The following is a 57,220-nucleotide window of genomic DNA, read 5'->3' on the forward strand; positions in this document are numbered from 1 at the left end:
CTCCCGCTGGCCGACCAGAGCGGGGGCTGCGGCGACGGCTGCGCCTGCGGGGACGGCGAGGGCTACGAGAGCGGGCTCGACCCGCAGCTGGCCGACCTGCTGGAGGAGGCCGGTCTCGACCCGATCGAGGTCGAGGACGTCGCCACCCTGGCCCTGGCCGAGGACCTGGCCGGCGGCGAGGACGTCACCTCCGTCGCCACCGTGCCCGCCGACGCCGTCGCCACCGCCGACTTCACCGCCCGCCAGGCCGGCGTGGTCAGCGGCCTGCGGATCGCCGAGGCCGTGGTCTCGCTGGTCTGCGAGGAGGAGTTCGAGGTCGAGCGGCACGTCGAGGACGGCGACCGGGTGGAGGCCGGCCAGGTGCTGCTCTCCGTCCGCAGCCGCACCCGCGACCTGCTCACCGCCGAGCGCAGCGCGCTCAACCTGCTCTGCCACCTCTCCGGCATCGCGACCGCCACCCGCGCCTGGGCCGACGCTCTGGAGGGCACCGGCGCGGTGGTGCGCGACACCCGCAAGACCACCCCGGGCCTGCGCGCGCTGCAGAAGTACGCGGTGCGCTGCGGCGGCGGGGCCAACCACCGGATGGCGCTCTCGGACGCGGCGCTGGTCAAGGACAACCACGTGGTCGCGGCCGGCGGCGTGGCCGAGGCGTTCCGGGCCGTCAAGGCGGCCTACCCGGAGCTTGCGGTCGAGGTCGAGGTCGACACCCTGCAGCAGATCCCGCCGGTGCTGGAGGCCGGCGCCGACCTGATCCTGCTGGACAACTTCACCGTCCCGCAGCTGAAGGAGGCCGTCGAGCTGGTGGCCGGCCGGGCGAAGCTGGAGGCTTCCGGCGGACTGACCCTGGCCACCGCGCGTTCGGTCGCCGAGACTGGTGTGGACTACCTCGCGGTGGGTGCGCTGACCCACTCCTCGCCGATCCTGGACATCGGCCTGGACCTTCGCCCGTAGCTCGTCCGTCCCTCGGCCATCTCCCTCCGGAAAGCGGCTCATGCTCCTCACCATCGACGTCGGCAACACCCAGACCACGCTCGGCCTGTTCGACGGCGAGGAGGTCGTCGAACACTGGCGGATCTCCACCGACCCGCGCCGCACGGCGGACGAGCTGGCGGTGCTGATGCAGGGGCTGATGGGCTCTCACACCGCCGTCGCCGAGGGCAAGGTGGACGGCCTGGCGATCTGCTCCTCCGTACCCGCCGTGCTCCACGAGCTCCGCGAGGTGACCCGCCGCTACTACGGCGACGTCCCCGCGGTGATCGTGGAGCCGGGGGTGAAGACCGGGGTGCACGTCCTGATGGACAACCCCAAGGAGGTCGGCGCCGACCGGATCGTCAACGCGCTGGCCGCCAACCACCTGTACGGCGGCCCCTGCGTCGTGGTCGACTTCGGCACCGCGACCACCTTCGACGCCGTCAACGAGCGGGGCGACTACGTGGGCGGCGCGATCGCCCCCGGCATCGAGATCTCGGTGGAGGCACTCGGCGTCCGCGGCGCCCAGCTGCGCAAGATCGAGCTGGCCCGCCCGCGCAACGTGATCGGCAAGAACACCGTCGAAGGCATGCAGTCCGGCATCCTGTACGGCTTCGCCGGGCAGGTGGACGGCCTGGTCAACCGGATGGCGCGGGAGCTGGCCAAGGACCCGGACGACGTCCAGGTGATCGCCACCGGCGGCCTGGCGCCGCTGGTCCTCGGCGAGGCCGAGACGCTGGACGTGCACGAGCCCTGGCTGACGCTGATCGGGCTGCGGCTGGTCTGGCAGCGGAACCAGTCGCTCTAGGAGGCGCCCGCTCGCCTCCGGGGCGCTCCCCCTCTCTTTGGCGCGCCCGCTCGCCTCCGGGGCGCTCAGGTCCGGTGCCGACACTCGTCGCTCCCGCGTTCGCTTCGCTCTCTTCCTCGCTCCTCGCTTTCGGCACCGGCGCGTCCCTTCGGCTCGGGGCGCGGTCGGCGGGGCGAGGTCGAGGCACGGGGGGCGGGGCAGGGGCTGGGGGTCGAGGGCAGGGGCGGGGCGGTTCGCGTGTGGTGGGCGCGCGGTGATCCAAACGGGGGTCTTGGCCAGGCACTACCGACAAATCGGATATTCCTCACGTAGTGTCAACCCATGCCTACGCCACACGGATCGCGCGGCGGCATGGCCTTCAGCGCCGACGAAGTCCGCGTGCTGCGCCGCGCCCTCGCCCAAGCCCTGCACCCCGCCTGCCCCGCCCAGCTGCCCTCGGCGGCCGTCCAGGGGACCCACCTCCTGTTCACCGCCGGCGGCGTCGATCTCTGGGCGGAGGACGTCCAGGAGGCGCTCCGCCTCACCGAGGCGATCGACGAGGCCGTCATGGAGGGCGGCCGGCTGCGCGCCTTCCTGCTGGCCGATCTGACCCGCTACCGCGCCGCGCTGCCGGGTAGCGCGGCCGGATACCTGGAACGGCTGGAGGAGGCCATCGCCGACGGCTACCTGCCGGGCCCCGAGGACCTCGCCGCACTGCGCGGCCTCTCCCGCCAGCCCTGCGGCCACGCCGAGCACTCCCGGCGCTCCCGGCTGGCCGGCCGCTGCCACGCACTCGCCGAGGCCGCCGTTCGCGAGCGCCTGGCACTCACCTCCGGCCAACGCCATCTGACCGCCGTACCGAGCCCTGCCGCACCACCGAGCAGTCTCCCCACCCCACTTGGAGGACGGATTCCGATGAGCAGCCCCGCCGACTCCCCCACCCCGAAGACCGCAGCGGCCAAGCCCGGCAACAAGGCTGCCGGTAAGACCGGCGGCGCCAAGGCCGGCGACCGGGACACCCCCGCCGGGGCCGGCGAGCCCGGCGGGCAGGCGCAGCCGCACCGGATGCCGACGCCCGCGGAGCTGTTCGGCCGCCGCCCGCGGCCCCCGGCCCCCGAGCCGGCCGCCGAGGACATCGAACTGGCCACCGGCACCGGCTGACCGGGCCCGTACGCCGACAGGGAGGCCGCGCCGGCGCGGCCTCCCTGTCCATGTATCGACAATCCCGCGTGCCGCGGGGATATCCGGATGCGGAGCACCCCGGCGGGCTGGCTACCCTGGTGGGGTGAGCGATCAGAGCACCTCTTCCGCGACCGACGACCTCCCCGAGCAGATGCGCGTGCGGCGCGAGAAGCTGGACCGGCTCCGGGCGGCCGGCGTCGACCCGTACCCGGTCGGCTTCCCCCGCACCACCACCATCGCCGATCTGCGGGCCAAGCACCCCGACCTGGAGGCGGACACCGCCACCGGCGAGCGGGCCGGCGTCGCCGGCCGGGTGATCCTCTCCCGCACCGGCGGCAAGCTCTGCTTCGCCACCCTGCGCGACGGCTCGGGCGACCTCCAGGTGATGCTCTCCCTGGACAAGCTGGGCGAGGAGCGGCTCGCGGCCTGGAAGGCCGACATCGACCTCGGCGACCAGGTCGGCGTCGAGGGCGAGGTGATCACCTCCAAGCGCGGCGAGCTCTCCGTCATGGTCGACCGCTGGGAGCTCACCGCCAAGTGCCTGCGCCCGCTGCCGGACAAGCACAAGGGCCTGACCGACCCGGAGGCCCGGGTCCGCCAGCGGTACGTCGACCTGATCGTCAACCCCGAGGCGCGCGAGATCCTCCACCTGCGCAGCAAGGTGGTCCGCTCGATCCGGCGCACCTACGAGGAGCGCGGCTACATCGAGGTCGAGACCCCGATGCTCCAGCCGGTGCACGGCGGCGCCAACGCCCGCCCGTTCAAGACCCACATCAACGCGTACGACATCGACCTCTACATGCGGATCGCCCCCGAGCTGTACCTCAAGCGGCTGGTGGTCGGCGGCGCGGAGAAGGTCTTCGAGATCAACCGCAACTTCCGCAACGAGGGCGCGGACTCGACCCACAACCCCGAGTTCACCTCGCTGGAGTCGTACGAGGCCTACGGCGACTACGACACCCAGGCCGAGCTGATCCGCGCGACGATCATCAACGCCGCCCGCGACGCGCTCGGCACCACGGTGATCCGCGGCCTGGACCCGCACGGCGTGGAGCACGAGATCGACCTCGCCGAGCCGTGGGCGGAGGTCAGCGTCTACCCGGGCATCTCCGCGCACCTGGGCGTCGAGGTGACCCCGGAGACCGGCGTCGAGGAGCTGCGCAAGCTGGCCGCCGAGCACGGCATCCCGTTCGAGCAGAGCTGGGGCCACGGCCAGCTGGTGCTGGAGATGGTCGAGCGCCTGCTGGAGGAGAACGCGATCAAGCCGACCTTCATCAAGGACTACCCGACCGAGGTCTCCCCGCTGACCCGCCAGCACCGCTCGATCCCGGGCGTCGCCGAGAAGTGGGACCTGGTGATCTTCGGCACCGAGATCGGCACCGCCTACTCCGAGCTGGTCGACCCGGTCGAGCAGCGCGCCCGGCTGACCGCCCAGTCGCTGCTCGCGGCCGGCGGCGACGTCGAGGCGATGCAGGTGGACGAGGACTTCCTGCGGGCCCTGGAGTACGCGATGCCGCCGACCGGTGGCCTCGGCCTCGGGGTGGACCGCCTGATCATGCTGCTCACCGGCAAGAACATCCGCGAGACGGTGCTCTTCCCGCTGGTGAAGCCGGAGCCCAAGGCCGCCGCCCCGGCGGCGAAGGCCGACGAGCACAGCGACGAGGAGTGACCTGATGGACTACGTCAGCGCGATCGTGCCGCCCCTGGTGATGGCGATCGGATTCGGCTTCCTGGTGCGGGCCATCGTCCGCAGCCAGGGCGGGGCCCAGAAGGCCAAGGAGGACCTGGTCGACTGACCCGCCCACGAACCGGCGCGCCGCCACCCCATTCCGGGTGGCGGCGCGCCGGTTTTGCCGTACTTCACAAGATTTGCCCCATTCATTCCCTATCCTGGGCGCACTATGGTCCGGCAACTCGGTGAACTCGAGAACGACATCATGACCAGGGTCTGGCAGTGGAACCGCCCGGTCACGGTTCGCGAGGTTCTGCTGGATCTGCAGGCGGAACGCGATATCGCGTACACCACCGTGATGACGGTGCTCGACAAGCTCTACAGAAAGGGCTGGCTGCGCCGGGAGCAGGTGGGGCGGGCCTATCGATATGAGCCGGTCTCCTCGCGCGAGGCCTACACCGCGGCACTCATGAACGACGCGTGGGCGACGAGCGACAATCCCGCGGCCGCCCTGGTGCACTTCTTCGGCCTGATGTCGCCGGAGCAGCGCGAGGCACTGCGGGACGCGCTGCGGGTCGCCGCACTGTTCCCCGATACGGGGGAGACCCAGGAGACCGGGACGCGATAACGTCCCGCCATGGAGGTCACCATCCGCCGGGCGCGGACCACCGACGTGCGGGCCGTACGGGGGCTCATCGACGGCTACTCGCGCCACGGCATTCTGCTCGACAAGCCCACCGTCACCCTGTTCGAATCCGTCCAGGAGTTCTGGGTCGCCGAGCGCGACGACACCGGCCTGGTGGTCGCCTGCGGCGCGCTGCACGTGATGTGGGAGGACCTGGCCGAGGTGCGCACGCTCGCCGTCGACCCGTCCTGCCAGGGGCACGGGATCGGCCACCAGCTGCTGGAGAAGCTGCTGCAGACCGCCCGCTGGCTCGGCGTACGTCGGATTTTCTGCCTGACGTTCGAGGTCCCCTTCTTCGCGAAACACGGTTTCGTCGAGATCGGGGAGCTCTATGAAACCGACGATGGTACGACAGATCCGGCGGCCATCGCTACGGATGTCTATGAAGAACTTCTCCGCTCGTACGATGAAGGCGTCGCCGAGTTCCTCGACCTGGAGCGCGTGAAGCCCAACACCCTGGGCAACTCACGCATGCTGCTGCACCTCTGAGCCGGCTCCGGCGGGGGCAGGGGTTTGTGTTTTCCGGTGAAAGGCGGTTTCCTTTCCTCAGGCAATGGGTCGTTTACGCGGAAAGGGAAGCCCGTGGCACAGAGGGTGCAGGTCATTCTTGAAGACGATCTCGACGGCGGTTCGGCGGACGAGACGGTGACGTTCGCGCTCGACGGCGTTGCCTACGAGATCGATCTGAAGAGCGTCAACGCAGACAAGCTGCGCGGTCTGCTCGCGCCGTACGTGGAGAAGGGCCGCAAGCAGAGCGGCCGGCTGAGCAGCACCCGGCGCACCGGTGGCCGCAGCGCCGCGGCCCGTCCGGCGGCGGGCGCGGCGGACACCGCCAAGATCCGGGCCTGGGCGAAGGAGAACGGCCTGGAGGTCAACGACCGCGGCCGGGTCCCCAGCACCGTCCGTGAGGCGTACGAGAAGGCCAACGCCTCCTGACGGCAGCGTCCGGAGCGCCGGCGCGGGGCCCACGCGGGCCCGGGCGCGGGCAGCGGCCCGGCAACGGGGCGCGCAAGGCACACGCTCGGGGCGTGGAGGACTCTCCTCCGCGCCCCGCGGTGGCACCAGGACCCGGCACGCCGGGCGGCGGCGGCCCGTCCCCGGACGCCCCGCCCACCCGGGCCCGGTGCACCACGGGGGGCGGAACAGTCATGGGCTGTGCAACGCTGTAGGAGCGAAGCGGTAACGCGGCCACCACCCGGATGGCCCTGGCCCGATCGGGCGCACCCTTCCGGGCACTGCCTGAACCACCGTCACCCGGGCAGCGGCCCCCGGCCCCGCCGGGCGGCCCGTCAGCCGACTTCTCGCCAGGCGAACACCGCCACCGCGGAAACTGCGCGAGATCCGCCGGATTACCGGGTATGAATGCAGGTGGGCGGGGCCTTGGGCCCCGACCGGGGCAGATCGCGAGACCGGCCGCAGGCCGTCCGACCGTGCCGAGGCGGGCGATGTTCGCCGATGGCGTAGCGGTATCGGGTGCATCGGGCCTACCTGTGGGAACACCGTCTCCCAGCATCAGGTTGGGATTGGTGTCGGCTGGTCGCGCAGCATGATTCCGTACGCGAGTACGGAAGATCCGTGGGCCGCGCCGCTGAGCGGGACTAGCATGCGGAAGGACAGGGCGGGGACCGACCCCGAACTGCCCGACCGCTCTGAGGAGCGATAAACGATGTTCGAGAGGTTCACCGACCGCGCGCGGCGGGTTGTCGTCCTGGCTCAGGAAGAAGCCCGGATGCTCAACCACAACTACATCGGCACCGAGCACATTCTCCTGGGCCTGATCCACGAGGGTGAGGGTGTCGCCGCTAAGGCCCTGGAGAGCCTCGGGATTTCGCTCGAGGCGGTCCGCCAGCAGGTCGAGGAGATCATCGGACAGGGGCAGCAGGCCCCGTCCGGCCACATCCCCTTCACCCCCCGGGCGAAGAAGGTCCTGGAGCTGTCGCTCCGCGAGGCCCTCCAGCTCGGCCACAACTACATCGGCACCGAGCACATCCTGCTCGGCCTGATCCGCGAGGGCGAGGGCGTCGCCGCCCAGGTCCTGGTGAAGCTGGGCGCCGACCTGAACCGAGTCCGCCAGCAGGTGATCCAGCTGCTGTCCGGTTACCAGGGCACCGGCAAGGAGTCGGCCACCGCAGGCGGGCCCGCCGAGGGCACCCCGTCGACCTCGCTGGTCCTGGACCAGTTCGGCCGCAACCTCACCCAGGCCGCCCGCGAGGCCAAGCTCGACCCGGTGATCGGGCGCGAGAAGGAGATCGAGCGGGTCATGCAGGTGCTGTCCCGCCGCACCAAGAACAACCCGGTGCTGATCGGCGAGCCCGGCGTCGGCAAGACCGCCGTGGTCGAGGGCCTGGCCCAGGCGATCGTCAAGGGCGAGGTCCCGGAGACGCTCAAGGACAAGCAGCTCTACACCCTCGACCTCGGCGCCCTGGTCGCCGGCTCCCGGTACCGCGGTGACTTCGAGGAGCGCCTGAAGAAGGTGCTCAAGGAGATCCGCACCCGCGGCGACATCATCCTGTTCATCGACGAGCTGCACACCCTGGTCGGCGCGGGCGCCGCCGAGGGCGCCATCGACGCCGCCAGCATCCTCAAGCCGATGCTGGCCCGCGGTGAGCTGCAGACCATCGGTGCGACCACGCTCGACGAGTACCGCAAGCACCTGGAGAAGGACGCCGCGCTGGAGCGCCGCTTCCAGCCGATCCAGGTCGCCGAGCCGTCGCTGCCGCACACCATCGAGATCCTCAAGGGCCTGCGCGACCGCTACGAGGCCCACCACCGGGTCTCCATCACGGACGCCGCCCTGGTCGCCGCCGCCACCCTGGCCGACCGGTACATCTCGGACCGCTTCCTCCCGGACAAGGCGATCGACCTGATCGACGAGGCCGGCTCCCGGATGCGCATCCGCCGGATGACCGCGCCGCCGGACCTGCGCGAGTTCGACGAGAAGATCGCCGACGTGCGCCGCGAGAAGGAGAGCGCGATCGACGCGCAGGACTTCGAGAAGGCCGCGTCCCTGCGCGACGACGAGAAGCAGCTCCTGACCGCGAAGGCCAAGCGCGAGAAGGAGTGGAAGGCCGGCGACATGGACGTCGTCGCGGAGGTGGACGAGGAGCTCATCGCCGAGGTCCTGGCGACCGCCACCGGCATCCCGGTCTTCAAGCTGACCGAGGAGGAGTCCTCCCGTCTGCTGCGCATGGAGGACGAGCTGCACAAGCGCGTCATCGGCCAGAAGGACGCCATCAAGGCGCTCTCCCAGGCCATCCGGCGTACCCGTGCGGGCCTCAAGGACCCGAAGCGCCCCGGCGGCTCGTTCATCTTCGCCGGCCCGTCCGGTGTCGGTAAGACGGAGCTGTCCAAGACGCTCGCCGAGTTCCTCTTCGGTGACGAGGACGCGCTGATCTCCCTCGACATGTCGGAGTTCTCGGAGAAGCACACCGTCTCCCGGCTCTTCGGTTCTCCCCCCGGCTACGTCGGGTACGAGGAGGGCGGCCAGCTGACCGAGAAGGTGCGCCGCAAGCCGTTCTCCGTCGTGCTCTTCGACGAGGTGGAGAAGGCCCACCCGGACATCTTCAACTCGCTGCTGCAGATCCTGGAGGACGGTCGCCTGACCGACTCCCAGGGCCGCGTGGTCGACTTCAAGAACACCGTCATCATCATGACGACCAACCTCGGCACCCGGGACATCTCCAAGGGTTTCAACCTGGGCTTCGCGGCCACCGGTGACACCGCGACCGGGTACGAGCGGATGAAGGCGAAGGTCGGTGAGGAGCTCAAGCAGCACTTCCGCCCCGAGTTCCTCAACCGTGTCGACGACATCGTGGTGTTCCACCAGCTGTCCGAGGACGACATCATCCAGATCGTCGACCTGATGATCGACAAGGTGGACGGCCGGCTCAAGGACCGCGACATGGGCCTGGAGCTCAGCATCGAGGCCAAGAAGCTGCTCGCCAAGCGCGGTTACGACCCGCTGCTCGGTGCCCGCCCGCTGCGCCGCACCATTCAGCGCGAGATCGAGGACCACCTCTCCGAGAAGATCCTCTTCGGTGAGCTGCGCGCCGGCCACATCGTGGTCGTCGGCGTGGAGGGTGACGGCAAGGACGCCAAGTTCACCTTCCGCGGCGAGGAGAAGTCCGCCGTCGCGGATACTCCGGCTGCGGTCGCTTCGACGGGTCCTGACCTGACGAAGTAACAACAGTTAACTGTTAACTAAACGGTCCAGGCCCCCGGCATTCCTGCCGGGGGCCTGGACCGTTTTACGTGACGTCACAATATCTGTGACCTCGCGCACCTCCGGGCCGGCCCGCGCGAGCCGCCGTTCCTGCTACGGATGCGATGCATCCAGCTGGGGCCAGCACTGCCAACGCTTTTGACCGATCATCAGCTGTTCCGAGAGCGGCGGAGCATAGCGCCGTGCGCATGTCACGGTCAAGGTCTATCTTTTCTGTTCCCCCTTGGGTCAAATAACGTCCACCTGTCTTTGATTGGTTCACCGGACGGCCATGAGCTGACCGGTCTGGGGAGGACGTCACAACGTTGAAGATATCCAAGAAAGCCGCTGCGGCTGTCGCCACGTCGGCGGTCATCGCCGCGCTCGGCGCCGGCCTGCTCCCGGGCACGGCCTACGCCGCCGGGTCGGCCCCCGTCCCGAACGACCCGGCCGACGCGGTTCAGAGCCTCAAGGTCGACCATGACCTGCCCGGTCCGCTGACCGAGAAGGTCCAGGCCGAGCAGAAGGCCGCCACCGAGCAGCTGCTCGCCGGCACGGCCCAGGTCGAGAACCACGGCGGCAGCACCAGCGTCAAGCTCGGCCGTGACAAGTACGTCGAGCTCGGCCGTGAGCGCACGGACAAGATCTTCACCATCCTGGTCGACTTCAGTGACCAGGTGGACAACACCACGAAGACCGCCGACGGCAAGCTCAAGTACGGTGGCCAGCCCGGTCCGGCGCACAACCAGATCGAGCAGCCCGGCGCGGACAACAACTCGACCGCCTGGCAGGCCGACTACAACCAGGCCCACTACCAGGACCTGTACTTCAGCAAGACCAAGGACTCGCTGAAGACCTTCTACGAGAAGCAGTCCTCGGGCCGCTACTCCGTCGACGGCCAGGTCACCGACTGGGTCAAGGTGCCGTGGAACGAGGCCCGTTACGGCTCGGACTACTGCGGCCAGCATGTCTGCAACAACGCGCAGGACCTGATCCGCGACGGCATCAACGCCTGGGTCGCCGACCAGAAGGCCAAGGGCCAGACGGACGAGCAGATCAAGGCCACCATCGCGCAGTACGACCAGTGGGACCGGTACGACTTCGACCACGACGGCAACTTCAACGAGCCCGACGGTTACATCGACCACTTCCAGATCGTGCACGCCGGTGAGGACCAGTCGGCCGGCGGTGGCAAGCAGGGCACCGACGCGCTCTGGGCCCACCGTTCGTACGCCTACGGCACCCAGGCCGGCTCCACCGGCCCCGCCAACAACAAGCTCGGCGGCACCCCGGTCGGCGCCTCCGGCATCTGGGTCGGCGACTACACCATGCAGCCCGAGAACGGCGGCCTCGGTGTCTTCGCCCACGAGTACGGCCACGACCTCGGTCTGCCGGACCTCTACGACACCAGTGGCAGCGGCATCGACAACTCGGTCGGCTTCTGGTCCCTGATGTCCTCGGGCTCCTGGCTCGGCGAGGGCAAGAAGTCGATCGGTGACACCCCGAACGACCTGGACGTCTGGAGCAAGCTGCAGCTCGGCTGGCTCAAGTACGACAAGGCCACCGCGGGCAAGGAGTCGACCCACCACATCGGTCCGGTCGAGTTCAACACCGCCCTGCCCCAGGCTCTGGTCGTCGACCTCCCGAAGAAGACCGTCACCACCGAGATCAACACCCCGTTCGCGGGTGGCAACGAGTGGTGGAGCGGCAGCGCCGACGACCTGAACGTCACGCTGACCCGCGACGTCGACCTCACCGGCAAGACCTCCGCGTCGCTCACCGCCAAGGGCTGGTACGACCTGGAGCAGGACTTCGACTACGGCTACGCCGAGGTCTCCACCGACGGTGGCGCCACCTGGACCGTGCTGAACGGCACCTTCAACGGTGTGGCCATCCCGAAGAACCCGGCCGACAAGGCCGGTCTGACCGGCACCTCGGGCGGCAAGTGGGGCGACCTGGCCTACTCGCTGGACGCCTACGCCGGCAAGGCCGTCAAGGTCCGCTTCCACAACACCACTGACGGTGGCGTGCACAACAAGGGCTTCGCGCTCGACGACATCAGCGTCACCGCGAACGGTGCCGCCCTCTTCACCGATGGCGCCGAGAACGGCGACAACGGCTGGACGGCCACCGGGTTCTCCCGGATCACGGGCAAGTTCTCCAAGGACTACGCCCAGTACTACCTGGCCGAGAACCGCACCTACGCGTCGTTCGACCGCACCCTGAAGACGGGCCCGTACAACTTCGGTTTCGCGGACAAGCCCAACACGGTCGAGCACTACGCCAACCAGGACGGCCTGCTGATCTGGCTCTGGGACTCCTCCCAGACCGACAACAACGTCACCAACCACCCGGGCGCCGGTCTGGTCCTCCCGATCGACTCGCACCCGACCCCGCTGAAGTGGTCCGACGGCACCCTGATGCGTCCGCGCGTCCAGGGCTACGACTCCACCTTCGGCTCGCAGAAGACCGACGGCCTGACCCTGCACAAGGCCGGCGTCGAGACCGTCATCCCGAAGGCCAAGGGCGTCGACGAGTTCAGCGACCTGAAGTCGTACTACGACAAGTCGAACCCGTACAGCAGCGTCATCGTCCCCAAGACGGGCACCAGCATCGAGGTCGAGAACGAGAGCTCGAACTACCTCGAGACCTGGATCCGCGTCCGTCCGGTCGACAACTGATCGAACCGCGGGAGACTGATCCGCTGATCGGATCGACTACCTAGCAGACTGTGGCTCCGGCGGATCCCCGCCGGAGCCACAGTCATGTTCCTGGCCGTCAGGCCAACCAGCCGCCGAGGCACTTCACGCGCCTCGGCGGGCTGGGCTTCTTCCTGTCGCCAGGTCAGATCAGTCTGTCGCAGGGTCAGAGCAGCGCCAGGAACGCCTCGACCGCGGTGCGGACGTCCTTGGCCGTCCACTCCAGGGCGGCGGAGGCGATGGTCACCTCGGTCATCGAGAGCCCTGGCAGCACGCCGTCGTCCCAGCCGCCGAACAGCCCGAGCCCGTGCTCCTCGGCCAGTTGGATACCCGCCTCGTTCAGGGCGCGGGCCGGGTACGGCAGCCAGAGCTGGAACTGGTGGGTGTGCGGCGGCTCGGGGATGACCCGGGCGCCCGGCACGGTGGCGAGCTGCTCGCTCAGCGCCTGGGCGACGAGCTTCGCGTGACTCACGTACGAGCCCAGGCGCGGGAGTTCGCGCTCCAGGCCGGCCAGCGCGGAGAGCGCGGCGGGCCACTGCTGGAAGAGCTGGCCGCCGTAGCGGTGGCGCCAGGCCTTGGCCGCTCTGACGAACTCCCGATCCCCCACCAGGGCGGCGCCGCTGAGGCCGCGCAGGCTCTTGTAGTAGGAGACGTACACCGAGTCGGCCAGCGCGACGATCTCCGGCAGGGTGCGGCCGAGGTGCGCCGCGGACTCCCACAGGCGGGCGCCGTCCACGTGCAGCTGGGCGCCGCGCTCACGGACGGCCGCCACCGTCTCGGTCAGCTCCGCCCAGGACGGCAGCAGGAAGCCCGCATCGCGCAGCGGCAGCTCCAGCATCACGGTGGCGAACCGCTCGTCGCTGCCGCGGATCTCGGCGGGGGTGGGCAGCCGGCGGGCGGTGGTCGGCCAGACCCCGCGCAGACCGCTGAGCGTGGAGTAGGCGCGCCGCTCGTGCAGCTCCAGGTGGGACAGCGGGTGCATGGCCACCGTCCGGTTGCCGGCGCGCTCCGCCCAGACCTGGAGGGCGGCCTGCTGCGCCATCGTCCCGGTGGGGAAGTAGGCGGCGTCCTCGGTGCCGAGCAGCTCGGCGGTGCGGCGCTCGACCGCGAGCACCACACCGTCGCCGTACATGTCCGGCCGCCGGTCGAGGTCGTAGCCGGCCTCGGCGTCGGCGGTCAGCTCGGCGAGGCGTTCGCGCAGGCTCTGCGGACGGACGCCGGAGAGCAGCCGGTCGCAGCCGCGCAGGGCTGCGAACCGGCGCTCCGGCACACTCGGGCCCAGCGCCTGCCGGTCCGAGGAATCGCTCGTGTTGGCATACATGGGACCGATCGTCCCGCAGAACCCGCTACCGGTCAGCGGGGCGGGTAGAGCGAGTACGAGGGAAAGTTGCCGAACAGCTTCTCCTCCGCACCCTCCGGCCCGTTGCTCACCGCCTGCACCAGCAGGTCGCCGCCGACGAAAGCGCCCTTCCAGGAGGCGCCGAGGCCGCCGAAGACCTCCTCGCGGTCACCGCGGCTGCGCGGCTTGTTCACCCCGACCTTGAAGGCGAGCAGATCCGGGGCGATCCGGGCGGCGAACGCCTGGTCGTCGGTGGCCAGCGAGGCGACCAGCGAGCCGTTGCCGGCGTTCATCGCGGCGAGGAGTTCGGCCTCGGTGTCGACCAGGACGATCGAGTCGAGCGGGCCGAAGGGCTCGGAGTGGTGCAGCGCCCAGCTGGCCGGCGGGTCCAGGACGCAGGCGGGCGGCAGGTAGGCGTCCAGCGACTGGCCGGGCAGGAAGCTGCCCTCACCGAGGTCGCCCCGGTGCAGCGGGATGGCGCGGGCGGCCACCGCGGCGTCGAAGTGGGCGTGCAGTTCGGCGGCCTTGGCGGCATGGATCAGGGGGCCGAAGTCGAGCTCGGGCAGCTCGTCGGCGGGGTCGTCGACGGCGAGCGGGTGGCCGAAGCGCAGGCTCGCGAGGACCTCCAGGTAGGTCTCCAGGAAGGCCGGGAAGAGCGTGCGCCGCACGACGTAGCGCGGGTAGGCGGTGCAGCGCTGCTTGGCGTACTCGAAGCCCTTGCGCAGGTGGGCGGCCAGCGTCGGCCAGTCACTGAAGTCCCACACGCCCCAGGTGTTCAGGCCCTCCTGCTCCAGGAAGTGCCGGCGGCCGAGGTCGGCGAGTGTGGTGGCGGCCCGGCGGCCGTTGGCACGGCCGCCGACGAAGGCCAGCGCCCCGAGGCCGGGCGCGCGGATCAGCGCCTCGGCGATCCGCCCGCCCTCACCGGAGAGCAGGGTCACGGGCAGGCCCGCGCGGCGGAGCAGGGCGTGCGCGAGGGTGAGGCAGTGGAAGCCGCCCTGGGAGGGAGTCTTGGCCACCACGGCGTTGCCGGCCAGCAGCTGGACCAGCTCGGCGTGCACCTGGACGCTCATCGGGTAGTTCCAGCTGGCGATGTTGGAGACCGGCCCGGGCAGCGGGGTGCGTCCGTCGAGCTGGCGGTCGATGTTGTCGAGGTACCAGCGCACGCCGTCCAGGGCGCGGTCCACGTCGGCGCACGCCAGCCGCCAGGGCTTGCCGATCTCCCAGACCAGCAGCAGCGCCAGCAGATCCCGGTGCTCGGTGAGGGCGTCCACGGCGGCGGCGACCCTGACCTTGCGCTCCTCCAGCGGGACGCGGCCCCAGACACCGTGCTGCTCGATCGCGAAGGCGACCGCGCTGTGCGCCTCCTCGATGCCGACCCTGGGCGGGCCGGGGATGGCGGTGCCGTCGAGCGGTGTGGTGTGCTCGCCCGGGGTGCCGACGGTGCGCCACTCGCCGCGGACGAGGTTGAGCAGCCGGTCGGGGGTGAAGGCCTCGGGCGCGGCGCGTACGCAGCGGGCGTAGGTCTCGGCCCAGGAGGTACCGGGCTTGAGCTGTGGTGCTGCCATCTTTGCCTCCGTCGGGGAAGTCTCGGGCAGGGCTCGTCGAGGGGTTCTACGGCCAGCCTGGCACGGGAGTGCGAACGCGGACAGCAGGCCGCACTGCGCCGGGGTGAGCGGGGTCACGATTGGCCGCCCCGGGGCGCGGGCAACCGGCCCCGGACGGTGAGCCGGACCACAGCGCAGGCGGCGGGCCGGTGGCGATTGTCACAGCCCGCGGGCACGTACGAAGGGCGGTAGTAGCTCGGACGGCCGACGCCCGTGAGGGGCGGGCACGGCACCGGCGGCGGGCGGGGCCCCGAATGGGCTATCACCAGCCGGTCAGATCGTCTGATCGTTACTCCAACAGCTTGAAGTTCCGGCACGGCGCTGACTACACGCCGTAGTACGTCACACCGTTTGGGACTCCGCTCGGTGACGGTTACACCTGAGTGGTCCCCCGCTCTGCAGGCCCGTCAGGGCTCAGCGCCGTTCCCGTACGCCCGTGAGGTTGAGCTTCCCGATGTCTTCCGTCCCGCCCATGGGGCCGGCCCTCCGCCGCCTCGCCGCCACCGCGGCGACCCAGGCGGCGGCCTGGCAGCCCCGACTCGGCCACGCCTTCCGCACCCATCTGGAGCCGCTGCGCGCGCTCACCGCGCCGCAGCACGTCCTGCCCAGCACCCGGATCTGGGGGCAGAACCACCGCACCGCCACGGCGGTCGGCGCCACCGCGGTGATACTGTCCGGCGCCCTGCTCGTCGCGGCGCCCGGCAACGCCTCCGCCCAGACGGTCATACCCACCACCCCGGGCAGCTCGGCGTTCACCTCCCCGCACGGGCACGGGCACGCGCGGGCCGGCGCCCTGGTGCAGATCGCCGACCCGAGTGCGTACAAGGTGCACGGGCACGATGCCCAGGACGGCGTCGACGTGGCCGCCAACCTCGCCGCGCCGGAGCCGGCCCCGGCCGACGAGGCCGCCCCCTCGGCCGACCAGGCCCCCGCGCCGGCGCCCGCGCCCGCGCCCGAACCGGCGCCCGAACCGGCCCCCGCCCCTGCGCCCGCGCCTGCCCCGGAGTGGTCCGCCCCCGTGCCGGACGCCCCGACCAGCAACCCGTACGGGGTCGCCAACCCCGAGTACGCGGCGGGCTACCACACCGGTGTGGACTTCGCGGTGGACGAGGGCACCCCGCTGCTCGCGGTCGGCCGCGGCTCCGTGGTCTCCGCCGACTGGGACGGCGCGTACGGCAAGGAGGTCGTCCTGCGGCTCTCGGACGGGCACTACGCCCAGTACGCCCACATGTCGGAGATCTCGGTCCACGCGGGCCAGCGGGTCACAGCGGGCCAGCAGATCGGGGAGTCCGGCACCACGGGGAACTCGACCGGCCCGCACCTGCACTTCGAGATCCGCACCAGCAACCACTACGGCGCCGTGATCAACCCGATCGCGTACCTCTCGGCGCGCGGCGTGAACAACTTCTGACGGCGCGGGCGGCGGGCGGGGCGTTGGCGGACGGACCGTTCTCCCGGTCCACCAACGCCCCGCCCGCCGCCCGCTGCGCGGGGGCTCGGCCGTTCAGTGACGAGCTCTCCAGCGGCTCAGCGGCTCGCCGGACCAGCGGCTCAGCGCGGGTCAGTGCTCGGCGGCCGCGGTCTTGGGCTCGATCAGTGCGGAGATCTCCAGCGCCACCTCCAGGGCGGCCGCCATGGTCTCCTCCAGCGGGACGGCACCGGCTTCGTCCTCGGTACCCCGCGGGTCCTCGGCGCCCCGCGGGCCGTTCCCCCCGCAGTCGTCGCTGTCCTGCTTCAGCAGGAACATCGCGGAGTTGATCGAGAACAGCGCCATGGTCGCCCGCAGCCGGTCCTGGAAGCTGGCGCCGGGGCCGTGCACCAGCCGGATCATGGCGAGCATCCGCTGCTTGAACTCCAGGCCCGCGGGTGAGTCCCGCAGGGCCGGCTGGTTCTCGTGGAAGAAGCGCAGCAGCGGCGCCCGCTCGGACATCCCCTGCGCGAACCGCCGTACCAGCTCGTCCCTCAGGTCGGGCGACCACGGCCGGTGCTCGCCCCAGGCGATGGCCTCGTCGATCGGCGCCGCCATGCTCTGCACGATGCCGTGGACGATGTCGTCCTTGGTCTTGAAGTGGTAGTAGAGCGCGGCCTTGGTCACGCCGAGCCGGTCGGCGATCTCCCGCAGCGAGGTCTGCTCGTACCCCTGTTCGGAGAAGAGCTCCAGCGCCACGGTGAGAATGCGCGCCCGGGTGTCGCTGCGCGGGCTCTGCGTCGTACTCATGGCGTCTGGCCTGCCTCATGACTGCGTTGACGATCGGCGCGTGCCGGCTCCGGCCGGTGCGCCTCGGGGCTCATTCTCCCTGCCCAGGGGCCTGCCTCGGAAACTGGCTTGACGCCTGGCTTATACACAACCTACCGTGCCGACGAACGGATAACTAGCCGGTCGTCAAGTAAGTAATCACTGAAGCGGCGGCCGGCCCCCTCTCCCGGGAGACGCAGAATGCCAGAACAGCAGGTCGGGACAGCGGCGGAGGCCCCCGCCGCCACAGCCGAGGAGGAGACCTCGCAGGACAGGGCCGCCGGGATCGGCAAGGCCTCCGACAAGCATGCCGACGCCGCCCCCGCCGGGGACAAAGCCGCGGACGGCACTGCCGGCGCTGCGGGCACTGCGGGCGCCCCCGAGGAGCAGGCCCGCTCCCCGCGCGAGATCCGGCTGGTGATGATCGGCCTCGTGGTCACCATGCTGCTGGCCATGCTCGACAACCTGATCGTCGGCACGGCGATGCCGACCATCGTGGGCGACCTCGGCGGCGCCGAGCACCTGTCCTGGGTGGTGACCTCGTACATCCTGGCCACCGCCGCCTCCACCCCGATCTGGGGCAAGCTCGGCGACCTCTACGGCCGCAAGGGCACCTTCCTGACCTCGATCGTGATCTTCCTGGTCGGCTCCGCGCTCTCCGGGTTGTCGCAGAGCATGAACGAGCTGATCGGCTTCCGCGCCCTGCAGGGCCTGGGCGCCGGCGGTCTGATGGTCGGCGTGATGTCGATCATGGGCGCGCTCGTCCCGCCGCGCGACCGCGGCAAGTACCAGGGCATGTTCGCCGCCGTGATGGCCCTCGCCACCATCGGCGGTCCGCTGCTCGGCGGCTTCATCACCGACCACCTGAACTGGCACTGGACCTTCTACATCAACCTGCCGCTGGGGGTCGTCGCGCTGGCCGTGGTCGTGGTCACCCTCAAGCTGCCCAAGGTCCGCTCCACCGCGCGGATCGACTACGCCGGCGCGGCCCTGCTGACCACCGGCATCACCGCGCTCACCCTGATCACCACCTGGGGCGGCCAGGAGTACGCCTGGGGCTCGAAGCAGATCCTCGGCCTGACCGCGCTCGCCGCCGCCTCGCTGATCGCGTTCTGCTACGTCGAGCGCACCGCCGAGGAGCCGGTGCTGCCGCTGGAGCTGTTCCGCAACCTCAACTTCACGCTGGTCTCGCTCATCGGCTTCATCGTCGGTTTCGTGATGTTCGGCTCCACCGTCTTCCTGCCGCTCTACCAGCAGACCGTCCAGGGCGCCTCGGCCACCAACTCCGGCCTGCTGCTGATGCCGATGATGTTCGGCATGCTGGTCGTCTCGTTGGTGGTCGGACAGGCCGTCACCAAGACCGGCAAGTACCGGATCTTCCCGATCATCGGTACGGCCGTGATGGGCGGCGGCTCGCTGCTGCTCTCCACCCTGTCCACCGACACCAGCACCTTCACCTCCGCCTGCTACATGGTGGTGCTCGGCGCCGGCATGGGCTTCCTGATGCAGATCACCATGCTGGTCGCACAGAACAGCGTCGAGCTCAAGGACATGGGCGTGGCCAGCTCCACCGCCACCCTGTTCCGCACCATCGGCGGCTCGTTCGGTGTCGCCCTGTTCGGCGCGCTGTTCAACAACGAGGTCAGCGCGACGATGAAGGAGCGGCTCGGCTCGGCCGCCGGCGGGGCCAAGACCGACCCGGGCCAGATGAGCCCGGCCGCGCTCAAGGCGCTGCCCGCCCCCGTCCAGGACGCGTACCACCACGCCGTCGCCAACGGCATGCACACCGTCTTCCTGTGGGGCGCGGCGGTCGCCCTGATCGCCGTGGCCGCCGCGGTGTTCATGCGTGAGGTGCCGCTGCGCGGCGCCGGCGCACCGGCCGAGCAGCCCAGCGAGCCCGTGGCCGTCTGATCCGGCCTGGCCCGGTACGGGCCCGACCCGACCCCATCGCGACAGCCGTCGCGGTGGGGTCATTTCATTATCGGAATTGCCAGCAAGTATTGACACTTCGTGTGCATAGACAAATTGCCGCCGCTTCGCCCTATGATTCGGAGCGTCAGAAATCCGCACCGGCGAACCGACCGAGGGGCGACAATGAGCGAGTCCAAGCGTGCGCAGTTCGAGGAGATCGACACCGACGGCGACGGCTTCATCACGGCCGACGAGCTGAAGATCTACCTCCAGCAGAACCCCAAGGTCAGCGACGCCAACGCGGCCGCGACCTTCAACTTCGCCGACGACAACGGCGACCAGCAGATCAGCTTCGAAGAGTTCACCGCGTTCATCAAGTAGCGCGATGACGGAATGGCCTGCCGGACCATCCGGCAGGCCATTCCGAATGTCCTACTGCGGCAGCCGGTAAACGCCCTGGGCGACCGGCTCCACCAGACCGTCGGCGACCAGACCGTCCAGCGCGCGGGCCCGCTGCACCGGCTCGGGCCACACCGCGTCCAGCCGCGCCTGCTCCACCTCGCCGTGGGCCTCCCGCAGCACCGCGAGCAGCATGCCGCGCACCTGCCGGTCCGTCCCCTCGTAGGACTGCCCCCGCCGGGCCGGGCCCTCGTACGGCGGCCGGCCCGCGAGCTGCCAGGCGCAGTGCCGCCGCAGCGGGCACTGCCCGCACTCGGGGCTGCGCGCCGTGCAGACCAGCGCTCCCAGCTCCATCACGCCCACCGCCCAGGCCGCGGCCCGCTCCGCGGACTCCGGCAGCAGCGCGGTCGCGGTGCGGCGCTCGGCGGCCGTGGTCGCCTGCGCGGGGTACTCCACGCCCGTCACCGCCCGCGCGATGACCCGGCGGACGTTGGTGTCCAGCACCACGTGGCGCCGGCGGAAGGCGAACGAGGCCACCGCGGCCGCCGTGTACTCGCCCACGCCCGGCAGCGCGAGCAGTGCGGCGTGGTCGTCCGGCACCTGGCCGCCGTGCTGCTCGGTGATGGCGGTGGCGGCCGCGTGCAGGCGCAGTGCCCGGCGCGGGTAGCCGAGCCGCCCCCACATCCGGACGGCCTCGCCGGGCGCGTCCGCCGCCAGCGCCGCGGGTGTCGGCCAGCGCAGCAGCCACGCCTCGTACGCCGGCAGCACCCGCTTGACCGGGGTCTGCTGGAGCATGAACTCGCTCACCATCACCGCCCAGGGCGAGGCGTCGGGAGCGCGCCAGGGCAGGTCGCGCGCGTTGACCTCGTACCAGCCGAGGACGGTCGAGTGCAGCAGCGGCGCGGGCGCGGTGGGAACGGTGGAGGAGATAGCAGCCATGACACCCCGATCCTCCCACGGCGGGCCCGCCCGGCGGAGCCATCCGCCCGGACCGGGCGGGGCCTGGCGGGGCCGGCAGGCGGGGTGGGTGTGCCGACCGGGGTGGGACATCCGCCCGGCGGCGGGACGTGGACGGGGCTGCCCCCGGGCGGGTCACGGCGGCCTCCGCCGGACGGTTCACGGGCTCCCCCGGACGGACCAAATGGCGGATCATGTGAAGGAAGGGGCGACAGTGCGGTGTTGGTGCGTCAAGGGACGCACACTCTCTCGTAGAGTTTGCCCGTGCCCTCTCTGCGTCAACCCGTGGGACCGCTGCCGGCTTCGATCTACTGGCGTCGGCGCGTCGTCGTGCTCGCAGCCGTGGCCGCGGTCGTCGCCCTGATCGCCTGGCTGATGTCCGATCAGGGAGGAGGCGCACCCGGCGGCAAGACCGCGCAGCCACTCCCGACCCCGGCTCAGTCCATCACCCCGGGGGCCTCCCCCAGCGGGCCGGCGAACACCAACCGGCCGGGCGGCTCCGGCGGCTCCTCGTCCGGCGGTGCCTCGACCGGCGCCACGACCGGCGGCGGCTCGACCACCGGCGGTGGCGTGTCCGGCTCCGGCGGCGGGGACGTCAGCCTGACCGGCGGCGGCTCCGGCGGTACGGGCGGCGGCGCCACCGCGCCCTCGCCCGGCGGCACCGGCGCCGGGAGCAGCGGCGGTTCGGCTGGCGGCGGGGCCACCGGCGGCGCCGGCGGCACGACGGGCGGCGGCAACGGCGCTCCCCCGGTGAACACCACCGAGGTGATGGCCCTCCCGGTGTGCGCCTCCTCGCAGGTGACGCTGGAGCTGGCGAGCGCTCAGAACGCCTACCAGCCGAAGGAGAAGCCCCGGCTCACACTGACCGTGCACAACGCGGCGGGCGCCGCCAACTGCCGCGTCGACCTCGGCCGGGCCACCTCGTTGATCACCGTGACGGCGATCAACGGCGAGCGGATCTGGTCCTCCGGCGACTGCCCGACCGACCGTCAGAGCAGCTGGGTTCAGATCCCCGCGGGCAGCGGCCTGACCGAGACCTTCACCTGGGACCGTAGCCGCAGCAAGCAGCAGTGCGCCTCCGCCGACCCGACCACCGCGCCGGCCGGGAACTACCTGGTGGTCGCGGAGCTGGCCGGCCTGTCCGGCGGCCAGGTGTCCGCCCGCTCCTCGATCCACCTGGAGAGCTGAGCCGCCGCGCACGCGGCCGGACGCACACCCGTGTGAAGGGCCCCCGGGGGACGACTCCCCGGGGGCCCTTCAGGTGTCTCGACCGGCCATCGTCGGCCGGTGCCGTCGGCCGGTGCCGTCGGTCGTGCGGCGAGCCGTGCGCCGTCGGCCGACCGGTCGGCCACGCGTCAGACGTAGCGCTCCAGGATGGACGATTCAGCAAGCCGCGACAGGCCCTCGCGCACCGAGCGGGCCCGCGTCTCGCCGACGCCCTCGACCGTCTGCAGGTCGTCGATGCTGGCCGCGAGCAGCTTCTGCAACCCGCCGAAGTGCTCGACCAGCCGCTCTATCACGGTGTTGGGCAACCGTGGGATCTTGGCCAGCAGGCGGTAGCCGCGTGGGGAGACCGCGGAGTCCAGCGACTCCGGCGAGCCCGAGTAGCCGAGCGCCTTGGCGACGGTCTGGAGGTCGAGCAGCTCCGCGTGGGTCAGCGCCTCCAGGTCGGCGAGCACCTCGGGCACCGTCCGGCCGCGCTTGGCGGCCCGCTCCGGGAAGTAGTCGCGGGCGACCAGCTCGCGTTCCGGCTCGACGCCCTGGATCAGCTCGTCCAGCTGGAGCGAGAGCAGTCGGCCGTCGGTGCCGAGCTCCAGCACGTAGCCGGCGATCTCGGTGGCGATCAGCCGGACCATCTCCAGCCGCTGGGCGACGGCCGTGACGTCCCGGACGGTCACCAGGTCCTCGATCTCCAGTGCGGAGAGCGTGCCGGCGACCTCGTCCAGGCGCAGCTTGTAGCGCTCCAGGGTGGCCAGCGCCTGGTTGGCGCGGGAGAGGACCGTGGTGGAGTCCTCCAGGACGCGACGCGTCCCGTTGACGTACATCGCGATCAGCCGCATCGAGTGCGAGACGGCGACCACCGGGTAGCCGGTCTGCAGGTTGACCCGCTCCGCGGTGCGGTGGCGGGTGCCGGTCTCGTCGGTGGGGATGGTCGAGTCCGGCATCAGGTGCACCCCGGCCCGGACGATCTTGGTGATGTCCTTGTCCAGCACCACCGCGCCGTCGAGCTTGCACAGCTCGCGCAGCCGGGTGGCGGTGAACTCCACGTCCAGGACGAATCCGCCCGTGCAGATCGACTCGACGGTCTTGTCGAAGCCGAGCACGATCAGCCCGCCCGTGTTGGCCCGCAGCACCCGCTCCAGGCCGTCGCGCAGCCCCGTCCCGGGAGCGATGGCACTGAGGGAAGCCCGCAGCAGGGCTTCCTCACGGGAGGACTTGTCCGCCCGGTCGCTGGCTGCCACGTGACTCCTCCGGTCGACCCGTGCCGTGCGCCTCGCGCCCTGCGCCGGCCAACGGTCTGTCGCTTATTACTGCCTTATTGCCAATTAGACAGGGGAAAGTCTAACTGCGTGCGGCATTAGCAGGGCCTGGGTCAGCCCAGTTCGTGGGATCGACCCCGCACGGGCGGCCTCCGGAGGGGTGGGCGGCCCGCCGCGGGAGCCCCGTGACGGCCGGAACCGGGGCCCCGGCAGGCCCAGTTCGCCGGCCCCCGGGGCGGGCCCGGCGGCCCGCGACGACCCGCCGGCGGCTAGTCCAGCGGCTCCCAGCCCTCCATCAGCTCCTCGGGGAACGCGGCCACGGGCGCCTGCCGGGGCGCGGGCGGCGCCTCGGTACGGGGCTTGGCGGCGGCCCGGCGCCGGCCCGGGATGGCCCGCAGCGCCTCGCCGATGTCCGCCACCTCGACCACCTTCATCCCGGGCGGCACCTTGCCCGGGTCCGGCGGCACCAGGGCATGGGTGAAGCCCAGGCGGTGTGCCTCGGCCAGCCGCCGCTGCACGCCCGTCACCCGGCGGACCTCGCCCGCCAGGCCCACCTCGCCGATCGCCACCAGGTTGCTCGGCAGCGGGGTGTCGGAGGAGGAGCTGGCCACCGCCAGCGCGATCGCGAGGTCCGCCGACGGCTCGGTCAGCTTCACCCCGCCCACCGTGGCGGTGTAGATGTCCTGTTTGCCGAGTTTGACCCCGCCGTGCCGCTCGACCACCGCGAGGATCATCGCGATCCGGGGCGACTCCAGGCCGGAGGTGGTGCGCCGGGGCGAGGGGATCTGCGAATCAACCATCAGCGCCTGCACCTCGGCCACCAGCGGACGCCGGCCCTCCAGCGTGACGGTGAGGCAGGTGCCCGGGACGGGCTTGTCACGCCTGGTCAGGAACAGACCGGACGGATCGGCCAGGCCCACGATGCCCTCGTCGTGCAGCTCGAAGCAGCCGACCTCGTCGGTGGCCCCGTACCTGTTCTTGATCCCCCGGATGATCCGCAGCCGGGCGTGGCGGTCCCCCTCGAAGCTGAGCACCACGTCGACCAGGTGCTCCAGCAGGCGGGGGCCGGCGATCGAGCCGTCCTTGGTGACGTGGCCCACCAGCAGCGTGGCCATGCCGCGGTCCTTGGACGCCCGGATCAGCGCCCCGGCCACCTCGCGGACCTGGGCCGGCCCGCCGGGCGCGCCGTCCAGCTCGGCCGAGGCGATGGTCTGCACCGAGTCCAGGATCAGCAGCCCCGGGCCGACCTGGTCGATGTGCCCGAGGACGGCACCGAGGTCGGACTCCGCGGCCAGGTAGAGATGGTCGGAGAGTGCCTTGATCCGGTCGGCGCGCAGCCGGACCTGGCCGGCCGACTCCTCACCGGTGACGTACAGCGTGCGGTGCCGGTCACTGGCGGCCTTGGCGGCGACGTCGAGCAGGAGCGTCGACTTCCCGACGCCGGGCTCGCCGGCGAGCAGCACCACGGCCCCGGGCACCAGCCCGCCGCCGAGCACCCGGTCGAGTTCGGGCACACCGGTGCTGCGGGCGGTCGCGACCTGGCCGTCCACCTGGCCGATCGGGCGCGCCGGGGAGCTCACCGGCCCGGCGGCGGTGGTCCGGATCGGCACCGCGCCGTACTCCTCGACCGTGCCCCAGGCGTTGCACTCGGGGCACCGGCCGACCCACTTGGGGAGCTGGTTGCCGCACTCCGTGCAGCGGTACGCCGGGCGGGGCTTGGCGGTGGTCTTGGTACGGGCTGCCATGCGGCCACCGTAGCGCCTGCCTCCGACAAGCCGGCCCGCGCGCGGCGCCGCACACGCGCCGGGGGCGTCCGCTCCGGAGGTCACCGCTCGGTCGGCGTTGTTACCCGAAAGAAGTACAACAACGGCGAATCGCCCGAGTGCCGCCCCTGGCGTCTCTACCGTCGGGCGGGTGACAACGAGTGCTGAGAGATCGCACGACGCCGTGCTCGCGGCCTACGACCGCCAGCTGGACGGCCTGTTCACCTACTGCCTGTCGGTGCTGTGCGAACACGACGCCGCCGTGGCCGCCGTCCGCGAGGTCCGCGAGCTGGCGCTGCGGCACGGCTGCCGGCTGGCCGAGCCGGGCCTGGTACGGGCCTGGCTGTACGCGCTCGCCCGCTACTGCTGCCTGTACCGGCTGGAGCGCGGCCCCGGCATCGCGGGCCCGCCGCCCGGCCCGCTCCTGGCCGCGCAGCGCCGCCGCGAGCTGGCCTCGCTGGCCTGGCCCGAGGCGGCCGGCACGGATCCGGAGCAGCGCGAGGCGCTGGAGCTCTCCGTCCGCCACCGGCTCAGCCCGATCGAGGTGGCGGCGGTGCTGGGTGTGCCCGGCGACACCGTCCGCGCCCTGCTGGCCTCGGCCGGCGCCGAGGTCGGGCGGACCAGGGCCGCGCTGCTGGTGCTGGGCGTGGGCAGCTGCCCGGAACTGAACCGCCTCGGCGGGGCCGGGGCGGAGAGCTGGCGCGAGTGGGTGCTCGGCCCGGCGCTGCGCCGCGAACTGGTGCAGCACGTGGTGGAGTGCCCGACCTGCCGGGGTACGGCGGAGCGGGTGGCGGGCGAGGTCGCTGAGGGCCTGGCCGGGATGCCGGGCCTGTGCGTGCTGACCGCCCCGGTGCCGGCGCGGGTCGGCACACCCCGTGCGGAGGGCCCGCCGCCGACCCGCCCCTCGGCCGGAGCGGCCTTCCTGTCCGGCGCCGCCGCCGGACGGCGGGCGGCGAGGCAGCCGGCCTCGGCGGCGGGCGAGGAGCCGGGCCTGCGGTTCGACCCGCGTGGCTTCCCCCGCCACCGGGCCCCGGGCCCGACCCGGTCGGTGGCGGTGCGTCAGCGGGTGCTGACCACGGGCGTGCTGGCCGCCGTGCTGGCCGCGCCGGTGGTGGCGCTGTGGGCCGGGCACGGCGGCGGGGACGGTCCGGGCTCGGCGGCGACGGTCTCCTCCGTCCGCGTGGACTCGGCCGGGCAGCCGGAGGCCGGGCCCGGCGGCGGCCCGCAGGAGCCGGCCGGCGCCGCGGCCACCGGGCGCCCGGCGCCGACGGCCGGCGGGGGCCGGCCCTTCGTGCCGGCCGCCGCGGGCAACGGGCACGTCGGCCCCCAGGTGGCCGGGCTCGAACTGGCCGGGGTGCCGGGTGGAGAAACGTTGTTCCCCAGGATTCAGGGTCCGCTGGTCCCCGTACCGGCCATCGGCTCGGCACCGCTCGACAGCCCCCGGCTCAAGTCGGAGCCCGTGCCCGCCACCCCGCCCGCCGGCACCGCCACCGCACCCGTCGGACAGCTCACCGTGGAGGCCGCCGAGTACGGCAGCCGGACGGTGATCACCCTCACCAACTCCGGCGGGACGGAGATCCGCTGGCACGCCGCGGTGGACGTGGCCTGGCTCCGGCTGAGCCGGGACGCCGGGACGCTCGCCCCCGGGCAGCGGCTCACCATCACGGTGACGGTCGACGAGGAGCGCGCCCCGGACCGCCCGTGGACGGCCAGGATCGCGCTGCCGCCCTCGCAGGCCGTGGTCTCCCTGGAGGGCGGCCCGCAGCACCACGGCGGCTCCTCCCCCGCCCCCGCCGACCCCGGCACCCCGCCCGGGCAGGTCACCCCGGGCCCTGCGCCCACCGCCACGGCCACCGCCGCGCCCACCGCGACGCCGACCCACACCCCGCAGCCGACCCACACCCCCGCCCCGACGCCCACCGGCACCCCCTCGGCCAGCCCGACGGCCGCGCCGCCCAGCGGCAGCCCCACCGCGACCGCCACGCCCACCGGCACGCCGCCCGCGTCCTCGTCCCCCCGCTCCTCCGGCCCGTCCGGACCGTCCGGCCCGTCCGGCTCCTCCGCAACGCCCGCCGCGCCGTCCGCTGCCGGCCGCGCAGCCTCGCCCTCCGCCGGCCCGCGCTGACGGCGGGCGGGGCGCTGCCGGGGACCGGTTGGAGCGGGATTCGCCGTCGCGCGCCGGGTGGCCGGTCCGCACGCCGGGGTTCGCGCCGTCGCACCCTCGGGCCCTCGCGCCCCGGATCGTCGCGGCACTCCGGCCGGCACGCATCACCCCCGATGCCGTCATGCCGTCATGCCGTCCGGCGCGATCGCCGTCAGGTCGTCAGGCCGGCGATCGCGTCACCGACGTACTCCGCGCCGAGGACGACCAGGACGACGATCAAGATCGCCGAGTTGTGAGCCGACATCCAGGCCCGCCACTCCCCCAGCACCCGCGCCGACCCGTCCCCGCCGAACAGCTGGACGCCCAGTGGCAGCAGGGTGCAGAGCGAGCCGATCAGCACCATCAGCGCGACGGCCACGGCCCTTCCCCCGGCAGTGGCCGTGCTGGTCGCGATGGAGAGGGCCCCGCCCGCCGCCAGCACCAGGTTCTTCGGGTTCGCGGCCATCAGGCCGCCCGCGAGGCCGACCGCCCGGGCCGGGGTGAGGCGGTCGACCGTCTGCATCCACCTGGGCGGACCGTGGACGTGCCCCTCGCGCGGCCGGTCACGCCACTGCCCGGCGCCCATCAGCAGGAGCAGCGCGCCCAGCGCGAGCCTGAGCCACCAGGCCCAGTCGGGCACGGGCCCCGGGGTGTCCGGGCCGGTCCCGAGGAGCACCACCGCCGTGATCACGGCGGCCAGGGCGAGCGCCCACCCGGCGCTGAAGGCCAGACCGTTCGCCCGGCCCCGGGGCGTGGCCGGCATCAGGATCATCGCGATCAGCGGCACCGGGCTGAGGGCGATGCCCACCGCGGAGGCCAGCATCTGGCCGATCGCGTCGCCCATCCCGGCGCTCCTCTCCTCACCCGGCTCCTCTGCTCGCCCGGCCGCTCTCCTCACCCGGCCGCCGGGGCACGCCGCCCCACCGCCGACCCCACGCGGCCGCCGCCGCGGGAGTCGCTCAGCGCGGCTCGATCGGCGGCAGCCGGTAGCTGCCCTCCAGGACGGCGGCCCGCGGCTGGTAGAGCCTGACCATCGGCCGGAAGTCCCCCTCCGGGGTTGGCAGCCAGTTCGCCGCCTCCGCCGGGTCGGCCGGCCGCTCGCGCTGCATGACGATGGTCAGCGAGCCGTCCTCACCGCGGACCAGCCCGGGGGTGCGGTCCCCGATCGAGTACCGCCCGATCGGGTTCTCGACCAGGTAGAACTCCGGCATGGCGTACATCGTGACGGACCAGAACGCGTCGACCGGCGGGGTCTGTTCGAACCGCAGCGTGTACACGCCGGCGCCGTTGAGCTGCCGCCCCTCGGCGTCCGCGTGGCTGCTCAGGTACACCGCCTCGTACGCGTGGTTGCCCCAGAGCCCGGCCCGTGCGGCGACGGCCCGGGTCAGGTAGGCGGCCCGGCGGTCGGCGATCCGCCACTCGGGGTCCTCCAGGGTGCCGGGGCCGAAGAAGTCCAGGTTGTAGTCGAACAGGTGCAGGTTGGCGTTCCAGTCGCCCACCGGCTGGTTCTCCGGCGGCCTGGTCGCCTCCTCGATCCGCTGCTTGCCCGCCGCCAGTCCCTTGACCAGCGCGGCCGTCCAGTCGGCGGCGGCGGCGCGGTAGGGCGAGGGGCCCTCGTCGAGCAGGCCGAGCGGGGCGAAGCGCTGCTGGTACTCGCGGTCCGGCTCGGCGGGCGGGAAGGCGGCCGACCAGATCCGCAGCTTCTCGAAGAAGGCGAGCTCCGACGGCACGGCCGCGTCCGGCTGCGGCAGCCCGGCCACCACGCCGCCGGGCTCCAGCGGGCGCAGGCTCAGCTGCTCCTGGAGTGCCCGTACGCGCGGCAGGTCGTCCGGGCCGTCGCAGGCGTAACGGCCGATGATGCTCGCCACCCGGGTGGGCGCGACGATCACCGGCAGGCCGTCCGGTGCGGTGCCGTGCCAGCCGGGCGGGGCGATCAGCCAGGTCTGCTCGGTGGTGCCGGTGGCCCGACGGCCGATGTACGCGAAGTTGTTGCTCCAGGCGTCCACGAACTGGAGGACGTAGTAGGCCCCGGCGGTGCCCGGGACGTGCAGGACCTGCGGCCCCTCGGAGAGGTCGAGCTGCGCGACGGAGTGGACGGTGTCGTTGTTGACGCAGGCGTAGCCGTCCTTGGCGTCGGCGAGCTTCGAGCCGTGGCTGAACCGGTTGAACGGCGCGGCGGCGACGCTCCCCATGCCCTCCCGGTTGAACCGCTCGACCATGGAGAGGTCAAAGACCATCGGGTAGCCGTAGATGTAGGCGTCGGCGGCCAGGGCCTCCAGCGCGGGCTCGATCATTCGAGGTCCTTTCCGGGACGGGGGGTGGTCGCGTACACGGTGTGGCGGGGGTGGCGGTGGCGGCAGGGGTCGCAGGAGTGGCTCGGCAAGGCTCAGACCGGAGTCAGCGGCGGGAGGGTCCACCGGCCGTCGAGCACGGACGGGTCGGGGCCGTAGACGCGGATGATCACGGTGAACGGGCCGTCGGGCGCGGGCAGCCAGTTGGCGCAGTGCTCGGCGTTGGCCGGGCGCTTGCACTGGATGTGGAGGGTGAGGCCGCCGTCGGGGTCGCGGACCAGGCCGGGGGTGCGGTCGCCGATCGAGTAGCGGTCCAGCGGGTTGTCCACCAGCAGGCGGTCGGGCAGCGCGTACATCGTGGCCGACCAGAAGAACCGTGCGGGCGGCAGCGCGCCGGGGGCGAAGCGCAGCACGTAGTCGCGCCGGCCGGCGTCGGGCGGGCGGTTGCCCTCGCTGTCGGCCGGCCAGCCGCCGTACCAGGCCTCCTCGGTGGGGAGCCCGTACAGGCCCTTCATGGCGCCCACCGCGCGCGCCAGGTACTCGCCGCCCAGCTGCTCCCGGGTGCCGAAGAGGCCGGCCGTGCCGGTGCCGGCTGCGGCTGCCCGCGCCAGCTCGGCGCGGGCGTCCACGATGCCGCTCTCGATCTCGGTGCGTACCTCGGCGGGCAGCGCGGCGGGCTCGAACTCACCGCGGCCGTCGACGCCCAGGGCGGCCAGCCGTCCGCGCAGGTCCGCCTCGGCGGGCAGGACGGGGAAGAAGCCGAGCAGGAAGTCGAGGAGGCCGAAGAACTCGATGGTGTCCAGCACCTCCTCCCGCCAGAGCGGCCAGACGGGGTGCGGGGCGGGCGGCGGGGCGGGCGTGCCGGCGTACTCGTGCATCGGCCGCAGGAGGTACCCCCGCTGGACGGCCTTCAGCTCCTCGACCGCCGCGGGCGAGCTCCCGGCCAGGTACGTACGGCCGAGGATGCCGACCAGGTCGGTGGCGGTGCGGATGACGCTGTCGATCCCCTCGGGCACCTCGCCCTGCCAGCCGGGGCCGGCCACCAGGTGGTCGCCCGACTGCGGGCCGGTGCTGCGGGAGCCGATGAAGCCCGCGTAGAGGGTGTCCAGCTCATGGACCGGGAGCACGTAGTAGCGGTCCACGGCGGGCACCGACACCACCCAGGGCTCGGCCCGCAGGTCGAGCCAGGCCCGGGAGTAGGAGGTGTCGTTGTCGGGCGTGACGACGTCGGGGCCGGCGGGCGTGGAGTGCTGCGGGTAGTGCCGGAAGACACCGAAGCCGCCGACGTAGCGAGGGTCCGCGTCGTCGACGGCCTGGGGGCAGAGTGTGCGGTAGTTCTCCAGGAGGGCGTAGCCCCAGATCCAGGCCTCGGCCGCGGTGCCGCGGATGGTGGCCGGGTCCACGAGTACCGGGTTGCCCATGCTGTCGTTCTCCCCAGCCGTCGATCCATCAATCCAGACATAGCAGTACAAATGGATGCTATGTGGCGGGGAATGGAACAGCACCTCAGCCACGGCGCCGCGCCACCGGTCCGTGGGCGAACGGCCGATAGGGCGGTGGGCGGCGCAGCGGGCAGCCGGGCAGCGGGCGCACGACGCACGCCTCTGCCCGAAGCGAACGGCCTCAGCCCGCGGCGAACGCCCGGGCGTATCCGGCCGCCGACGGGCAAGAGTGACCGGTATGAAGATCCTCCTGCTCGGCGGTTCGTCCTTCCTCGGACGGGCCTTCGCCTCCGAAGCCCTCGCCCGGGGCCACCAGGTCACCACCTTCAACCGCGGCCGCTCCGGCACCGACCTGCCCGGCGTCCGGGCCGTCCGGGGCGAGCGCGGTTCGGCCGACGACCTGACCGCCCTGGTCGAGGGGCGGCACTGGGACGCCGTCGTCGACACCTCGGCCCAGCAGCCCGAGGAGGCCGCTCTCTCCGCCCGGTTGCTGAGCGGGCACGTGGACCACTACACCCTCGTCTCCTCCGTCCACGCCTTCTCCGGCTGGGGGCCGCAGGTGGTCGACGAGGGCTCCCCGCTGCACCCGTGGTCACCGGACACCCCGCCCGAGGAGGTGCCCTACAACGCCCTCAAGGCCGGGTGCGAGCTCGCCGTACTGGAACGGTTCGGCGAGCGCTCGACGATCCTCAACAGCGGGCTGCTGATCGGCCCGCACGAGATCGGCGGACGGCTGCCGTGGTGGCTGGAGCGGATGGCCCGCGGCGGTCCCGTCCTGGCGCCCGGCGACCGGGGCCGGACGATGCAGCCGATCGACACCCGCGACTTCGCCGCGTTCGGACTCGATCTGCTGACCGCGGGCCGCGGCGGCCGGTACGTCACCACCGCCCCGCCGGGGCACACCACCTTCGGCGAGTTCCTCGACGCCTGCGTGCGGGCCACCGGCGGCGGGGCCGAACTCGTCTGGGTGGACGAGGCCCCGCTGCTCGCCGAGGGGCCGGACCAGGTCCAGCCGTGGAGCGAGCTGCCGCTCTGGGCCCCCGACCTGCCCGAGTGCGCCGCCATCTGGCTCGCCGACAGCAGCCGGGCGCAGGCCGCCGGTCTGCGCTGCCGCCCGGTCGCGGACACCGCCCGGGACACCTGGGCCTGGCTCCGCGAGCGGGGCCTCGGGGTGGACACCGACGAACTCGGCCGCAAGGGCCGCGAGGGCGGGACGCGGCTCGGCATCGCCCCGGAGAAGGAGCGCCGGCTGCTGGCCGCCCACTCCAGCGGCGGGAATCCTGCGGAGGCGTCCGGCGGGGGCTGAGCGCAGCAGGTCGGCGCAACGGCGGGAGTGGGAAGTCGGCCGGGCCGACTTCCCAGTCCATGGCGGAGGCGCCCAGGGCGCCGGGGCCCGGAGCAGGGGTGCCCGGGGCGCCTGGCCGTACGGGTCAGCGCGGGGGTGGGAGCCGCTGGAGGAAGACGTCGAAGGCCGTCGGCTTCACCGCCGTCACCCCCGTGAACGGGAAGTCCATCTCCTTGATCACGATCAGCGAGATCACCACCAGCCCGCTCAGCGCAAGCACCATCAGGGTGTGGGAGAGCGTGTTGGAGAGGCCGAACAGGAAGGTGAACCCGATCGTCAGGACCGCCCCCGCGATCAGCGCCGTCCAGAGCAGCGGCGGCACCTCGTCGTCCACCTGGTTGAGCCGCTGGCGGCGCTCCGAGGCGAGGCTCTCCAGATGGGTCACGGCGTGCTCGTACAGCACCCGCTGCTGGTCGGTCTCCGGCACGATCGAGAAGACGTCGGCGCGCATCGCGTACACCAGCTGGGTCGCCTCGGCGCTGCTGTGGTGCTCGGCCATCAGCGGCCACTCGGTGTCCATCACCAGCCGGGCGTAGTCCAGCGTCCGCTTCTCCAGCTGCGGGCCGAGCGGGGCCGGTAGCTCACGGGAGATCCAGTAGACGCCGGCCAGTGAGTCGGCCTCCTGGAAGGTCGTCCTGCGAGCGGCGTCGTTGTTCTCCCAGACCGCGATCACCACGAAGGCGAGCAGGACGGCGTAGAGCACGCCGACGGCCGCGAAGATGAACCCGGCGACGTCGTTGTGCGCCTCACGGACGGGATGCGGGACATACCGCTGGAGCAGCTTCAGGCCTGTGGCGAGCACCAACAGGACGACCACCAGCGTGCCGATGTCGAACCAACTCATGTGCGACTCCCAGGGATTGCCAGGAACGGAACGGTGACGCGGGAGCGGTGGACGGTCAGTGCGCCGGCCGGCTTCGGCCGTACAGGCGGCCGGTGGGACGGGCAGCCGACGGTACGGGCGGCCCACGGGACAGGCTGTCGGCGACTGCGCCAGGCGGTCAGTGGCTGCGACGGGTGACGAGCTCGGCCAGGGCGAGCAGTTCGTCGGCGGCCGAGGGCTCCGGCACCGCGTCCGCGAGGTGGGCGATCGCCTCGGCCATCCGCTCGCAGGACTCGCTCTGCGCCCACCCGCGGCCGCCGGCACCCTCCACGGCGCTGGCGCACCTCACCAACTCCTGCGGTGTCAGCCGCCGTTCGAGGGCGTAGAGGCCGGCCAGGACCGCACCGTCCGACGTGCCCGAACCCAGCGCCGCCACCACCGGGAGGGACTTCTTGCGGGCCGCCAGGTCGGCGCCGACCGGCTTGCCGGTGACCGCCGGATCGCCCCAGATCCCGATCAGGTCGTCGATGAGCTGGAACGCCAGCCCGATCTGCCGCCCGAACGCGTCCATCGCCCGGGCGGCCTCCTCCCCCGCCCCCGCGTACAGGGCGCCGAGCGCGCAGGCGCAGCCGAGCAACGCCCCGGTCTTGGCCTCGGCCATCGCCAGGCACTCGGCGAGCGTGACGTCGCCGCGCTGTTCGAAGGCGCAGTCGGCCTGCTGGCCCTCGCAGAGTTCGACGACACAGTCGGTGAGACGGCGGATGGCGGCCTGCGCCGCGGGGTGGGTGTCCTGCGCCAGGGTGCGCAGGGCGAGCGAGTGCATGGCGTCCCCCGCGAGGATCGCCTCGGTGGTACCGAACACCCGCCAGGCGGTGGGCCGGTGACGCCTGGTCCCGTCGCGGTCGATGACGTCGTCGTGGAGCAGGGTGAAGTTGTGGATGAGCTCGACGGCGGCGGCCGCCGCGACGGCGTCGGCGGGCCGGCCGCCGAGCGCGTGGGTCGCGGCGAGGACGAGGGCCGGCCTGATCGCCTTGCCCGGATCGGCGGTGGCCGGCGAACCGTCCGGCTCCCACCAGCCGAAGTGGTAGCCGGCGACCCTGCGCATCGCGGTGGGCAGCTTCTCGACGGCGGCGCGCAGGGCCGGGTCGACCAGGCCTCTGGTACGGGTGAGGATGTCGGCCGCCTCGCCGCCCTCCCGGCGGTCCCGCTCCAGCGTGAAGATCCCCATGGGCTGCTCCCCCTCGTGGTTGCGCCGGGCCCGGCCCCGGGCGGGGCCGGGCGGTGCGGTGACGGTGCGCCGGCGGTGCGTCGGCGGCGTGGCGCTCGGGCCGGACGGTGGTCGGACCGGGCATGAACCATGCATTCCGTGCACGATTCGCCACCAAGATTTCCGGTGATTCCGGATCCGGCCGTCGGCTGTACCGCGCCGATTCCATCCGAATTCCACCCGGATTCACCCCGCCGGGCGGGCCGCTAGTCGCGCGGGCGGGCCACGTCAACGTTCTCCAGTACGCCGATCGCGTCCGGCACGAGAATGGCCGCAGAATAGTAGGCGCTCACCAGGTAGGAGATGATCGCCTTCTCGTTGATTCCCATGAACCGGACCGAGAGGCTCGGCTGGTACTCGTCCGGAATGCCGGTCTGGTGCAGGCCGATGACGCCCTGGTTGTCCTCCCCGGTGCGCAGCGCGATGATCGAACTGGTGTGGCCGTCCAGGATCGGGATCTTGTTGCACGGGAAGATCGGCACCCCGCGCCAGGCCGGCACGTGGTGGCCCTGCACCTCCAGCGCGTCCGGGTAGAGGCCTCGGCGGCTGCACTCCCGGCCGAAGGCGGCGATGGCCTTGGGGTGGGCGAGGAAGAGCTTGGTGCCCCGGCGGCGGCTGAGCAGCTCGTCCATGTCGTCCGGGGTGGGCGGGCCGGAGTGGGTCTGGATGCGCTGGTCGTAGTCCGCGTTCTGGAGCAGCCCGAACTCCCGGTTGTTGATCAGCTCGTGCTCCTGGGCCTCCCGCAGCGCCTCGATCGTGAGCTTCAGCTGCTGCTCGATCTGGTTCATCGGCTGGTTGTAGAGGTCGGCGACCCGGCTGTGCACCTGGAGCACCGTCTGCGCGACGCTCAGCTCGTACTCGCGCGGCGCGAGCTCGTAGTCCACGAAGGTGCCGGGCAGCTCGTGCTCGCCCTCGTGCCCGGCGGAGAGCTCGATCTCGGCCTCGCCGTGACGGTTCTGCGCGGCCTGCGAGCCCGCGAGGTAGGCGAGGATCTGGCCGCGCAGCGCCTCCGAGCGGTCGGCCAGCTGCTGGAAGTCGGGCCAGGGCAGGGCCAGCACCGTACCCGCGGTGGCGGCCTTGACGGTGTACTCCCACGCGGCGCCGGCCTGGAGCAGGGACTCGTCGCCCAGGTGGTCACCGTCCGCGAGGAAGCCGATCACGGTGTCGTGGCCGTACTTGCCGGTGCCGATCTTGTTGACCTTGCCGTGCGCGATCAGGAAGATCTCGTCGACCGGCTGCCCGGCCTCCACCAGCACGTCACCGACGGCGAACTCACGCTGGACGAAGCGGCCGGCCAGCTCGTCCAGCAGGGCATCCTCCTCGAAGCCGCGCAGCACCGGCAGCTCGCGCAGCGAGGGCGGCACGATCCGGACCTCCGCGCCGGTCTTGACGAAGCTGACCCGGCCCCGCCCGACCGCGTAGGTGAGCCGCCGGTTGACCCGGTAGGTACCGCCGGCCACCTGGACCCACGGGAGCATCCTGAGCAGCCAGCGCGAGCTGATCCCTTGCATCTGCGGGGCGGACTTGGTGGTCGTGGCGAGGTTCTTCGCACCGGCCGTGCCGAGGCTCTGCTGCTGGCGGGTTTGCGGCTGACCATCCTGCGCAGGAATACCGACGTTGGTTTCGGTCGACATACAGGAACCCTCCGCGTGAACGCGTGAACCGAATGAAGTGTCGCCTTGCACCCATCATGGTGAAGCCGTTCGGCGGACATTGCAATCACTCTTTCGAGTGGTGAGATGTGCTGGACAATTAGCACGACTGGAGCACCCGATCGATATCGGTTCGAGGCTCATTCGAACGGCTCGGAATTCATGCTCAATCCGCGTGAAACCTGCCGGCAACAAGTCCGCGGCCCGAATTCCCGGCCCGCGCCGGCCACCGCCCCTGGCCCCCGCCCGGCAGGCGCCCACCCGCCGTGCACGACACCCCGCCGGGAGCGCTAAGGTGCCACCTCAAGGGCACGGCCAAGGCGCAGCGCGCACGACGCCGCCGACCGCCGGGTTGCGCACGTCCACGCCCCGGTCGGGCGGCCGCACCGGGGTGCCCTCCCGATCGTTCACCCCTGCCCAGGGAGACCTCCGTGAGCGCCCCCATACGCGTCTGGCTCAACCGCACCTACGCCGAGAACGTGTTCTTCATCGAGCTGCTGCGCGCCGCGCCGCGCCCCATCGAGGTCCATGCCACCCACGTCGATCCGGACTCCCCCGTCCTGGCCGCCGCCGACGTCGGCTCCCTGGAACCCGCGAACCTGTCCCCCGACGCCTACGTCGACTTCGCCCTCGACTACTGCGCCCGCAACTCCATCGACGTCTTCGTCCCCCGCCTCAACCAACTGGCCATCTCGCTGCACCACCAGGAGTTCCAGGCCGTCGGCACCGCCCTGGCCTGCCCGCCCGCCACCGCCATCGCGGCCTTCGACAGCAAGGTCGACGGCTACGGCGCGATCGCCTCGCTCGGTCTGCCGACGCCGCCCTGGTGGCAGGTCAGGACGGCCGCGGAGCTGCTGGCCGCCGTCGGCGAGATCGAGGCCGCCGGCTCGGTGGCCTGCCTCAAGCCCGCCTCGGGCGCGGGCGGCGAGGGCTTCCGGGTGCTCACCCGCGAGCCGTTCGGGCTGCACCGGCTGGCCGGCGCCCCGGACGCGCACATCCAGCTCGACCAGCTGGTGGCCGCCCTGCACGACTCCCCGAACCCGGTCGACCTGCTGGTGATGCCCTACCTCGAAGGGCCCGAGGTCTCGGTGGACTGCCTGGCCGACCGCAGCGGGCGGCTGGTCACGGCCATCGGCCGGTGCAAGCATCGCCGCCGGCGCAGCTTCACCACCGCGCCCCGGTACCTGGAGCCCGCCCGCCGTCTGGTCGAGGGCTCCGGCATGGCGTTCCTCTCGAACGTCCAGTTCCGCCACCACGCCGGCGAACCGGTGATCATCGACGTCAACACCCGCCCGTCCGGGGGGCTGCACCAGCTCCGGCTCTGCGGCCTCAACCTGCCGTGGAACGCCGTGCAGTTGGCGCTCGGCGAGACACCCGTCCAGCTGCCCGTCCACGAGCTGGCCGGCATCGAGTACACCCTGGTCGCCGGGGTCCAGCCCGTCCTGCCGCGCCAGCTCCCGCACACCAGGGAGCGGGTGCCGGCCGCGTTCGACCTGGTGTAGCGGAGCCCGGGGGCGCGGTCGCCGTACGGCCGCCGCGGCCCTCGGGGCTCAGCCGGGACCGTTCCAGTCCAGGGTCGGGTCCAGCACACCCTCCAGGGTGAGCAGCCAGCGCTTGACCTCGATGCCGACCCGGCCGCCACCGAAGCCGCCGATCCCGTCCGCCGCGACCACCCGGTGACACGGCACCAGCAGTGCGAAGGGATTGGCGGCCATCATCTGCCCGACCGTCCGGGCGGCCAGGCCCGGCTCCGAGACGTCCTCGAACACTCCGCTGCGGGCGGCGAGTTCACCGTAGGTGATGGTGCTCCCGTACGGGACCTCGGCCAGCAGGGTCCGGAGTACGGTGCGGTGCGGTCCGCTGCTCGTACTCCAGTCGATCGGCAGGCCCAGCTCGCGGCGCCGGCCACCGAGGTACTCGCCGATCCGGCCCGTGACCGCGGCGATCTTGGCCGGATCGGTACAGAGCGGCTCCCGCGCCGCGCCCTCGCCGCCGTTGTAGTCCACCGCGGCCACCCCCAGCGGCGACACCGCGATCCGCATCGGACCGCTGGGCAGCGGCGTCCCGACGGTGATCCAGGAGATCGACATACCCGTCCGCCCAGCCTCCGCGCCGTCGGCCCGAGCCCATGGCAGCGGCCGGGAGACGACCGCCTGCCGGTCGTCTCCTGCGCCATCGTACGGCGGGCCCGCACCGCGGCGCAGGGCGTTCCCGCCGCTACTGGAGCCGCTCCTGGAGTCGCTCCTTCAGCTCCGCTGCCATCCCACGCGTCCACTGCGACAGCTCGCCGCGCTGCTGCGCCCTGCCCTCGCAGAGCGCGGTGACCTGGGCGTCGCTGAGCCGGTCGGGCCCCGGGATCTCCAGCAGGTACGCGATCTCGTCCAGCACGGTGGCCAGCCGCTTGGCATCGTCATGGCTGAGCATCACAGCCATCTCATGGTGACTGATGGTGACAGAACCGGGCATCACAGCCTCCTTCGTTCGCCCCTCCTCCACCGTACGGCGCACGCGACCACCGTGCCCCCGGGGCTGCCCTCGCCCCTCCTTCGCTCCCCCTGCTCCCCGTACTCCCGCTCCCGGCTCCCGCTCCGCGGGGCCCGGCTCTCACCCTCCACCCGCGCCGCTACATGGTCAGGGCGCCCCGGAGAACGAGATGCGCCCGGTGACCGAGGCCGTCCGGGCCCGCTACCCCGCCTGCGACGTCGAGATCGTGGAGTTCCACTTCAGCGATCCGTTCACCCTGCTGCGGGCCGGCCAGGCCGACGACCCCGAGCGGCCGCCCGGTACAGCGCGGTCCGGTCGCGCGGACCTTCCACGAGATCCTCGGCCTCATCGCGGCCGGACAGATCGTCAGCCCGCTGAACGCGCACGCCGCCTGGCACTACAACCCACCCGGCATCACCTTCCGGCCGATCCACGACGCCCCGCTCACCGAATGGGCCCCGGTGTGGCGCACCGCGAACGAAACGGCCCGCCTCCGCGCCTTCGTCAAGGCGGCGCACGAGCTCGGCGTCCGCCCGATTACGATGGCGCCCTCCGGGGAGTAGCCGCCGACGGGCGCGCCGGCCGCCCCGCCGCCCCGGTCAGCAGAGCCGCCGCCGGCACGCGCGGCGGTGGCGGCACGCACCGACGCCGTCCAGGTCCGGCCGGCCCAGGCGGTACCCACCGCCACCCGCCATCACCGTCCCAGCCGCCGCGCGTGGCCCCGTCGCTCACCGCCCCGGGGTCAGGTGCCGGCGGCCGGCGATCTGCTCGAAGATCAGGTTGGTCCGGGTCTGCGCCACCGCCGGATGGGTGGTGAGGTGGTCCACCACGAAGTCGCGCAGGGCGTCCGGGTGCGCGAGGGCGACGTGGAGCAGGTAGTCGTCGGATCCGGCCATGTGGAACACCGCCACGACGCCGGGCATGTCGGGGGCCGTGGCGCGGAAGCTCTCGTTCTGTTCACGGGTGTGGGCCCGGAGCCGGACCGAGATCATGGCCTGCAACGGCAGCCCGATCGCGGCGGGGGCGATGTCGGCCCGGAACGCGCGGATGACCCCGCGCTCGCGCAGTGAGCGGACCCGGGCCAGACAGGTCGAGGGGGCGATGCCCACCGCGTCCGCGAGCGCGTTGTTCGGCATGCGGGCGTTGTCCGCGAGGATGCGCAGGATCGCCCGGTCCACGTCATCGATGGCGGCCCGCGGCGTGTGAGGAATGTTCGGCACGAGGCCCAGGGTCCTCGCTCGTACCGATGATTCGCAAGATGTGGCGCACCGATTCCGAATGTTCTGCGGAATGCTTCCCCCTCCGGCGTCACAGGTTCCATCCTGGCTGCCGATCGGATCGGCCACCGCCGCCAACCCCACCGGACCTGCCCGGCGGGTCTCCGACCCAGCGAACCGGGAGTGCTGCGCCATGAGCCGAACCGACACCCTGACCGCTCACCCCGGCCACGACGAGCTCGCACGACCGGACGTCCGGATATCGCCCCTGGACGTCCCCGCCGCCCGTAGACCGGACCGCCCGGCCGCGGAGCCGGACGTCTGCGACTTCGAGCTCCCGGCCGGCGGGCTGGACGACGAGCGGCGCCTGCGCGCGCTCGACACGATGGACGAGTACCTGACGAGCAAGCGCCATCACCTGCTCGGCTACCAGGCCACCCAGGAGATGGGCGGGAGCGCCTTCGACCTCGGCCGGTTCATGCAGCACAACATCAACAACCTCGGTGACCCGTTCCAGAGCGGCGGCTACAAGCCGAACACCAAGGTCGTCGAGCGCGCGGTGCTCGACTACTACGCCGCCCTGTGGCACGCCAAGGCGCCGTACCGCGCGGACGACCCCGAGTCGTACTGGGGGTACGTGCTGTCCATGGGCTCGACCGAGGGCAACATGTACGCGCTCTGGAACGCTCGGGACTACCTGAGCGGCAAGGCGCTGATCCAGCCCCCGACCGGTCCGTCCGGCACCCCGCGCTACGTCCAGGCCCCGTCCGAGCCCGGCAACCCCAACGCCTACCGCCCGGTGGCGTTCTACTCCGAGGACACCCACTACTCGTTCGCCAAGGCGGTCCACGTACTGGGCGTCGAGACCTTCCACGCCGTGGGCACGGAGCAGTACCCGGACGAGTGCCCGCTGCCAGGACCCACGGCCGCGCCGCGCGAATGGCCCGCCGAGGTGCCCTCCCGCAGCGGCCCCTCGGGCCAGGTGTGGGACGGCACCGGGGAGATCGACATCGACGCCCTGGCGGTGCTGGTGGAGTTCTTCGCCGCCAAGGGGCACCCGATCTTCATCAGCCTCAACCTCGGCAGCACCTTCAAGGGCGCTCACGACGACGTCCGACAGGTCTGCGAGCGCCTGCTGCCGATCTTCGAGAAGTACCGGCTGATCCAGGGCGAGGTGGTCTACGGCAAGGACCCGCACACCGGCGAACCGCTGGTCGACCTGCGACGCCGCTTCTGGATCCACGTGGACGGCGCCCTCGGCGCCGGGTACGCGCCCTTCATGCGGATGGCCGGCGCGGAGCCGGCACGGTTCGGCTGGAGCCCCGACACGGACATGCCGGAGTTCGACTTCGGCATCACCCTGGCGACCCAGGAGTTCGGCGACCTCGACATGGTCTCCTCGATCGCCATGAGCGGCCACAAGTGGCCCGGCGCACCGTGGCCGTGCGGCATCTACATGACCAAGGTCAAGTACCAGATCTCACCGCCCTCCCAGCCGGAGTACATCGGCGCCCCCGACACCACGTTCGCCGGCTCGCGCAACGGCTTCTCGCCACTGGTGCTCTGGGACCACCTGTCCCGGCACTCCTACCAGGACCAGGTCGACCGGATCCGCGGGGCCCAGGAGCTGGCCGCCTACCTTGAGCGGCAACTCCGCTTCCTGGAACGGGAGAAGGGCATCGAGCTGTGGCCCGCACGCACCCCGGGCGCCATCACGGTGCGGTTCCGCAAGCCCAGCCCCGAGCTGGTGGCCAAGTGGTCACTGTCCTCGCAGGACGTCCTGCTCACCCCGGGCGACGAGAGCACCCGGCGCAGCTACGTGCACGTCTTCCTGATGTCGTCGGTCGACCGCTCCAAGCTGGACGCCCTGTTGGACGACCTCGCCGACGACCCCGCCATCCTCGCGACGGCACCGGTACTCGCCCACCGGTGAGGCCCTGCCCGGCCCTGCCGCGCAAACGGCCCCGGACGAGTCGTCCGAGGCCGGCGATGAAGCCCCCGGAAGGCCGAACCCTCATCCGAGGTGAAAACGAGAGCCCCCTGTCGGGTTCGAACCGACGACCCCCGCTTTACAAGAGCGGTGCTCTGGCCAGCTGAGCTAAGGAGGCACGGTGACCGTCCGCGGCGGACCACGGCGGCACCGGAGGGCAGTCTACCGGGCCCGGATGGGGCGGTGTCTGCAAATAGTGGTGGCGGGGCGGAGAGGACGTGACCGAACCGATGCGCAAGTGGATGGCGACGGGGGCTGACAAGCGGCGAAGGGGCAGGTAGCGTCGCCGGGGCTGGCTGGTTCCGTGGTTCAGACCATCGCGGGCCGGCCGCACGACAATCCACCCTTTACTCGGATCGTCCGGCACGTTCCTGCCGGTGAAGGAGAGCACAACCATGGCTTCTGTCACGTTCGACAAGGCGACCCGGCTCTACCCCGGCGGCACCAAGCCCGCCGTGGACGCCCTTGAGCTGCACGTCGAGGACGGCGAGTTCCTCGTTCTCGTCGGCCCCTCGGGCTGCGGCAAGTCGACCAGCCTTCGCATGCTGGCCGGCCTGGAGGACGTCAACGGTGGCGCCATCCGGATCGGCGACCGCGACGTCACGCACCTGCCGCCGAAGGACCGGGACATCGCGATGGTGTTCCAGAACTACGCGCTGTACCCGCACATGACCGTGGCCGAGAACATGGGCTTCGCGCTCAAGATCGCCGGCGTGAACAAGGCCGAGATCCGTACCAAGGTCGAGGAGGCCGCCAAGATCCTCGACCTGACGGACTACCTCGACCGCAAGCCGAAGGCGCTCTCCGGCGGTCAGCGCCAGCGCGTCGCGATGGGCCGCGCGATCGTCCGTGAGCCCCAGGTCTTCCTGATGGACGAGCCGCTGTCGAACCTCGACGCCAAGCTGCGCGTCTCGACCCGCACCCAGATCGCGAGCCTCCAGCGCCGTCTGGGCATCACCACCGTGTACGTCACGCACGACCAGGTCGAGGCGCTGACCATGGGCGACCGGGTGGCGGTGCTGAAGGACGGTCTGCTCCAGCAGGTGGACTCCCCGCGCACCATGTACGACCGCCCCGCGAACCTCTTCGTCGCCGGCTTCATCGGCTCCCCCGCGATGAACCTGGTCGAGGTGCCGCTGGTCGACGGCGGTGTGAAGTTCGGCGGCTCGGTGATCAACATCTCCCGGGCCGAGCTGGCCGGCGCCGACAGCGACAAGACCGTGACCGTGGGCATCCGCCCGGAGCACTTCGAGATCGTCCCGGCGGGCGGCCTGGAGGGCGTGGCCGTCACCGTCAACGTGGTCGAGGAGCTCGGCGCGGACGGCTTCGTGTACGGCACCACCCGGATCGGCGGCCAGGACCGCGACCTGGTTGTGCGCGTGCACGGCCGTCAGATCCCCGAGCGCGGCGCGACCATCCACGTGGTCCCGATCGCCGAGGAGACCCACGTGTTCTCGACCACGAGCGGCGAGCGCCTCAGCAACTGAGCGCCTGTCGACGGGTAGACGCGTGGCCGAGCCCCGCCGGACCGCGGTCCGGCGGGGCTCGGCCACGTGGGTTCCCGGTACGGCCGCCGCGGGCACCGGCCAGGGCCGGCCCTCGGCGGCCCGCGTCAACACGGCGACGGGACGAACCCGGACACGGATCACTCGATGGCGTGACGGAGTGCGATACCCCGCCCACTCACCGCTACGCTCCTGACCGTGAAGCAGCTTGTGCGCCGTATCGGCCAGACCGTAGCCCTCACCCTGCCCGTGATCCTGGTGACCACCGGCACCCTCGCCGTGACCCGCGTCCCGTGGGCCCCGCCGACCTCGCTCGACCAGCAGGTGGTCGCGGCCTCCAGTGGCGACGGGCCCGGCATCGGGCGCACCACAGTCGGCAGCAGCTCCGCCCAGGGGCTCGCGCCGCAGGACGCCCTGCGGGCGGACCTGCTGGACGAGCTGCGCGCCAACAACCCCGGCAGCGCGCTCGACCTGCTGGAGCGGACGATGCGTGAGAAGCCGTCGCTCACCCCGTACTGCAGCTCGCTCGCCGGCGACCTCGGCAAGGCCGCGGTGCGCAAGTACCAGGGTGACGTCCAGCGCGCCCGCGCCTTCGCCCGGCCGGTCTGTGACGGGTCGTTCGCCGCCGGGATCGCCGGGTAGCGCGGTAGGTCCCGGCCGCCTGGCCCGGTACGTGGCCGGGTCGGCCCCGGCGGGCAGGCGGCCCGTACCGGGGCGGCTGACCCTATTGTTCTCCGCATGACCGCTGACTCAGCATCGCTCGCAGCGCCCACCGTCACCCAGGCTGTGATCCTGGCCGGCGGACAGGGCTCCCGGCTGCGCCCGTACACCGACGACCGGCCGAAGCCGCTGGTCGAGATCCCCGGCACCGGCGTGCCCATCCTCGGGCACCAGCTGGCCTGGCTCGCCGCCGAGGGCGTCACCGACGCGGTGGTCTCGTGCGGGCACCTGGCCGAGGTGCTGCAGGAGTGGCTCGACCAGGCCGACCTGCCGCTGAACGTGAGCACCGTCGTCGAGCGGGAGCCGCTCGGGCGCGGTGGCGGGCTCAAGTACGCGGCGCGCGCTCTGCCGCGCCCGGACGAGCCCTGGTACGCCACCAACGGCGACATCTGGACGCGTTTCAGCCTGCGCGACATGGCCGCGTTCCACCACGAGCGCGACGCCGTCGCGACCCTCGCCCTGGCCCGCCCGCGCATCCCGTGGGGCGCCGTGGAGACGGACCAGTTCGGCAACGTGCTGGACTTCATCGAGGCGCCGCCGTCGCCGTTCCTGATCAACGCGGGCCTGTACGTGTTCAGCCCCGAGTTCACCACGCTCCTGCCGGACGTCGGCGACCACGAGCGGACCACCTTCCCCCAGCTGGCCCGTGGCAAGCGGCTGGCGGGCTATCAGCTGCCGCAGGGCGCGTACTGGCGGGCCATCGACACCGCGAAGGACCTCACCGAGGCCGCCAAGGAGCTGGCCGCCCGCGGAGAGTAGGGGTCACCCGCGGGGAGCAGGGGCCCTCGGGGAGTGGCCCGGCATCCTGGGGAGATCGGGCATACAGGGATCCCCGGGCGGCGACCTTGCACCCGCGTGAGCGCGCACCAACGGTTCCCGCAAGACGGTTCGGCCGGGACACCCCGCGGGGTGTCCCGGCCGAAGCACGTCCAGGGGCCGCACAGCCGCCCGTGGAGGCCCGTCAGGTCGACGTGGGCGTCCCGGGCTGGGTGCGACCGCCCCCGCTCCTGGCGCCCAGCGTGGGCAGCTCGGCCAGCGGGGCGCTGCCGAGGACCCCGCCGAGCAGTCCCGAGCCGCTCGGGCTGCTGCTCGGGCTCGGCTTGGGCGCCGTGCCGCCGGGTGTGCCGGTGTTGCTGCGCCCGGTGGCGGGCGCCGAGCCCGTCGGTGCGCTGGTGGTGCCCGGTGCGGCGGGGGCGTTGGCGCCGGCGCTCTCGCTCTTCGTCGGGTGCGGCTTGGCGCTCTGCCCGGGCTTGGACGAGGCCGGTGCGGAGGTGGGCGCCGAAGCGGACGGTGTCGCGGTCGGCGTGGGGGTCCGCGACGCGTTGGGCGACGGCGAGGGTGCCTTCGCCGGGCTCGACGGGGCCGTCGTCGAGGTGCCGCCGGGCCAGACCGGGGTGCCGTAGTCACTGCTCGGCCCGGTCGGGCCGGGATGCGGACGGCCTCCGGTGCGGACGGCGGCGCCCAGCATCGAGCCGAGCAGCAGGGTCAGGCCGACCACCACCGCGGTGATCACCGACCCGCGGCGCAGCACCCGGCGCCGCAGCGCGGCCGGCTCGTCCGAGCCGTGCCGGCGCCAGGCCTCCAGGGCGATCCGCCCGTCCAGCGAGCCGAACGGCGCGCCGGCGATCAGCAGCGGGCTCCAGGCCGCCAGGAAGATCAGTTCGGGCGTGTCGTACATGGGGACGGCCCGCCAGCTGACCGTGAACAGCAGGGCGGCGGAGAGCAGCATCGCGACGCCGGCCGCGAGCCGCTGCCAGAGGCCGAGGATGGCGAGCACCCCGACCACCACCTCGGTGAAGGCCACGCCGAGCCCGGCACCCACCGGGTGGCCCATCGCGAAGGCGAGCAGGGGCTCGGCGACCTTCCAGGGGTGCAGCGAGGAGAGCCAGCGCATCATCGAACCGCGGTCGCCGCCGTCGAAGTAGACCGGGTCGCACAGCTTGTTGAAGCCGGCGTAGACCGAGAGGCCGCCGAGCACCACGCGCAGCGGGAGCAGGACGAGGCCGAGGTCGACCCGGCGGCCCGGGTACCGGGCGTGCCTGGAGTCGGCGGCCGAGACCTCCGGGAGCTCCCCGGCGGGGGTCCAGCCGCCTGCCTGCGGCCGGCGGCCGGCACCGGCACCGCCCGTGGCACCCGCGCCGCCCGGGGAACCGGGCTGGCGCGGCACCGTCCGGGCGCCGCTGTACGCGGGCATCGCCCGGGTCGCCTGATCGTCCGACAGGGTGCTGCCCGCGCCGCCACCGCCCGCAGCGAGCGAGGCTCCCGCCCGGGCGGGCACGGTGTTGAGGCGTGCCGCCTCCAGCAGCTGGGTGGCCGCCACGTCACCCGGGGCGGCCTCGCCCGTCCAGGTGACGGCGGTGACCCTGCCCTTGCGCCGGGGCGTCGTCCCCGCACCGGCGCCGGCCGCCCCGCCGGCAGCGCCGGTGAGCAGCGGGAGCGCGGCCGTGTCGACGACCACCTGGGGGGTGACCAGCGGGCGGCGGATGAAGCCCTGCGAGGCGTAGGGGTCGCCGAACGCGGCACCGTACGAGAGCGCGCCGGCCGGTGCCTCGATCAGCGGCGCCACCGGGGTGCCGAGTCTGAGCTGGAAGCTCGCCTGGGTGCTGCTGAGCCGAGCGGGGTCGGACGGCACCTTGACCGTGTTGAGACCGGGGCCGGAATCTATCCCCGCCGTGCCGCCCTGCCCGGGGAACCGAGGTGTTCTGGTGTCCACACCCGTCTAACCGGGTGACGCCCGGATAGGACACTCTCCCGAGTGGATTCTCGGCACCCACTTGAAGTGATCATGAGAAAAGCGATCGGGCCCGACAGGACCCGATCGCTTTGCCGTCGGACGCTTTCGGATTGCCGTCCGCGACGCCGACCGGGCCGGCACGGCGCGGGTCCGGCAGGCCGGAATGACACCGCCCGGCACTACACCGCCCGGTACGGCGAGGGCCGGCCCGCACCGAGAGCGGGCCGGCCCTCGCCGACTTCGAACCACGAACCACGAACCACAAGCTACGGGCTACGGGCTACGGGCTACGGGCTACGGGCTACTACGAGCGAACGCAACCCGTTCCGCCACCTATTAGCCGACGCGCGCGCGCAGCCGGGCGGCCTCGTACAGCACGATGCCCGCCGCGACACCGGCGTTCAGCGACTCGGTGGCACCCGGCATCGGGATCCGCACCCGGATGTCACAGGTCTCCGAGACCAGGCGCGAGAGGCCCTTGCCCTCGCTGCCGGCCACGATGACGACCGGGCCGGTCAGCGCTTCCAGGTCGCCGATCTCCGCCTCGCCGTCGGCCGCCAGGCCGACGACCACCAGACCGGCCTTCTGGTACGTCTCCAGCGCGCGGGTCAGGTTGGTCGCTCGGGCGACGGGCAGCCGGGCCGCCGCGCCCGAGGAGGTCTTCCAGGCACCGGCGGTCATACCGGCCGCGCGGCGCTCGGGGATCACCACACCGTGGGCGCCGAAGGCGGCGGCGGAGCGGACCACGGCGCCGAGGTTACGGGAGTCGGTGACCCCGTCCAGCGCCATCACCAGCGCGTCCTGGCCGAGGTCGGCGGCCGCGGCCAGCAGGTCGTCCGGGTGCGCGTACTCGTACGGCGGGACCTGGAGCACCAGGCCCTGGTGGTTGAGGCCACCCGTCATCTGGTCCAGCTGGGGCCGCGGGGCCTCCATCAGCGGGACGCCACGCTCGTTGGCGGCCTGGAAGGCCTCGCGGACGCGGTCGTCGGTGTCGATGAACTGCATGACGTACAGCGCGGTGGCCGGCACGCCGCCCTGGAGCGCCTCGACCACCGAGTTGCGGCCGACGACCAGCTCGGCCGCGCCGGCGCCGCCACGGCCGCCACGGCCGCCGCCACCGCTGCGGCGCATGCCGGCGCGGGCCTTGGCATCCCGCTCACGCTTGATCGCGGCGTTCGCCTGGCGCTGCTTGGGGTGCCCCTTGCGGGCCTCGCCGGGCGGGGTCGGGCCCTTGCCCTGCAGTGCCTTCCGGCTGTGGCCGCCGGTCCCGACACTCGCGCCCTTCTTCGATCCGGGGTTGCGTCGGTTCCTGCGTGCGCTGTTGCCGGCCATGGCTGTACTTCCCTGTCTGTCTCGCACGCCCGACGGCCGTTCCGTCCGAACATGCTCTGCGTCATGCGGGAGGGCCGTACCGGTCCGGTACGGCCCACCCTCACCCCGACACTCGTGCGGGGTTACTGGTTGTTGATCGTCCAGCGCGAGCCGGACGGGGTGTCCTCGATCGTCAGCCCGGCCAGGCCGAGCTGGTCACGGATGGCGTCCGCGGTGGCGAAGTCCTTGCGGGCCCGAGCCGCCTGGCGCTGCTCCAGCACCAGCCTGACCAGCGAGTCGACCACGCCGTGGAGGTCAGCGCCACGGTCGGTGCCGGCCCACTGCTCGTCGAGCGGGTCGAGACCCAGCACTCCGAGCATCGCACGGACCTCGGCCAGACGCGCTACCGCGTTCTCCTTGTCGTCCGCCGTCAGCGCGCTGTTGCCCTGCCGGACGGCGGTGTGCACGATGGCCAGCGCCTGCGGGACACCCAGGTCGTCGTCCATCGCCTCGGCGAAGGCGAGCGGCACCTCGGGCGCCGCGTCGACCGCGCCGCAGCGCTCGATGACCCGCTGGATGAAGCCCTCGATCCGGGCGAAGCCGGTCTCGGCCTCGCGGATCGACTCCTCGCTGTACTCGATCATCGAGCGGTAGTGCGGGCCCGCCAGGTAGTAGCGGAGCACGATGGGCCGCCAGCGCTGGACCATCTCGGAGATCAGCACCGAGTTGCCGAGCGACTTGCTCATCTTCTCGCCGCTCATGGTGACCCAGGCGTTGTGCACCCAGAAGTTCGCGAAGTCATCGCCGAAGGCCTTGGACTGGGCGATCTCGTTCTCGTGGTGCGGGAAGATCAGGTCCAGCCCGCCGCCGTGGATGTCGAAGGCCCGGCCCAGGTACTTGTGCGCCATCGCCGAGCACTCCAGGTGCCAGCCGGGGCGGCCGCGGCCCCACGGGGTGTCCCAGCTGGGCTCACCCTCCTTGGCCCGCTTCCACATCGCGAAGTCGCGCGGGTCGCGCTTGCCGGTCTCGCCCGCGCTCTCCGGCTGCCGGAGGTTCTCCAACTCCTGGTTGGAGAGCGCCAGGTAGTCCGGGTAGGTGGTGACGGCGAAGTAGACGTTGCCCTCGGACTCGTAGGCGTGCCCCTTCGAGATGAGCGTCTGCATCATCTCGATCATCTCGGGGACGTGCCCGGTCGCCCGGGGCTCCACCGACGGCGGCAGGCAACCGAGCGCCGTGTAGCCGTCGTTGAAGGCCCGCTCGTTGGCGTACGCGATCTGCCACCACGGGGTGCCGAGCGTGCGCGCCTTGTCGATGACCTTGTCGTCGATGTCGGTGACGTTGCGGACGAAGGTGACGTCGTAGCCGCGGTAGCCGAACCACCGACGCATGACGTCGAAGTTGAGGTTGGACCGGATGTGTCCGATGTGCGGGGCAGCCTGGACGGTCGCGCCACACAGGTACATCGAGACACAACCCGGTACAAGCGGGACGAAGTCGCGTACCTGGCGGGTGCTGGTGTCGTACAGGCGAAGGCTCACAGCGTCAAGCGTAGTGGGCACAGGGGGGTGCCCCGCGACATTCTCGAATGTCAATACCGCCGCGGGGCCGTTACATATGTGTGGCCTAGCGGAGGGAGGTCCTCCGCGTGGAGCCGGTCACCGCCGTTCAGCCCTGGTCGGAGCGGCCGTGCACCGCTCGGAGCGGCCGTGCTGTGCCCGGCGCGCCGCTCAGAGGTTGCCGACCACCTTCCGCGGGGTGAGCCGGCACACCACCCGTACGTCGTCCGGGCCGTCGAAGCCGTACGTCTTCTCGCCCCGGTACTTGTGCGCGAGCTCGTCGATCAGCTCCCGGCCGCCCTCCCTGGTAAAGGTCACCTCGCCCCGGACCTCCGCGTAGGAGTAAGGGCTGTCCGGCGGGTTGACCACCAGGGAGACCCGCGGGTCCTTGACCATGTTCAGGTGCTTGCGCCGGCCCTCGACGGTGGAGAACAGGATGTCGTCACCGTCCCGCTTCACCCAGACCACGGAGGCCTGTGGGCTGCCGTCGGGCTGCACGGTGGCGACGACGGCGAAGCTCTTGCCGTCGATCAGGGCCTTCGCCCGGTCGGACAGTTGCGCGGCCATGGGCACCTCGTCTCGTTCGCTCGTCGCGTGGGGAGTACCGGGTGCCGGCCGGGGACCGGCTGCCCGCGCCCACGGTAACGACCACTCCCCGTGCCGACGGAGCTGAACACGCGTCAGCCGGGAGATATTCCCCGGCGGGCCGGATGTCACCCCCGCCGGACCCATGCGGCCCGGTCCGACCCCGGAGCCCCGAGTCCGGAATCCGGCACCCGGCACCCGGCACCCGGAGCCCCGAGCTACTGCGCGGTGCGGCGGGTCTCGTAGACCAGCGCGGTGGCGATCGCGGCGAGGCCCTCGGCCCGGCCGGTGAGGCCCAGACCGTCGGTGGTGGTGCCCGACACCGACACCGGCGCACCGGCGGCCGCCGACAGCGCCGCCTGCGCCTCGGCCCGGCGCTTGCCGACCTTCGGGCGGACGCCGATCACCTGCACCGAGACGTTCCCGATCTCGAAGCCGGCCGCGCGTACGATCCGCGCCGCCTCGCCGAGCAGCTTCACACCGGAGGCGCCGGACCACTCGGGGCGGTCGGTGCCGAAGTGCGCACCCAGGTCGCCGACCCCGGCGGCCGCGAAGAGCGCGTCACAGGCCGCGTGCGCGGCCACGTCACCGTCGGAGTGCCCGGCCAGGCCGAACTCCGAGTCGGCCCACTCCAGACCGGCCACCCAGAGCGGGCGGCCCGGCTCGAACGCGTGCACGTCGGTGCCGATGCCGACGCGCGGGATCACCGGGGCCACGGGGGCCGCGGCAGTCGCGGGGGGCGGGTTCAGCGGGTCAGAAGCCATCGGAGGCCCTCCGGCGGGCGAGTACGGCCTCGGCGAGTACGAGGTCCAGCGGACGGGTCACCTTGAACGCCTCCTCGTGGCCGGGCACCACGAACACCTGACCGCCGAAGCGCTCGACCAGGCCGGCGTCGTCGGTGACCGGCGGCAGTGCGCCACCGGCAGCGCCCCCGCTCTCCTCGGCCAGCGCCTTGGCGTGCACCTCGTGCAGGGTCCGGCGGCGGAATCCCTGCGGGGTCTGCACCGCGCGCAGGGTCGCCCGGTCGGGCGTGTCCAACACCGGCTCGGGCGCCCCGGCGGCCTGCGGCTCGACCCGCTTGACGGTGTCGGCCAGCGGAACCGCCGGGACCACGGCCTCGGCCCCGGCCCGGACGGCCGCCGCGACGGCGTCCACCACCTCGACCGGGACGAGCGGCCGCGCCGCGTCGTGCACCAGAACGATCTCCACGTCCTGCGGGATCGCCGCCAACCCCAGCCGCACCGACTCCTGGCGGGTCGCGCCGCCGGCCACCACTCGGACGTCCTTGCCGTCCAGACCGTGACTGTCGAGCAGCGCCGTGACCTCGGCCACACCCTCGGGCGGAGCCGCCACCACCACCAGGCCCACCGCCCGGCTGCGCGCCAGCGCCCGCACGGCGTGCACCAGCAGCGGGACCCCGCCGAGTTCCCGCAGGGCCTTCGGGGCGCCGGGCCCCAAGCGCTCGCCACGCCCGGCGGCGGGCACCACTGCTGCTGCGACTGCTCCTGCGGCGTTCAGGTTTCACTCCTTCGGCGAAGTGGGTATGGCCATGGCGTGCCCGACGGGCGCCGCGGACCCCTTTCAGAGCCGCGCGGCGGCGGACACGCCTCAGCGCCCGAGGTGCCACTGCACCACCTCGGGTGACATGCACCCTGAGCGGCGCGCCGGCATTCGGGCGCTGGTGAGCGGGAGAACGAACTACGAGGCGAGGACCTCGTCGAGCAGCGTCTCCGCCTTGTCCTCGTTGGTGTTCTCGGCGAGCGCGAGCTCGCTGACCAGGATCTGGCGCGCCTTGGCGAGCATGCGCTTCTCGCCGGCCGACAGACCGCGCTCACGCTCGCGACGCCAAAGGTCGCGCACAACCTCGGCGACCTTGATAACGTCGCCCGAGGCGAGCTTTTCGAGGTTTGCCTTGTAGCGGCGGGACCAGTTGGTCGGCTCTTCGGTGTACGGTGCGCGAAGCACCTCGAAGACCCGGTCCAGACCCTCCTGGCCGACTACGTCGCGCACGCCGACGAACTCCGCGTTCTCGGCGGGCACACGCAGCGTCAGGTCTCCCTGCTGCACCTTGAGCACCAGGTAGGTCTTGTCCACACCTTTGATCTGGCGAATTTCGATGGCCTCGATCAGCGCGGCCCCGTGATGGGGGTAGACCACCGTGTCGCCAACCTTGAACGTCATGTGACAGGACCCCTTCCGTGGCTTTCCAGAATAACACGCTTTTCGGCGCACTCGAAGGGCGTTTTCGCAGGTCAGGGCGGGTCTCGGGGCTTGACAATCACCCCCATGACGTGCTGCGACCGATGTTCGAGGTGAGCTTCTCGCAGGTGGGAGGCGGTTCCGGTGTCCGGCGAAACCCGCGGCAACACTCCCGAAACCATGATTGGATCTTGACTTCTGGCCCTTTATCGAGTCGTTTCCCAATCGTGATCTGATCTTGTTCCGGTGCGGCAGCCCCGGCCACCGGCCGGTTCGTGCCCGGCCTGCACACCCGTACGGCGCATCCACCCGGCGTCGGGGGGCGTGCGATCCGGCGTCGCACTGCCACCGGACAGCCCACGCTCCGGCACCCGCGCGAGCACTCGCGCCGGCCTTGCGCCGTACCCGCTCCGGCGGCGCCGGCAGGCCCCTCCGGCGGCACTCGCCCTGCGACACGGACCCACCCCGTGAGAGCCGGATAAGTGCGGTCGGTAATCTGAGCCCTGACCACCCGACACGTGACCTAGGAGAAGCCGCCGCCGTGAGCCGCAGCCTTCGACGCGGCAGCATCGCCGCCATCGCCGCCCTCGCCATTGCCTCGCTGTCCGCCTGCGCGGCCGGCAACTCCGCGGAGACCCTGGAGGTCAAGCCGGACACCGCCTCGGCGACCGTCGGCAACGACCTCCGGCTGAACAACATCGTGGTGGTGACCGGGGACGAGTCCTCGGGCAAGCACACCGGCCCCGCGAACCTCACGGTGAACATCAGCAACACCGGCGCCCTCCCGGCGATCCTGCAGTCCGTCACCGTGGACGCGGGCACCGCGACCTTCGCCGACGCCTCCGGCGCTCCGACCGCCTCGATCGTCATCCCGCCGAACGGCGCGGTCGCGATCGGCGGTGCGGGCAACCCCACCGCGCGGATCGCGTCGGCGACCCTCGAGGTCGGCGGCTTCGTGCCGACCACCTTCGCCTTCGACAGCGGCGCCAAGGCCGAGGCCGACGCCAACGTCTACCCGAACAAGGGCTACTTCGCCGGCTACGGCCCGGCCGGTGCCGCGCGCCCGGCCACCCCGGCCACGCCCGCCTCGCCGGCCGCCGCGACCCCGGCGGTTCCGGCCGCTCCGACCGGCCCGGCGGCTCCGGGTGCCACCACGGCCCCGGCCACGGCCCCCGCCGCGGGCGCTGCCACCGCCGCGGCGACCAGCACCACCGCCGCGGGGCACTGAGCAACGCGAAAGGCCCCTCCCCGCAGCCGTCGACCGGCGGCGGGGAGGGGCCTTCGCCAGGCCCGGGGCGTGAACGGGTCAGCGAGCTTCGCGGGCGGCGAGCTTCGCGGCGGCAGGCTCCGCATGCGGCGGGTGACGGGGGCCGTGGGTGGCCTCCCGTCGCCCGCCGCCGCGGCTCACAACTCGCTACGGCTCGTCTCCATGGCGCGTCTTCACCGCGCCTCTCTACGGCTCGAACTTGTAGCCGAGGCCACGCACCGTCACCAGGTAGCGCGGCGCGCCCGGGTCCGGCTCGATCTTGGCGCGCAGCCGCTTGACGTGCACGTCCAGGGTCTTGGTGTCGCCGACGTAGTCCGCGCCCCAGACCCGGTCGATCAGCTGCATCCGGGTGAGCACCCGGCCCGCGTTGCGCAGCAGCATCTCCAGCAGGTCGAACTCCTTGAGCGGCAGGTCGACCTTGCCGCCGTCCACCGTCACCACGTGCCGGTCCACGTCCATCCGGACCGGGCCGGCCTCCAGCGCGCCGGGGCCGCCGCCGTCCGTGCCCGTGCCGTCCGCCTCACCACGGCGGCGCAGCACCGCGCGGATCCGGGCGACCAGCTCCCGGGTGGAGTACGGCTTGGTGACGTAGTCGTCCGCACCTATCTCCAGGCCGACGACCTTGTCGATCTCGCTGTCCTTGGCCGTCACCATGATCACCGGCACGTTGGAGCGCACCCGCAGCTGGCGGCAGACCTCGGTGCCGGGCAGGCCCGGGAGCATCAGGTCGAGCAGGACGAGGTCAGCGCCATTGCGTTCGAACTGCTCCAGCGCGTCGGGGCCGGTGGCGGCGATGGCCACCTCGAAGCCCTCCTTGCGGAGCATGTACGAGAGAGCGTCGCTGAACGACTCCTCGTCCTCGACCACCAGTACTCGGGTCACTTTCGGGCCTCCGGGGCAAGCAGGGGTGTTGTGATTGACGTGGGTTGCTCGGACCGCTCGCCGCTGAGCGGCCGGTCCGTGGGGGCCTGCCCGGCGGGCAGCCGTACGGTGAAGGTCGAGCCCTGGCCCTCGACGCTCCACACCGAGACGGTGCCGCCGTGTGAGGCGGCCACGTGCTTGACGATGGAGAGGCCGAGGCCGGTGCCTCCGGTGAGGCGGGAGCGGGCCGGGTCCACCCGGTAGAAGCGTTCGAAGACCCGCTCGCGGTCCTTCTCCGAGATGCCGATGCCCTGGTCCGTCACCGAGATCTCGATCAGTTCGCCGTCCGCCTCGCCGAGCACGGCGGCGCTGGAGATCCGCCGGGTCGCGATGGCGACCCTGGTCCGCGGCGGACTGTAGTTGACCGCGTTCTCCACCAGGTTGCCGAGCGCGGCGGCCAGCTGGCCACGGTTGCCGTGCAGGTAGAGGCCGACGGTACCGCCCGCCGCGATGTGGATCTGCTTCGCGGCGGCCGGCTGACGGCAGCGGTCGATGGCCTCGGCGATCAGCTCGTCCACCGCGACGGGTTCCGGGTCGATCATCAGACGGTCGTCCTGGACCCGCGACAGGTCGATGATCTCCTGCACCAGGCTGGCCAGCCTGGTCGCCTCGATCTGCATCCGGCCGGCGAAACGCTGCACGGCCTCGGGGTCGTCCGCCGCGTCGGCGACCGCCTCCGAGAGCAGCGACAGCGCGCCGACCGGGGTCTTGAGCTCATGACTGACGTTCGCGACGAAGTCGCGGCGCACCGCCTCGACCCTGCGGCGCTCGGTGAGGTCCTCGACCAGCACCAGCACCAGCCTGGAACCCAGGGGCGCCACCCGGACGGAGACGGCCAGCGGCTCGGCCGCGCGGGCGGCGCCCGGACGGGGCACCTCCAGCTCGACCTGGCGGATCTCGCCGTCCCTGCGGGTCGCCCGGGCCAGCGCGAGCATCTGGTCGACGGCCATCGCGCCGCCCCTGACCAGGCCCATCGCGTAGGCGGCGGAACTGGCCTTGACGACCTCGTCACCGTCGCCGAGCACGATGGCGCACGAGCGCAGCACCGAGAGCACGGTGTCCACGCCCGGCGGCAGGGTCGGCTCCAGCGCGGTGCCGCTCCCCCCGGCGGGGTTCTTCGTGCCGCTCGTACTGCGCCTGTCCCGGGCCTGTTCGCGCTCGCTCCAGCGGAAGGCGATGGCAGCCGTGAGGCCGACGCCGAGCCCGGCTATGGCGCAGGCAGCGGCGGCGGCCACATTCACGTCCATGTGGCCAGCGTAAGCGCATGACGTGGCCACTCCCCAAGGTCCGGATCAAGGGATCGGCCACGCGTTGCCGAGAATTCACCTTCAGGTGGGGGTGGGTTCACCGGGCGGGCCGTGCCAGGTCGCCCTGGCGACCCAGGCTGGGACGCGCAGCCCGTGTGGGACGGACGACGGCAGCGAACATCCGCCCGGCGTCCTTGGTGCGCGCGTACGATTCGCGCCACCAGCAGCGGCCATCTGGACAGCCAATCCGGCAGTCGTACGGATGACCGGTCGGCACCGCCACCGACACAGCTTCTGAGGAGAGAGCATGCGCGACGCGTACCACGAGGAACTCGACTCGATCGGCGACAGCCTGGTCGAAATGGCGAGACTGGTCGGTTCGGCCATGGGCCGGGCCACCACCGCCCTGCTCGACGCGGACCTGGCGCTGGCCGAGAGCGTGATCGCCGCGGACGAGAAGGTCAACGCGCTGCACCACGAGCTGGAGGACCGGGCGATCGACCTGCTCGCCCGCCAGCAGCCGGTCGCCACCGACCTGCGCATCGTGGTCACCTCGCTTCGGATGAGCGCCGACCTGGAGCGTTGCGGCGACCTGGCCCGCCACGTGGCCAAGGTCGCGCGGCTGCGCTACCCGCAGTCGGCCGTGCCGAACGACCTGCACTCCATCGTGCTGGAGATGGGTCAGCTCGCCCAGCGACTGGTGGCCAAGGCCGGCCAGGTCATCGCGACCAAGGATGTGGAGGCCGCGCTGGAGCTGGAGCGCGACGACGACGCGATCGACGCCCTGCACCGCGAGCTGTTCACCCACCTGATCGACGACCGCTGGCAGCACGGCATCGAGACCGGCGTCGACGTCACGCTGGTCGGCCGGTACTACGAGCGGTTCGCCGACCACGCGGTCTCGGTGGCCAAGCGTGTGGTCTACCTGGTGACGGGTGAGCACGCCGCCGACTTCATCGCCGCGACCGAGGCCAACCCCGGGGAGTGAGTGCGGCCCGGGCGGCCGCGTCGACCCGGCCGCCGCAGGCTCCGCGGGCTCCGCAGGATCTGCGGGATCTGCGGGTCCGGACCGCGAAGCGTAAGCCGTGGAGGTTTGGTCCCACCTCAGGGGGACCAAACCTCCGGGCCGGGTGGTGAGGGCGCACGGCCGGCCGGGTTTCCCACCCCTGTACGCCCATTGACGCTCTCTCGGCGCGAGGGCTTCACTCGAGACGTGGGCACAGGAGTGTGCCCGTATCGAGGAGGGTCCAGCACGATGAAGGCAACCCCGACCCGGACCGTGCCGCCGGTCGACACCGTCGAACCACCCGCCCCGAAGCTGCTGCCGATCCTTGCCGCCGGCTGCGGCTGCGGCCCGGGCTGCGGCTGCGGCTGCCAGTCCGGCGCGCCCTGCCAGTGCGGCGGCGCGAGCGGAGGCTGCTGCGGCGGCCACTGAGCGGGCCGGGTGCCCCGCCGCACTGGCGGCGGCACCCGACCGACCCCTCGTCCGGCACCGTCCGCAGTCGTGCGGAGGTACGTGCGGGCGTCCGTCAGAACTTCACGTCGATGCAGGAGTAGAAGGCGTTCCCGGTGTCGGCGATCTCTCGCGCTGCGGCTGAGCGTGCTCGGGGGCTGGGCGCCGCTGTAGGGGACGGTGA

The 57,220-nt window shown here is 72.3% G+C and carries 48 protein-coding genes and 1 tRNA gene (1 of these 49 only partly in view); 24 read left to right on the forward strand and 25 right to left on the reverse strand.

The genetic code is table 11. The features are described 5' to 3' along the window. The 10 genes from nadC to ACIBH3_RS17110 form a co-directional block, all read left to right on the forward strand. On the forward strand, positions 1-951 hold the 3' portion of the coding sequence (gene nadC, locus ACIBH3_RS17065; RefSeq protein WP_396312768.1) for a carboxylating nicotinate-nucleotide diphosphorylase. The gene continues 21 nt to the left of window position 1, outside the view; only the last 951 of its 972 coding nucleotides appear in the window; its start codon lies beyond the left edge, outside the window; its stop codon occupies positions 949-951. Between the two features lie 40 nt (positions 952-991). Continuing rightward, the gene (locus ACIBH3_RS17070; protein ID WP_396312769.1) at positions 992-1,777 is read left to right on the forward strand and encodes a type III pantothenate kinase; all 786 of its coding nucleotides are present in this window, start codon (positions 992-994) and stop codon (positions 1,775-1,777) included. 321 nt (positions 1,778-2,098) lie between these two features. After that, positions 2,099-2,917 carry a hypothetical protein gene (locus ACIBH3_RS17075; RefSeq protein WP_396312770.1) on the forward strand — a complete coding sequence of 273 codons (819 nt, stop codon included), beginning with the start codon at positions 2,099-2,101 and terminating at the stop codon, positions 2,915-2,917. A gap of 124 nt (positions 2,918-3,041) precedes the next feature. Next, positions 3,042-4,607 carry a bifunctional lysylphosphatidylglycerol synthetase/lysine--tRNA ligase LysX gene (gene lysX / locus ACIBH3_RS17080; RefSeq protein WP_396312771.1) on the forward strand — a complete coding sequence of 522 codons (1,566 nt, stop codon included), beginning with the start codon at positions 3,042-3,044 and terminating at the stop codon, positions 4,605-4,607. Positions 4,608-4,611: 4 nt separating this feature from the next. Then, complete coding sequence (locus ACIBH3_RS17085) at positions 4,612-4,734, forward strand: hypothetical protein (protein ID WP_396312772.1); 123 nt, start codon at positions 4,612-4,614, stop codon at positions 4,732-4,734. A 105-nt stretch (positions 4,735-4,839) separates the two neighbouring features. Then, a complete protein-coding gene (locus ACIBH3_RS17090) occupies positions 4,840-5,238 on the forward strand; it encodes a BlaI/MecI/CopY family transcriptional regulator (RefSeq protein WP_396312773.1) in 399 nt (132 codons plus the stop codon). A gap of 9 nt (positions 5,239-5,247) precedes the next feature. Then, positions 5,248-5,784, forward strand: coding sequence for an amino-acid N-acetyltransferase (locus ACIBH3_RS17095; protein WP_396312774.1), 537 nt, complete (start codon positions 5,248-5,250; stop codon positions 5,782-5,784). 93 nt (positions 5,785-5,877) lie between these two features. Further along, the gene (locus ACIBH3_RS17100; protein WP_396312775.1) at positions 5,878-6,231 is read left to right on the forward strand and encodes an Lsr2 family protein; all 354 of its coding nucleotides are present in this window, start codon (positions 5,878-5,880) and stop codon (positions 6,229-6,231) included. A gap of 730 nt (positions 6,232-6,961) precedes the next feature. Continuing rightward, complete coding sequence (locus tag ACIBH3_RS17105) at positions 6,962-9,478, forward strand: ATP-dependent Clp protease ATP-binding subunit (RefSeq protein WP_396312776.1); 2,517 nt, start codon at positions 6,962-6,964, stop codon at positions 9,476-9,478. 344 nt (positions 9,479-9,822) lie between these two features. Further along, positions 9,823-12,177, forward strand: coding sequence for an immune inhibitor A domain-containing protein (locus tag ACIBH3_RS17110; RefSeq protein ID WP_396312777.1), 2,355 nt, complete (start codon positions 9,823-9,825; stop codon positions 12,175-12,177). A gap of 184 nt (positions 12,178-12,361) precedes the next feature. On the opposite strand, the gene ACIBH3_RS17115 is transcribed toward ACIBH3_RS17110, so the two are convergent. Beyond that, a complete protein-coding gene (locus tag ACIBH3_RS17115) occupies positions 12,362-13,516 on the reverse strand; it encodes a threonine aldolase family protein (protein ID WP_396312778.1) in 1,155 nt (384 codons plus the stop codon). A 32-nt stretch (positions 13,517-13,548) separates the two neighbouring features. Further along, complete coding sequence (locus ACIBH3_RS17120; protein ID WP_396312779.1) at positions 13,549-15,099, reverse strand: aldehyde dehydrogenase family protein; 1,551 nt, start codon at positions 15,097-15,099, stop codon at positions 13,549-13,551. Between the two features lie 511 nt (positions 15,100-15,610). On the opposite strand from ACIBH3_RS17120, the gene ACIBH3_RS17125 reads away from it, so the two are divergent. Continuing rightward, a complete protein-coding gene (locus ACIBH3_RS17125; protein ID WP_396312780.1) occupies positions 15,611-16,549 on the forward strand; it encodes a M23 family metallopeptidase in 939 nt (312 codons plus the stop codon). A gap of 150 nt (positions 16,550-16,699) precedes the next feature. Here the strand turns inward: ACIBH3_RS17125 and ACIBH3_RS17130 are convergent, their stop codons facing one another. Continuing rightward, on the reverse strand, positions 16,700-17,356 hold the full coding sequence (locus ACIBH3_RS17130; protein ID WP_396312781.1) for a TetR/AcrR family transcriptional regulator: 657 nt from the start codon (positions 17,354-17,356) through the stop codon (positions 16,700-16,702). 219 nt (positions 17,357-17,575) lie between these two features. Here ACIBH3_RS17130 and ACIBH3_RS17135 point away from each other — a divergent pair, with 219 nt between their 5' ends. Beyond that, positions 17,576-19,285 carry an MDR family MFS transporter gene (locus tag ACIBH3_RS17135; RefSeq protein WP_396312782.1) on the forward strand — a complete coding sequence of 570 codons (1,710 nt, stop codon included), beginning with the start codon at positions 17,576-17,578 and terminating at the stop codon, positions 19,283-19,285. 183 nt (positions 19,286-19,468) lie between these two features. Beyond that, positions 19,469-19,666, forward strand: a complete 198-nt coding sequence (locus ACIBH3_RS17140; RefSeq protein WP_396312783.1) for an EF-hand domain-containing protein — start codon at positions 19,469-19,471, stop codon at positions 19,664-19,666. A gap of 51 nt (positions 19,667-19,717) precedes the next feature. Here ACIBH3_RS17140 and ACIBH3_RS17145 read toward each other — a convergent pair whose 3' ends face one another. Beyond that, positions 19,718-20,623, reverse strand: coding sequence for an A/G-specific adenine glycosylase (locus ACIBH3_RS17145; protein WP_396312784.1), 906 nt, complete (start codon positions 20,621-20,623; stop codon positions 19,718-19,720). Positions 20,624-20,905: 282 nt separating this feature from the next. On the opposite strand from ACIBH3_RS17145, the gene ACIBH3_RS17150 reads away from it, so the two are divergent. Beyond that, on the forward strand, positions 20,906-21,829 hold the full coding sequence (locus tag ACIBH3_RS17150) for a hypothetical protein (RefSeq protein ID WP_396312785.1): 924 nt from the start codon (positions 20,906-20,908) through the stop codon (positions 21,827-21,829). A 167-nt stretch (positions 21,830-21,996) separates the two neighbouring features. Here the strand turns inward: ACIBH3_RS17150 and disA are convergent, their stop codons facing one another. Next, positions 21,997-23,055 carry a DNA integrity scanning diadenylate cyclase DisA gene (gene disA, locus ACIBH3_RS17155; protein ID WP_396312894.1) on the reverse strand — a complete coding sequence of 353 codons (1,059 nt, stop codon included), beginning with the start codon at positions 23,053-23,055 and terminating at the stop codon, positions 21,997-21,999. A gap of 335 nt (positions 23,056-23,390) precedes the next feature. After that, positions 23,391-24,866, reverse strand: coding sequence for a DNA repair protein RadA (gene radA, locus ACIBH3_RS17160; protein WP_396312786.1), 1,476 nt, complete (start codon positions 24,864-24,866; stop codon positions 23,391-23,393). A 169-nt stretch (positions 24,867-25,035) separates the two neighbouring features. Between radA and ACIBH3_RS17165 the strand changes: the two genes are divergently transcribed. Beyond that, positions 25,036-27,009: a sigma-70 family RNA polymerase sigma factor gene (locus tag ACIBH3_RS17165; RefSeq protein ID WP_396312787.1), complete on the forward strand. Its 1,974-nt coding sequence runs from the start codon at positions 25,036-25,038 to the stop codon at positions 27,007-27,009. A gap of 190 nt (positions 27,010-27,199) precedes the next feature. On the opposite strand, the gene ACIBH3_RS17170 is transcribed toward ACIBH3_RS17165, so the two are convergent. The 3 genes from ACIBH3_RS17170 to ACIBH3_RS17180 form a co-directional block, all read right to left on the reverse strand. After that, positions 27,200-27,871, reverse strand: a complete 672-nt coding sequence (locus tag ACIBH3_RS17170) for a GAP family protein (protein ID WP_396312788.1) — start codon at positions 27,869-27,871, stop codon at positions 27,200-27,202. A 115-nt stretch (positions 27,872-27,986) separates the two neighbouring features. Further along, positions 27,987-29,321, reverse strand: a complete 1,335-nt coding sequence (locus tag ACIBH3_RS17175) for a DUF1254 domain-containing protein (RefSeq protein ID WP_396312789.1) — start codon at positions 29,319-29,321, stop codon at positions 27,987-27,989. 92 nt (positions 29,322-29,413) lie between these two features. Beyond that, positions 29,414-30,739, reverse strand: coding sequence for a DUF1254 domain-containing protein (locus tag ACIBH3_RS17180; RefSeq protein ID WP_396312790.1), 1,326 nt, complete (start codon positions 30,737-30,739; stop codon positions 29,414-29,416). A 259-nt stretch (positions 30,740-30,998) separates the two neighbouring features. Here ACIBH3_RS17180 and ACIBH3_RS17185 point away from each other — a divergent pair, with 259 nt between their 5' ends. Then, a complete protein-coding gene (locus ACIBH3_RS17185) occupies positions 30,999-32,066 on the forward strand; it encodes an NAD-dependent epimerase/dehydratase family protein (RefSeq protein ID WP_396312791.1) in 1,068 nt (355 codons plus the stop codon). Positions 32,067-32,190: 124 nt separating this feature from the next. Here ACIBH3_RS17185 and ACIBH3_RS17190 read toward each other — a convergent pair whose 3' ends face one another. The 3 genes from ACIBH3_RS17190 to ACIBH3_RS17200 all read right to left on the reverse strand — a co-directional run bounded on the left by ACIBH3_RS17190 (position 32,191) and on the right by ACIBH3_RS17200 (position 35,829). Next, the gene (locus ACIBH3_RS17190; protein ID WP_396312792.1) at positions 32,191-32,949 is read right to left on the reverse strand and encodes a hypothetical protein; all 759 of its coding nucleotides are present in this window, start codon (positions 32,947-32,949) and stop codon (positions 32,191-32,193) included. A gap of 157 nt (positions 32,950-33,106) precedes the next feature. After that, positions 33,107-34,156 carry a family 2 encapsulin nanocompartment cargo protein polyprenyl transferase gene (locus tag ACIBH3_RS17195; RefSeq protein ID WP_396312793.1) on the reverse strand — a complete coding sequence of 350 codons (1,050 nt, stop codon included), beginning with the start codon at positions 34,154-34,156 and terminating at the stop codon, positions 33,107-33,109. 245 nt (positions 34,157-34,401) lie between these two features. Continuing rightward, a complete protein-coding gene (locus tag ACIBH3_RS17200) occupies positions 34,402-35,829 on the reverse strand; it encodes a family 2B encapsulin nanocompartment shell protein (protein WP_396312794.1) in 1,428 nt (475 codons plus the stop codon). A gap of 449 nt (positions 35,830-36,278) precedes the next feature. Here ACIBH3_RS17200 and ACIBH3_RS17205 point away from each other — a divergent pair, with 449 nt between their 5' ends. Continuing rightward, positions 36,279-37,349 (forward strand): ATP-grasp domain-containing protein, encoded by a 1,071-nt coding sequence (locus ACIBH3_RS17205; RefSeq protein ID WP_396312795.1) that lies wholly within the window; start codon positions 36,279-36,281, stop codon positions 37,347-37,349. Between the two features lie 48 nt (positions 37,350-37,397). Here the strand turns inward: ACIBH3_RS17205 and ACIBH3_RS17210 are convergent, their stop codons facing one another. The 3 genes from ACIBH3_RS17210 to ACIBH3_RS17220 form a co-directional block, all read right to left on the reverse strand. Continuing rightward, on the reverse strand, positions 37,398-37,937 hold the full coding sequence (locus ACIBH3_RS17210; RefSeq protein WP_396312796.1) for a methylated-DNA--[protein]-cysteine S-methyltransferase: 540 nt from the start codon (positions 37,935-37,937) through the stop codon (positions 37,398-37,400). A 127-nt stretch (positions 37,938-38,064) separates the two neighbouring features. Beyond that, positions 38,065-38,313, reverse strand: a complete 249-nt coding sequence (locus ACIBH3_RS17215; protein ID WP_396312797.1) for a hypothetical protein — start codon at positions 38,311-38,313, stop codon at positions 38,065-38,067. Positions 38,314-39,059: 746 nt separating this feature from the next. Next, entirely contained in the window at positions 39,060-39,551 is a 492-nt protein-coding gene (locus ACIBH3_RS17220) for an Lrp/AsnC family transcriptional regulator (RefSeq protein ID WP_396312798.1), read from the reverse strand. 190 nt (positions 39,552-39,741) lie between these two features. Between ACIBH3_RS17220 and ACIBH3_RS17225 the strand changes: the two genes are divergently transcribed. Continuing rightward, on the forward strand, positions 39,742-41,481 hold the full coding sequence (locus ACIBH3_RS17225) for a histidine decarboxylase (RefSeq protein WP_396312799.1): 1,740 nt from the start codon (positions 39,742-39,744) through the stop codon (positions 41,479-41,481). Between the two features lie 101 nt (positions 41,482-41,582). Here the strand turns inward: ACIBH3_RS17225 and ACIBH3_RS17230 are convergent. Next, positions 41,583-41,656 (reverse strand) — tRNA-Thr (locus tag ACIBH3_RS17230). Between the two features lie 277 nt (positions 41,657-41,933). On the opposite strand from ACIBH3_RS17230, the gene ACIBH3_RS17235 reads away from it, so the two are divergent. The 3 genes from ACIBH3_RS17235 (at position 41,934) to ACIBH3_RS17245 (ending at position 44,522) form a co-directional block, all read left to right on the forward strand. Then, positions 41,934-43,025, forward strand: a complete 1,092-nt coding sequence (locus ACIBH3_RS17235) for an ABC transporter ATP-binding protein (protein ID WP_396312800.1) — start codon at positions 41,934-41,936, stop codon at positions 43,023-43,025. A gap of 216 nt (positions 43,026-43,241) precedes the next feature. Then, positions 43,242-43,685 carry a hypothetical protein gene (locus tag ACIBH3_RS17240; RefSeq protein ID WP_396312801.1) on the forward strand — a complete coding sequence of 148 codons (444 nt, stop codon included), beginning with the start codon at positions 43,242-43,244 and terminating at the stop codon, positions 43,683-43,685. Positions 43,686-43,781: 96 nt separating this feature from the next. Continuing rightward, positions 43,782-44,522: an NDP-sugar synthase gene (locus ACIBH3_RS17245; RefSeq protein ID WP_396312802.1), complete on the forward strand. Its 741-nt coding sequence runs from the start codon at positions 43,782-43,784 to the stop codon at positions 44,520-44,522. Between the two features lie 202 nt (positions 44,523-44,724). Here ACIBH3_RS17245 and ACIBH3_RS17250 read toward each other — a convergent pair whose 3' ends face one another. The 7 genes from ACIBH3_RS17250 to ACIBH3_RS17280 all read right to left on the reverse strand — a co-directional run bounded on the left by ACIBH3_RS17250 (position 44,725) and on the right by ACIBH3_RS17280 (position 52,130). After that, complete coding sequence (locus ACIBH3_RS17250; protein ID WP_396312803.1) at positions 44,725-46,395, reverse strand: DoxX family membrane protein; 1,671 nt, start codon at positions 46,393-46,395, stop codon at positions 44,725-44,727. Between the two features lie 438 nt (positions 46,396-46,833). Further along, complete coding sequence (gene rlmB, locus ACIBH3_RS17255) at positions 46,834-47,829, reverse strand: 23S rRNA (guanosine(2251)-2'-O)-methyltransferase RlmB (protein ID WP_396312804.1); 996 nt, start codon at positions 47,827-47,829, stop codon at positions 46,834-46,836. 122 nt (positions 47,830-47,951) lie between these two features. Beyond that, positions 47,952-49,346: a cysteine--tRNA ligase gene (gene cysS, locus ACIBH3_RS17260; RefSeq protein ID WP_396312805.1), complete on the reverse strand. Its 1,395-nt coding sequence runs from the start codon at positions 49,344-49,346 to the stop codon at positions 47,952-47,954. 189 nt (positions 49,347-49,535) lie between these two features. Continuing rightward, positions 49,536-49,931, reverse strand: a complete 396-nt coding sequence (locus ACIBH3_RS17265; RefSeq protein ID WP_396312806.1) for a PPOX class F420-dependent oxidoreductase — start codon at positions 49,929-49,931, stop codon at positions 49,536-49,538. 236 nt (positions 49,932-50,167) lie between these two features. Beyond that, positions 50,168-50,713 carry a 2-C-methyl-D-erythritol 2,4-cyclodiphosphate synthase gene (ispF, locus tag ACIBH3_RS17270; RefSeq protein ID WP_396312807.1) on the reverse strand — a complete coding sequence of 182 codons (546 nt, stop codon included), beginning with the start codon at positions 50,711-50,713 and terminating at the stop codon, positions 50,168-50,170. Further along, positions 50,703-51,437, reverse strand: a complete 735-nt coding sequence (gene ispD, locus ACIBH3_RS17275) for a 2-C-methyl-D-erythritol 4-phosphate cytidylyltransferase (protein WP_396312808.1) — start codon at positions 51,435-51,437, stop codon at positions 50,703-50,705. The genes ispF and ispD overlap by 11 nt, the downstream gene beginning before the upstream one ends. Before the next feature lie 210 nt (positions 51,438-51,647). Further along, positions 51,648-52,130, reverse strand: a complete 483-nt coding sequence (locus tag ACIBH3_RS17280) for a CarD family transcriptional regulator (RefSeq protein ID WP_030244332.1) — start codon at positions 52,128-52,130, stop codon at positions 51,648-51,650. Positions 52,131-52,689: 559 nt separating this feature from the next. Between ACIBH3_RS17280 and ACIBH3_RS17285 the strand changes: the two genes are divergently transcribed. Next, entirely contained in the window at positions 52,690-53,376 is a 687-nt protein-coding gene (locus ACIBH3_RS17285; RefSeq protein ID WP_396312809.1) for a DUF461 domain-containing protein, read from the forward strand. A gap of 225 nt (positions 53,377-53,601) precedes the next feature. On the opposite strand, the gene ACIBH3_RS17290 is transcribed toward ACIBH3_RS17285, so the two are convergent. Then, complete coding sequence (locus ACIBH3_RS17290; protein ID WP_396312810.1) at positions 53,602-54,297, reverse strand: response regulator; 696 nt, start codon at positions 54,295-54,297, stop codon at positions 53,602-53,604. Next, positions 54,294-55,583 (reverse strand): sensor histidine kinase, encoded by a 1,290-nt coding sequence (locus ACIBH3_RS17295; RefSeq protein WP_396312811.1) that lies wholly within the window; start codon positions 55,581-55,583, stop codon positions 54,294-54,296. The genes ACIBH3_RS17290 and ACIBH3_RS17295 overlap by 4 nt, the downstream gene beginning before the upstream one ends. Before the next feature lie 307 nt (positions 55,584-55,890). Here ACIBH3_RS17295 and phoU point away from each other — a divergent pair, with 307 nt between their 5' ends. Next, on the forward strand, positions 55,891-56,571 hold the full coding sequence (phoU, locus tag ACIBH3_RS17300; protein ID WP_396312812.1) for a phosphate signaling complex protein PhoU: 681 nt from the start codon (positions 55,891-55,893) through the stop codon (positions 56,569-56,571). 267 nt (positions 56,572-56,838) lie between these two features. Further along, positions 56,839-57,018 (forward strand): hypothetical protein, encoded by a 180-nt coding sequence (locus ACIBH3_RS17305; RefSeq protein ID WP_396312813.1) that lies wholly within the window; start codon positions 56,839-56,841, stop codon positions 57,016-57,018. Positions 57,019-57,220: the final 202 nt, after the last annotated feature.

It is taken from the genome of Kitasatospora sp. NPDC050543, assembly GCF_044457565.1.
In the GTDB taxonomy this organism is placed as follows: Bacteria; Actinomycetota; Actinomycetes; order Streptomycetales; family Streptomycetaceae; genus Kitasatospora.

Bases quoted from the DNA above. Each gene is read 5' to 3' on its own strand.
- ACIBH3_RS17070 (WP_396312769.1), top strand. From the start codon at position 992: ATGCTCCTCACCATCGACGTCGGCAACACCCAGACCACGCTCGGCCTG.
- ACIBH3_RS17075 (WP_396312770.1), top strand. From the start codon at position 2,099: ATGCCTACGCCACACGGATCGCGCGGCGGCATGGCCTTCAGCGCCGAC.
- ACIBH3_RS17085 (WP_396312772.1), top strand. From the start codon at position 4,612: ATGGACTACGTCAGCGCGATCGTGCCGCCCCTGGTGATGGCGATCGGA.
- ACIBH3_RS17090 (WP_396312773.1), top strand. From the start codon at position 4,840: ATGGTCCGGCAACTCGGTGAACTCGAGAACGACATCATGACCAGGGTC.
- ACIBH3_RS17095 (WP_396312774.1), top strand. From the start codon at position 5,248: ATGGAGGTCACCATCCGCCGGGCGCGGACCACCGACGTGCGGGCCGTA.
- ACIBH3_RS17105 (WP_396312776.1), top strand. From the start codon at position 6,962: ATGTTCGAGAGGTTCACCGACCGCGCGCGGCGGGTTGTCGTCCTGGCT.
- ACIBH3_RS17115 (WP_396312778.1), bottom strand. From the start codon at position 13,516: ATGTATGCCAACACGAGCGATTCCTCGGACCGGCAGGCGCTGGGCCCG.
- ACIBH3_RS17120 (WP_396312779.1), bottom strand. From the start codon at position 15,099: ATGGCAGCACCACAGCTCAAGCCCGGTACCTCCTGGGCCGAGACCTAC.
- ACIBH3_RS17125 (WP_396312780.1), top strand. From the start codon at position 15,611: ATGGGGCCGGCCCTCCGCCGCCTCGCCGCCACCGCGGCGACCCAGGCG.
- ACIBH3_RS17130 (WP_396312781.1), bottom strand. From the start codon at position 17,356: ATGAGTACGACGCAGAGCCCGCGCAGCGACACCCGGGCGCGCATTCTC.
- ACIBH3_RS17135 (WP_396312782.1), top strand. From the start codon at position 17,576: ATGCCAGAACAGCAGGTCGGGACAGCGGCGGAGGCCCCCGCCGCCACA.
- ACIBH3_RS17140 (WP_396312783.1), top strand. From the start codon at position 19,469: ATGAGCGAGTCCAAGCGTGCGCAGTTCGAGGAGATCGACACCGACGGC.
- ACIBH3_RS17145 (WP_396312784.1), bottom strand. From the start codon at position 20,623: ATGGCTGCTATCTCCTCCACCGTTCCCACCGCGCCCGCGCCGCTGCTG.
- radA (WP_396312786.1), bottom strand. From the start codon at position 24,866: ATGGCAGCCCGTACCAAGACCACCGCCAAGCCCCGCCCGGCGTACCGC.
- ACIBH3_RS17170 (WP_396312788.1), bottom strand. From the start codon at position 27,871: ATGGGCGACGCGATCGGCCAGATGCTGGCCTCCGCGGTGGGCATCGCC.
- ACIBH3_RS17175 (WP_396312789.1), bottom strand. From the start codon at position 29,321: ATGATCGAGCCCGCGCTGGAGGCCCTGGCCGCCGACGCCTACATCTAC.
- ACIBH3_RS17180 (WP_396312790.1), bottom strand. From the start codon at position 30,739: ATGGGCAACCCGGTACTCGTGGACCCGGCCACCATCCGCGGCACCGCG.
- ACIBH3_RS17185 (WP_396312791.1), top strand. From the start codon at position 30,999: ATGAAGATCCTCCTGCTCGGCGGTTCGTCCTTCCTCGGACGGGCCTTC.
- ACIBH3_RS17190 (WP_396312792.1), bottom strand. From the start codon at position 32,949: ATGAGTTGGTTCGACATCGGCACGCTGGTGGTCGTCCTGTTGGTGCTC.
- ACIBH3_RS17195 (WP_396312793.1), bottom strand. From the start codon at position 34,156: ATGGGGATCTTCACGCTGGAGCGGGACCGCCGGGAGGGCGGCGAGGCG.
- ACIBH3_RS17200 (WP_396312794.1), bottom strand. From the start codon at position 35,829: ATGTCGACCGAAACCAACGTCGGTATTCCTGCGCAGGATGGTCAGCCG.
- ACIBH3_RS17210 (WP_396312796.1), bottom strand. From the start codon at position 37,937: ATGTCGATCTCCTGGATCACCGTCGGGACGCCGCTGCCCAGCGGTCCG.
- ACIBH3_RS17215 (WP_396312797.1), bottom strand. From the start codon at position 38,313: ATGCCCGGTTCTGTCACCATCAGTCACCATGAGATGGCTGTGATGCTC.
- ACIBH3_RS17225 (WP_396312799.1), top strand. From the start codon at position 39,742: ATGAGCCGAACCGACACCCTGACCGCTCACCCCGGCCACGACGAGCTC.
- ACIBH3_RS17235 (WP_396312800.1), top strand. From the start codon at position 41,934: ATGGCTTCTGTCACGTTCGACAAGGCGACCCGGCTCTACCCCGGCGGC.
- ACIBH3_RS17245 (WP_396312802.1), top strand. From the start codon at position 43,782: ATGACCGCTGACTCAGCATCGCTCGCAGCGCCCACCGTCACCCAGGCT.
- rlmB (WP_396312804.1), bottom strand. From the start codon at position 47,829: ATGGCCGGCAACAGCGCACGCAGGAACCGACGCAACCCCGGATCGAAG.
- ACIBH3_RS17265 (WP_396312806.1), bottom strand. From the start codon at position 49,931: ATGGCCGCGCAACTGTCCGACCGGGCGAAGGCCCTGATCGACGGCAAG.
- ispF (WP_396312807.1), bottom strand. From the start codon at position 50,713: ATGGCTTCTGACCCGCTGAACCCGCCCCCCGCGACTGCCGCGGCCCCC.
- ACIBH3_RS17280 (WP_030244332.1), bottom strand. From the start codon at position 52,130: ATGACGTTCAAGGTTGGCGACACGGTGGTCTACCCCCATCACGGGGCC.
- ACIBH3_RS17295 (WP_396312811.1), bottom strand. From the start codon at position 55,583: ATGGACGTGAATGTGGCCGCCGCCGCTGCCTGCGCCATAGCCGGGCTC.
- phoU (WP_396312812.1), top strand. From the start codon at position 55,891: ATGCGCGACGCGTACCACGAGGAACTCGACTCGATCGGCGACAGCCTG.
- ACIBH3_RS17305 (WP_396312813.1), top strand. From the start codon at position 56,839: ATGAAGGCAACCCCGACCCGGACCGTGCCGCCGGTCGACACCGTCGAA.